This is a genomic window from Streptomyces sp. NPDC059008 (assembly GCF_042749045.1).
GTDB lineage: Bacteria > Actinomycetota > Actinomycetes > Streptomycetales > Streptomycetaceae > Streptomyces.
Genome location: NZ_JBHYJC010000025.1, coordinates 56514 through 100498, shown reverse-complemented (window position 1 = coordinate 100498; position 43985 = coordinate 56514). Strand labels below are relative to the sequence as shown.

Sequence of the window (43985 nt, the reverse complement as noted above, 5' to 3'; positions counted from 1 at the left end):
GGGCCCCGCGGACTTACAGCCGCGGGGCCCGGCGCCGTCCGTCGCCTCTCAGGGCCGCAGGGCGCGCAGCAGCAGGTCCGCCAGGTGGTCGGCGACCTGCTGCGGGCTGAGCGGGCCGTCCTCGCGGTACCACGTGCCGAGGTGGTGCACCGAGCCGAAGTGGTAGTCCACGACGAGGTCGGCGGGGATGCCGGCGGCGAACACCCCGGCGCGCTGGCCCTCCTCGATCAGGGCCCGGAAGCGCTCGTGGTAGCGCCGCCGCTCGGCGCGCACCTGCTTGTCCTTCTCCGGGCTGAGATGGTGCATCGAGCGGAAGAAGATCTTGGTGTCGTCGAGGTTCTCGATGGTGGTGACGACGACGTCGGCGGCGGCGTCGCGCAGCCGCCGCTCGACCGGCGCGTCGGCGTTCGCGAAGTGGTCCAGGCGCTCCTGCTGCAGCCGCAGGACCCGGCCGTAGACCTCGTGCAGCAGATCGTCCTTGGAGCCGAAGTAGTGGTACAGGGCGCCCTTGGTGACGCCCGCCGCGTCGACGATCTCCTGGACGGAGGTGCGGTCATAGCCCTGCTCCGCGAAGAGCTTGGTGGCGGTGGCCAGCAGCCTCTGGGCCACCGGCTTCGCGCCGCCGTTGCCGTTGCCGTCCTTCGTGCCGGCCATCGCCCTCACCTGTCCTTCGTGCGTACGTCATGCGCGGTGGCGCAGCTCCCGTCGGAGGATCTTGCCACTCGTGGTCTTGGGAAGCTCTGCCAGGATCTCCACCTCACGGGGATATTTGTACGCCGCGAGCCGCTCCTCGCAGTAGGCGGACAGCTCGGCGGGGTCCAGATCCTGCCCCGGACGCAGGCTGACATACGCCTTGACCGTCTCGCCCCGGTAGGGGTCGGGCACACCGACGACCGCCGCCTCGCGCACCGCGGGGTGGCCGTAGAGCACGTCCTCGACCTCCCGCGGCCACACCTTGAAGCCGGCCGCGTTGATCATGTCCTTCTTGCGGTCGACGACGTACAGCCAGCCGTCGGTGTCCATGAAGCCGATGTCGCCGGTGCGCAGTTCGCCGTCCGGGAGGGCCTCGGCGGTGGCGTCGGGGCGGCGCCAGTAGCCGGGGACGACCTGGGGGCCGCGCACCGCGATCTCGCCCTGCTCGCCGAACGGCAGGTCCCGGCCGTCCTCGCCGACGATCCGGATGACCGTGTCGGGGCCGGGCACCCCGACGGCGAGCGTGCCGGAGACCTCGTCGACCGGCGCCTGCCGGCCCGGCGGGACGCTGGCGCAGGGCGCGGTGCACTCGGTCAGGCCGTAGCCGTTGTGGAGGTAGGGGCCGAAGCCGGCCCGGAACTTCTCGACGAGGGCGGGCGGCAGCGGCGCGCCGCCGGAGGACATCGTCGTGAAGGACGCGAAGTGGTCGCGGGTGACGCCGGGGTGGGCCATCAGCGCCATGTAGGCGGTGGAGGGGCCGACCGTGTAGGCGGGGCGGTGCTCCAGGAAGGCGTCCAGGACGACGCCCGCCTCGAAGCGGTAGGCGAGCGCGAGGGTGCCGGTGTTGGCGATGCAGGCGGCCAGTTCGCAGACCATGCCGGTGATGTGGAAGAGCGGGGCGAGCGCGAAGTAGGTGGCGCCCTCGGGCAGGCTCAGGCCGGTGCGCTGGCGTTCGGCGTTGTAGGTGATGTTGCCGTGGGTGTTGGTGGCGCCCTTGGGGGTGCCGGAGGTGCCGGAGGTGTAGCTGATCAGCGCGAGGTCGTCGGCGGTGAGCTCCGGGTCGGCCAGGGCCGCGCGCAGTCTCCCGGCGGTGCGGGCGGCGGTCTGCAGGTCGTCGGCCCCTTCCTGCGGCCCGAGCGGCTCGCCGCGCAGCACCCGGGCGTCGTCGCGGGTCTGCAGCTCCCGCTCGGCGGCGGTCAGCGCGATCCGTACGGAGGGGGCCTCGGCCGCGGTGGCGCGCAGATAGCCGTCCCAGGTGCGGTCGGCGCAGATGACGGCGGTGGCCTCGGCGTCGTCGAGGATGTGCCGGGCCTCGGCGGACTTGTACATGGGGTTGAGGGGCACGACCACCCCGCCGGCCTTCCACACGCCGAGCACCGCGAGCACGAAGTGCGGGGTGTTCTGGAGCATGACCGCGGCACGGTCACCGCGCCGGAACCCGCGGCCGGCGAGGTGGGCGGCGATGCCGTCGGAGAGCGCGTCGGTCTCGGCGTAGGACAGCCGGCCGTCGAAGTAGGCGAGCGCGGTGCGGTCGGGGGCGCGGCCGACCGCGGCCCGGAAGGCGTGCAGCATCGAGGGGTGCGGCCGGACGGGGGCGCGCTGGGCTTCGGTGAGCTGTGCCAGCCACGGCTTGTCCTGGTAGGAGGTCATCGGGGTGCGGCCCTTTCTTCCTGATCGCCTGATCATCCCTGCGGGGGAACACCTGGTGTGACGTGGGGTGGCGGCCCGGGCCCGGCCGGCCCGCCACCCGTTCCTGCCGAAGAAGGCTCAGGCGCGGCCCTCCGCCTGTTCCAGTTTCCGCTGGAGGTGGTTCATGCCGCCCAGCCAGCGGTCGGGGTCGGCGGCCCGGGCGGCGTAGTAGTCGGCGACCTCCGGGTGCGGCAGCACCAGGAAGCGGCCCTGCTCCATCGCCGCGAAGAGCGCGTCGGCGACGGCCGCGGGCTCGACGGCCGTGGGGGTCAGCACCAGCTCCCCGGCGGCTCCGGTGGCGGCGAGCATGTCGGTGCGTACGCCCTGGGGGCAGATGGCGTGCACGTCGATGCCGCGGTGCCGGTAGGTCAGCGAGAGCCACTCGGCGAAGGCGTACGCGCCGTGCTTGGTGACGCTGTACGGGGCCGCCTCGACCATGGTGAGCAGGCCGGCCGCGGAGACGGTGGAGACGAAGCGCCCGTTGCCGCGCTCCAGCCACTCCGGCAGCAGCTGCTTCGCCGCCCGTACATGGGCCATGACATTGACGTCCCAGGCCAGCGCCCAGTCCTCCTCGGGCGCGTTGGGCCCGCCGCCGGTGCCGACCCCGGCGTTGGCGCAGAAGACGTCGATCGCGCCGCCGAGCGCCTCGCGGGCGGCCGGGACGACGGTGGAGGCGTCACCGGGGACCACGAGGGCGCCGATCTCCTCGGCGGTCCGCTTCGCCTTGGCCTCGTCCAGGTCGTTGACCACGACCCGGGCCCCCTCGGCGGCGAACCGGCGGGCCAGGGCCGCACCGATCCCCCCGCCCGCCCCGGTCACGACGACGGCCTTGTCCCGTACGGCTTCCACTACTGGGTCTCCCTCGGTCGCATCGGTTCGACTGACAGGCAGACTAACCAGTCGGTATGTCCTGGCGGAAGAGGCCGTCCCCGGCTCTCGACTCCTCCCCCGGTCTCGACCTCGCTCGACCGGGGGTCTCCCATGAGCGGGAAGGTCCCCGCTCGCCGCGGCCCGGTCCGTTCCCCAACGGCGCCCGGCGGGCTAGCGTGCACACGGCACGCATCGCTTGGTTCCCTGCTCCCTGCTCTGCTGGACACGGAGGTGTGCGGATGGCTCTGTCGAGACGCGTTCTGCTCGGGCATCTGGCGGCGACCGGCGCGGCCGGCACGGCCCTGGCCGCGACCGCACCCCCCGCACGGGCCGCCGAGCCGGCGCCCGGCGGCGGGCGGCGGGTGCACACCGGCTTCGAGCGCCTGGCCGCCGACGACTACCGCCTCCTGGAGGGCCGACGGGTCGGCATCGTCACCAACCCCACCGGCATCACCCGGACGGCCGAGCACGTCGTGGACGTGCTGCACGCCGACGAACGGGTGCGGCTGACCGCCGTCTTCGGCCCCGAGCACGGCTTCCGGGGCACCGCGCAGGCGGGCGGCTCCGAAGGCCGCTACGACGATCCCGCCACCGGGCTACCGGTCTACGACACCTACAACAAGAGCGGCAAGGAGCTCGCCGCCGTCTTCACCGCCTCCGGCGTGGACACCGTCGTCTTCGACATCCAGGACGTCGGCGCGCGCTTCTACACCTATATCTGGACGCTCTACGACTGCATGGTCGCGGCCGTCCTCGCCGGCAAGCGCTTCGTCGTCCTCGACCGCCCGAACCCGGTCACCGGCCGCTTCGCCGCCGGCCCGGTCCTGGACAAGGCCTACGCCTCCTTCATCGGCCGCGAGCCGATCTCCCAGGCGCACGGCATGACGGTGCTGGAACTGGCGCTGCTGTTCAACGGCGAGTTCGTCCCCGCGGCCGCCGGACGGCCGGTGGAGCTTCAGACCGTGCGGATGACCGGCTGGCGGCGCGGCGACTTCTACGACGCCACGGGCCTGCCGTGGGTACCCCCCAGCCCCAACATGCCCACCCCGGACACCGCCCTCGTCTACGCGGGCACCTGCCTGTTCGAGGGCACCAACCTCTCCGAGGGGCGCGGCACCACCCGCCCCTTCGAGCTGCTGGGCGCCGACGGAATCGACCGCCGCTGGGCCGCGGCCGCGAACGAACTCGCCCTGCCCGGCGTGCACTTCAGGGAGGCCTACTTCGCCCCCACCTTCTCCAAGTTCCAGGGGAAGACGATCGGCGGAGTCCAGCTCCATGTGCACGACCGGGAGGCGTTCGACCCGGTGCGCACCGGCATCGCGCTGCTCGTGACCGCGCAGCGGGTCTGGGACGGCTTCGCCTGGCGCCCGGACCACGGCATCGACCGGCTGACCGGGTCGTCGACCGTGCGCAGGATGATCGACGCGGGCGCGGAGCCGGACGAGATCGTCGCCGCCTGGCAGGAGGATCTCGCCGCGTTCCGCGCCGTGCGGGCCCGTTATCTTCGCTATCCGTCGCCGCACTGACCGGGGCGGCGCACGGCGGCGCGAAGGAGCCTCAGGGGCCGGACCTAGAAGCTGAAGCTCATGAACGCCCCGTAGCCGCCCTCGGCCGCCTCGGAGAAGAACGCGACGAGTTCCTCGTAGGCGCTCTTCAGCCACTCCAGCTCGCCCTCGGGGTCGAACCTCCACACGTTGGGGTACACCTCCTCCTTCATCATCTGCTCGGGGTCGTAATGGACCGCCAGTTCCTCCCACGAGGTGGCCCGCAACTGCCGTGCCAGGCTCTCGATCTGCACCGCTGACCACCCGAACAGGGTGCCGTCCTCCAGGATCGGCGAGCCGTCCATCAGGAAGTCCAGGTACAGGTCCGTCTGGTCGAGCAGGAACTGCAGGCCGCCCCACGCCTTGTCCGGCCCGCCCTGGGGGCGCGCCGGGACGTCGTCGCCGGTGTACAGCTCGAAGGTGTACCCGTCGGCCCACGCCGGGTCCTTCTCCGCCCTGTCCAGCTCCTCCGTCGTCGCGCCGATGAACCCGATGGTCACGCCCATGACAGCCAATCCCCCTTGATATACAGCTCGTTCGACCCTTTGGTCGAACACACCGGCGAGTGTTCCACACGGCACTGACAACGGACCGCGCCCGCCGACGAGCGACGCCGCGCGGTCCGTCTCAGGGGCCGGGACGGCGCGTTCGGCTATTGACTGTCTCGTACAGCGACCAGGAAAGTGCGCTGGTGAACAATGATGCGACAGCAGTGCAGAAAACGGCGGCCGGTGCGCCGGCGGCGGCCGGTGCGGACGCCGGGGGCGAGAGCCTGCGGCGGGTGGCCGTGGCCTCGTTCATCGGGACGGCCATCGAGTTCTACGACTTCTACATCTACGGGACGGCCGCCGCGCTCGTCCTCAACCAGGCGTTCTTTCCGACCCTCTCGCCGGTCAACGCCACCCTGGCGGCCTTCTCCACCTACGCGGTGGCGTTCGCCGCGCGGCCGATCGGCTCGGTGATCTTCGGCCACTTCGGCGACCGGGTGGGCCGCAAGTCCGTGCTGGTCGCCTCGCTGTTGCTGATGGGGCTGTCCACGGCGCTGGTCGGACTGCTGCCGGGCTACGGCACCTGGGGCGTCTGGGCGCCGCTGCTGCTGATCGCGCTGCGCTTCCTGCAGGGCATCGGCCTGGGCGGCGAGTGGGGCGGGGCGGCGCTGCTCGCGGTCGAGCACGCACCGCGCAGGCGCCGTGGGCTGTATGCCGCCTTCCCGCAGATCGGCCCGTCCGTCGGATTCCTCGCGGCGACCGGGGTGTTCTGGCTGCTGTCGTCGGTGCTGGACGACGCGGCGTTCCGCTCGTGGGGCTGGCGGGTGCCGTTCCTGCTGTCGTTCCTGCTGGTCGGCGTCGGGCTGTTCGTGCGGCTGAAGATCAGCGAGACACCGGTCTTCGCGAAGGTGATGGACGCTCAGGAGGCCAGCAGGGTCCCCGTGGTCGACGTGCTGCGCCGGCATCCGCGCGAACTGCTGCTGGGCGCCGGCGGCATGATCGTGGCGTACGGGCTCTTCTACACCGCGACGACCTACTGCCTGGCCTACGCGACCGGCGAACTGGGCGTCTCGCGCAACACCATGCTGGGGCTCTCCCTGATCGCCTGCCTCTTCCTGACCGCCGGCACCTGGCTCGCCGCCACCCGCTCCGACACTGCCGGCCGCCGCAAGCTGGTCCTGGCGGGCTGCGGCCTGTCGGCGCTCTGGGGGCTGGTGCTCTTCCCGCTGCTGGACACCCGGCAGCCGGCGCTGATCGCGCTCGGCCTCGGCGGCGCGCTGTTCTGCATGGGCGTGGTGTACGGCCCGATGGGCGCGTACCTGCCGGAGCTGTTCGGTACGGCGGTGCGGTACTCGGGCGCCTCCCTGGCCTACAACCTGGGCGGGGTGCTGGGCGGCGCGGTGGCACCTCTGGTCGCCACCCGGCTCCAGTCGGAGTTCGGCTCCACGTCGGTGGGCTGGTACATGAGCGCCATGGCGGTGGTCTCCCTGGTGTGCGTCCTGGCGCTGCCGGAGACCCGGGAGCGGGACCTGACCTGAGGGCCCGAGCCCCTGGTAGGGGTGCCGGCGGGCTCCGGCGCGGGCCTCACGAGCTGAGCCACCACCGGCCGCTCTCCCTCGACAGCGCGTCCCACAGGAGGTTGAGGGGGTGTCCGGGCGGATACGACGCCCGCTCCCCGCGCCGGGTGAAGACCCCGACCAGCACCTCGGTCCGGGGCTCCGCCTCCCCGACGATCTCCAGGGTGCGCAGCCCGCCGGCCTCCGGGAGGCGGCCGTCCGCGGCCGCCTCCCCGATGCCCCGGGTGACCAGCATCGCCCCGCTGACGACCCCGGAGCGCAGCAGCTCGAAGCCGTAGTGCGCGGCCTCGATCTCGGCCGCTACGGACAGCCGCTGGCGGTAGTCCGGGCCGTACCACGCGGTCAGGAAGCGGCCGATGAGGCCGCGCGTCGAGATCACCAGGGGCAGTCGGGGCAGCTCGCCCGCGCCGAGGGAGGTGCCGGGCAGCCGCTCCGGCGGCAGGTTCGTCAGCAGCGACAGACCGCTGCGGCGCCACTCCATGACCTCGTACGGAGCCAGCAGTTCGGCCTCCGCGCCTTCCGTGACCACGACGCTGCCGCAGACCAGGTCGAGTTCCTTGGACCGCAGTTTGGTGAAGAGGTCGCCGGTGCGGACGTGAGTGACCTTGAGGTCGACACCGTCGCGTTCGTAGTCCTCGCGGACGCGTTCCACCGCGTCCAGCAGGAAGCCGAGGGTGTAGCGGGTGGTGCCGACGGAGAGCGTCCTGCCGAGCCGGCGGCGGGCGCCCTGCACACCGTCCGACCACTCGCCGAGTGTGCGCCGCGCCAGGTCGACCAGGGCCTCGCCGGTCGCGGTGAACAGGGCGTCCCTCCCCCGTCCCTGTTTGAGCACCAGCTCCTCGCCGCACAGCGCGGCGAAGGTGCGGTTCATCCTGTCCAGCTGCTTTTGCACACTGGACTGTTCGCGGCCCAACCGGCGGGCGGCGCCCAGCGCGGTGCCCGTCTCATGGACGACGATCAGAGTGCGCAGCTGGTCCATGGTGGTGTCCAGCAGCTCCGGCGGGTACTGCTGCGGACCTGACAAGGCCATGCGCGCCCAACTCGCTTTCCCTCCCCGGAAATCAGGACTGTGCAGCATAGCCCGCGCACCCGTGCGAAGGCCCCGGGATCCCACCCGGGGCCTTCGCCTGCCGGCGACCGGTGTCCGGTAGCCGCCTACCGGTGTCCGGTACCCGTCTATCGGTGTGCCGGGAACTCCACGACCTGCTGGTACGTCGGCCGGTTCTGCCAGCTGATGGTGTCGTGGGTCAGCCCGCCCACCGCGCGGTGGATGATGGCGTCCGCGCACCACTGGTCGCCGGCCTTGCAGCTCGCGTCGCCCGGGTAGACCTGCTCGGCCGTCCTGCCGCTCGCCTGCGCGAGCGTGGTCAGGAGGGTGTCGCGACAGGCGGAGAGGTCGCCGCCCCCGCAGTAGCGCTTGGCGAGCGGACCTCGGACCTTGTCACCGAGCACCGAGCGCAGGTCCTTGTCCGCGTAGCTCCACCAGCCGTACTGGAACGCCGATCCCGCGTGCCCTCCGGTCGGGCCGTGGCCGGCCGACGGCGACTCGTCGACGGCGAGGTTGGCGCCCAGCGCGTCGTACAGGTCGCCGCCCAGGCCCGGCTTGAAGACGGCCTCGATCATCAGCGGCCACCAGGCGTCCATCAGCCGGACCGCGTCGGGGTGGGTGTAGGCGTGCGACCCGGCGGCGGTCTCGCGGCGCTGGGCGCCGTCCTTGCGCCAGGCCTGCAGCTGCTGGACGGCGGTCTTCAGCCGGGGGTCGGTGACCGGCTTGCTGCCCAGCACGCGCAGGAGTTCGGGCAGCACGTCCTCGCCGCGCAGGTCGGTGACGGCGGCCTCGGACATCGCCCGGGTCAGCGAGGCCCGGGTCACCCCGCCCTCCTCGGTCAGTGCGCGCACCCGGTCGTCCAGCAGGTTGCCGCGGTGCACCGAGCCGTTGCCGAAGCCGGCCGAGTCGTAGTCGTCGGCCTGCTTGTTGTTCCAGGAGATGTAGTAGTCCTGGTTGACGGACTGTGGGTGCTGGGCGGGCGGGGTGTAGTCGGTGGTGTTGGTGGCGGGGTCGTAGCCCTGCCACTCGTAGGCGTCGTCCGCCGTGATGGGCAGCGAGGGGTCGACGGCGGGGTTGCGGACCGGGTTGAGGCCGCTGTTGTAGTACGCGGTGTCGCGGGAGTCGGCGTAGAACCAGTTGAAGGCGTAGCCGATGTGCTGGGCGGCCTTCTGGAAGGACCTGGCGTCGCGTACGGCGGAGGGGTCGTTGAGCATCTGGAAGCCGATGATCGAGTCGGCCTCGTGGCGGTAGGTGGAGCGCTGGGCGGTGTAGGCGACGGGCTTGCCGCGGACGGTGGCGCGGTGGGTGACGGTCCCGTACTTCGTCCGGAAGACCTGCATCCGGTACGAGCCGGCCGCCGTCGGGTCGGCGATGGTGGGCTTCCAGGAGTTGGTGCGCTCCAGCTTCTCCATGGGGACGCAGGAGCCGCGGTAGCGGTAGGAGGTGGAGTCCTTGGCGGCCGGCGAGCCGTCGGCGTTGCACAGTTCGACCGCGTAGGTGTCGGTGATGTCCTGGCCGGCGGAGGTGGCGCTCCAGGCGTAGTCCTGGCCGCGGCCGAGCTGGACGTACATCCCGACGCCCGCGAAGGAGGCTCCGCGGGCGCTGATGCCGGGCCCCTGGATCTCCTGGAGCATCAGCAGCTGGGGCGCGAAGTAGCCGGTCTGCGGGCCGAAGACGGCGACGGGGTGCCCACTGGCGGTGTGCTTGCCGGAGACCAGCAGGGCGTTGGACATCCCGCGGCGCTGGTGGGGGTTGAAGCTGCCCTTGGGCAGCACCCCGTCCTTGAACAGGCCCTCCAGCTTGCGGAACTTCTTCGGGGCCGCGACCGGGTCCCGGGGCGGCGTACCGCTCTTGGTGGTCGCCGCGCCGGTGCGGTCGAAGACCAGTGGCTCGGGGGTGACCGAGCCGTGGTCCGGCAGCGCCGTGCCCTTGGCCCTGGCCGGCTTGACGGCGTACGGGAAGCTGCTGCCGTCGTGCAGGGTCTTGGCCGCCTCGGGGTCGTTGCGCTCCCGGAAGGACTCCCAGACCTCGGTGCCCTTCTCGACGCCGTACTTCTGCTGGGCGGCGAGCAGGGACAGGGCGTTGGTGACCTCCCCGCCGCCGCCGTTGCCGAAGAGGCCGCCGACCACGGAGGCCAGCGCTATCAGGTCGGTGAGGGTGAACGGCGCGATCTCACCGGCGTTGGTGATCGCGTCGATGTGCCCGGTGAGGACGTACTCGCCGGGGAAGTAGCGGCCGTTCTTGGACTGCTCGCGGTAGGCGTTGATGCCGTCGACGTACGCCTGCGCGTCGGCCATGGCCTGCTTGCCGCGCTCGCCGTTGTGGTCCCTGATGTAGTCGACCTGCTGCTGGAGGTCCTTCTCGGTGTACGGCGCCTGCGGCCAGAACTGCTGCTCCAGGCCCTGGTTGGCGAGCGCTCCGCCGGCGAAGGAGGTCAGCTCGCCGCGGCCGATGTGGCGGAAGAGGTCCATCAGCCAGAGCCGGTCCTGGCCCGCGGCGTATCCGGCGCCGAACTCGGTGCCGTAGCGGGTGGTGCCCTTGATGTGCGGGACGCCGGTCTTCTTGTCGCGGGTGATGGTCACGTCGTCGCGGGGCGCGGTGACCTTGCCGACCTGGCCGTCGGGCACGCCGAAGGAGGCGTCGTTGAAGAACTGGGTGAGGGTGTCGTCGGTGAGCGACTGGTAGCCGGTGGCCAGCGCGCCGTACGGGGCGAGTTGGTCGGTGGAGTGCGCGGGGTGGGTGCCGAACAGCTTGTTGCCGAGGATCTCCACCAGGGTGGCGTTGCCGGTGGCGCCGGGCGGCAGGATGTCGGCGCACTGGCCTTCGCAGTAGTCGTGGGCGGCCTGGTCCAAGTTCCGCGCGGCGGCCGCGGTGGGGGGTGGTGCCAAGACCGTGGCACCCAAGGCGAACAGGGCCGCCGCCGCGGCGGTCCTGAGCCTTCCGGTACGTCGTCGCATCCCTGCTCCTCGATGGGGGTCCCCCCTGCTCCTCACGAACTCGGGGGAGGGTGGGCGGGACGTTACCGGCGGTTATCCCCGGCCGGAAGGTGAACAACAGTCACCTTTTCCAATTCCCCACAGACGCAACGGCCGCCACTGTCGTGACATCTCGCCGCGACACCGGCGAACCGCACGAAAGTTCGATGGATCCAGGCGGCGGCCGGCTACGTCCCATCCCCGTCCAGTCGGATCCTCCCCCCGGAGGTGGGATGAAATGGCCGGTTTCAGAGCCCTCGCAGAACAGGTCCGCAATCCACGACTCGTCGCAGCTCAGCGGCGTACCGCCCTGCGCAAGTGCCTTGAACGCTTCGCCCCTTACGGACACCGGGCGACCTGGCACCATCTGTGCACCCGGGCCGGTATCGCGACCCAGGACCGCGATCCGGACCCGGAGCGGCTGGTCGCCGCGCTGACCGAGCTGGAAGAGGCCCGCGCCCTCTGGCTCGCGTACGAGGAGGAGTTCGCCGCCCGGCGCCGCAAGGAGAAGCACGACGGCATCCGGCAGCCCAGCGCGATCGACGACTGGCACCGGCGGACCTGGGGCGGCTGCGACATCGTGCCGTGCGAGTCACCGCAACGGCACCCGGCGGCCCGGCTCGCGGAGGTGCTGCGCCGCATGATCGTGGCGATGGAGGCGGGGCGGCCGCGCCGGGACTGCCCGGTGTGCGGCGGCACCCGCTTCGCCTGGCTCCCGGAGACGGCCGACGTCCCGGCACCCGGGCCGGCCTGCCGACAGTGCGGGGTGCTGGCCCCGGCGTCGGTGCTCACCCGTGAGGCGCTGACCTCGGCGGTCCGCGCCCAGGGCGCCGGGGCGTTCGCCGCGGCCTGAGCCCGGTGGCCGCCGCCGCTTGCCGGCGTAGGAGCGCCCGGTCCGCACACCACGGCCGGAGCCGTTGTCGGACCCCGGTGCCCCCATCGGTGGCATGTCGCGGGTATGTCTCAACGGACCGCGGACCGCGGCCGATTCGGGCGCGGCGCCGATGCCGCCGGCGGCGCTCGCCGAGGCGGCGCGGCAGGCGGTGGCGGCCGGTGCCGAGGACGTCCATGTCCACCCCAGGACCCCGTGCGGCCGGGGCTCCCTCTCGCCGCACCCCGGCCGACGGCAACGCCGCGTTGGTGCGCGCCGCGGCGACTTCGGCGTGCGGCCTTCCCGGAGGGTGATCGGCGGGGTACGTTCCGCCACATGATCGCGTCCGCCCGTTCCCGCATCGTCGCGCCTTCGGGGTGGAGCCGGTGGCTCGTGCCGCCCGCCGCCCTGTCCATCCATCTCGCCATCGGACAGGCCTACGCCTGGAGCGTGTTCAAACCGCCCCTGGAGTCGGCCCTGAAGCTGTCCGGGACGGCCTCCGCGCTCCCCTTCCAGCTGGCCATCGTGATGCTCGGGCTGTCCGCGGCGTTCGGGGGCACGCTCGTCGAACGCAACGGCCCGCGCTGGGCGATGTGCGTCTCGGCCCTCTGCTTCTGCGGCGGCTTACTCGTCGCCGCCCTCGGCGCGGCCGCCGGCCGGTACTGGCTGATCGTCCTCGGTTACGGCGTCATCGGCGGCATCGGCCTGGGCATCGGCTACATCTCCCCGGTCTCCACCCTCATCAAGTGGTTCCCCGACCGCCCCGGAATGGCCACCGGCATCGCCATCATGGGCTTCGGCGGCGGCGCGCTGATCGCCTCGCCCTGGTCCGTCCAGCTGCTCGCCACCCTGGGGTCCGATACCTCCGGCATCGCGCGGACCTTCCTGGTCATGGGCGCGTGCTACGCCGTGTTCATGTCCCTGGGCGTGGTGCTGGTGCGGGTCCCCGCCGACGACTGGCGGCCGCCGGGCCGGCCGGCCGTGGCCGCCTCGGCGGCCCGGCCGCTGGTCACCACGGCCCAGGTCTCGGCGCGCGGCGCGCTGCGCACACCGCAGTTCTGGTGCCTGTGGGTCATCCTGTGCATGAACGTCACGGCGGGCATCGGCATCCTGGAGAAGGCCGCCCCGATGGTCTCCGACTTCTTCGCCCGCACCGCGGCACCGGTGAGCGCGTCGGCCGCGGCCGGCTTCGTGGGCCTGCTCTCGCTGGCCAACATGCTCGGCCGGATCGTCTGGTCCTCGGCCTCCGACCTGGCCGGCCGCAAGAACGCCTACCGCCTCTACCTGGGCGCCGGCGCCCTGATGTACCTGCTGATCGCGCTGGCCGGTGATGCTTCCAAGCCGTTGTTCATCGCCTGCGCGGCGGTGATCCTGTCCTTCTACGGCGGCGGGTTCGCCACCCTCCCGGCGTATGTGAAGGACCTGTTCGGCACGTATCAGGTGGGCGCGATCCACGGCCGGCTGCTGACGGCCTGGTCCACCGCGGGCGTACTGGGCCCGCTGATCGTCAACGCCGTCGCCGACGGCGGGAAGTCGGCCGGCCGCAGCGGCCCCGACCTCTACTCCACCTCCTTCTTCATCATGATCGGCCTGCTGGCCGTGGGCTTCGTCGCCAACGAACTCATCCGCCCCGTGCACCCCCGGCACCACCAACCCCCCGCGTCCGGTGCCCAGTCGACCGCCGACGGGCGCGCCACATCCGGGCCCGCGCCCGCCGACACGAAGGGAGCCGAGCAGTGACCGCCCGCCGCACCCTCCTCCTCGTCCTCGTCTGGCTGTGGGTGGCCGCCCCCTTCCTGTACGGCCTTTACGAACTCACCCTCAAGCTGAAACAACTGTTCACGGGCTGACCACCCGCACCGACAGCGCATCCGGCGCAGGCAAACCGGCCCTTGCGCCCGTACGGCACCAGGGCCGCGCGGGCACCCGTAGGTAGGGAGACGTCCATGGCCGAGCTACACGATCTGTCCGCGCTCGAACAGGCCGAGGGGATCCGGTCCGGTGAGCTCTCCCCCGTGGAGCTGACCGAGCACTACCTCGCGCGGATCGATCGGCTCGACGACACACTGGGCGCCTTCATCACCCGCACCCCGGAGATCGCCCGCAAGCAGGCGGCCGAGGCCGAGAGCGAGGCCGCCGCGGCCCGCCGCGAGGGCCGCGAACTGCCGCCGCTGCACGGCGTCCCGGTCCCCATGAAGGACCTCCACCAGGTCGCCGGGGTGCGCTGCACGATGGGTTCACGGGCGCTCGCCGAGCATGTGCCGGAGGTCGACCACCATGTCGCGGGCAAGCTGCGGGCGGCCGGCACCATCCTGCTCGGCAAGACCAACACGCCCGAATTCGGGCTGCCCTGCTACACCGAGAACGGCTTCGCCCCGCCCGCCCGCACCCCCTGGGACCTGGCGCGCTCGGCGGGCGGCTCCAGCGGCGGCGCGGCCGCGGCGGTCGCCGGCGGCCTGGCCCCCCTCGCGCACGGCAGCGACGGCGGCGGCTCGATCCGCATCCCGGCGTCGGCCTGCGGGCTGTACGGCATCAAGCCCAGCCGCGGCCGGATCAGCGGCGGCCCGCTGATGCACGACATCACCGGACTGGCGACCTCCGGCCCGCTGGCCCGTACGGTCGCCGACGCGGCCACCCTGCTGGACGTCATGGCGGGCGCGATGCCCGGCGACCCGTACGCGGCGCCGTCGCTGCCGCCCGGCGAGACCTTCGCCTCGTACGCCCTGCGCGACCCCGGACGGCTGCGGATCGCCTGGCTGACCGGGGCGCCCATCCCGGGCGTCGAGATCCACCCCGACTGCCGTACGGCCGCCGACGACACCGCCGCGCTGCTGACCGGGCTCGGCCACCAGGTCGAGCAGCTGTCGCTGCCGTCGGACGACTCGATCCGCGAGGCCTTCACCCGCGTGTGGTCCGTGATGGCCGCCAACCAGCCGGTCCCGCCGGAGGGCGAGGAGCTGCTGATGCCGCTCACCCGCTATCTGCGCGAGCGCGGTGGTCAGGTCTCCGGCACGGACTTCGCACGCTCGATGTACGCCTTCCGCATGCTCGCCCAGTCCCTCGCCGACGGCCTGATGCCGCCGGGAACCGGCTACGACGTGATCCTCTCACCGACCTTGGCGACGCCCCCGGTGGCCGTGGGCGAGCTGCGCAACGACGCCGACCCGCAGGCCGAGTTCGCCGCCCTCGGGTCCTTCACCCCGTTCACCGCGCTCTGCAACGCCACCGGACAGCCCGCGGTCAACGTCCCGCTGTACTGGAACGCCGAGGGGCTGCCGATCGGTGTGATGCTGGCCGGCCGGTACGGCGACGAGGCGACGCTGATCGCGCTCTCCGCCCAGCTGGAGCAGGCCCGCCCGTGGGCGGCCCGCAAGCCGGCCCTGTGGTGAGCGCGGGCTGACCGGCCGGCCCGTCCCGCCATGGGGCGGGCGCGGCCGCGCTCATCCCTGGGCGCTGTCCCGGCACGACGACGGCACGGCCTCCGGGCGCGGCGACGCCTCCTCCGGGCGGGGCGGTGCGGACTCCGGGTCCTTGGCGCCCCGGTCGACCCGCAGCCGCCGGGCGCCGGGCCCCTGCTCGCCGAGGTTGTCGTAGGGGTTGGACAGCGCGCACCTCTCCAGCGAGAGGCAGCCGCAGCCGATGCAGTCGGTCAGCCGGTCGCGCAGCTCGACGAGTTGGCTGATCCGCTCGTCCAGCTCGGAGCGCCACACCTGGGAGAGTCGGGCCCAGTCGTCGCGGTTGGGGGTCCGCTCGTCCGGCAGCTCCGCCAGCGCGTCCCGGATCACCGCGAGCGGGATCCCGACCCGCTGCGCCGCCCGGACGAAGGCGACCCGGCGCAGCGCGTCCCGGGAGTAGCGGCGCTGGTTGCCCGCCGTCCGGGTGCTGCTGATCAGCCCCTTCGACTCGTAGAAGTGCAGCGCGGACACCGCGGCGCCGCTGCGCGCGGACAGCTGGCCGACGGAGAGCTCATGAACCTTGAACGGAAGCTGGGGCACGTTTCCAGCCTAGGGCCTGTCCGATGGGGCAGGGTCGGAAGGGCCGCGGCGTCTGGTGCACTGCGTTCGCTGCGCGAACTCCGTCTCGGCTCCTCATGTGCTCCTTTGGATGCCGAGCTGCATCGCAAGGCGCCGGAGCGTCTCGATAGCGGAGCTCTCGGGACGCTCCGGCAACGCCGCGAGGTGCCGTGCCAGGCGCCGCGGACCCGGCCATGGCCCATCGGACAGGCCCTAGCGGCGGGGTTTCCGCAAGCGTTGACAGCGGGTACTCGTACTCCGCATGCTGAGCAAGCGCTTAGTAAGCGTCGGCCCGGCGTGCGACGGCGGCACCCGGTGCACGACGGCGTAGGTGGATCCCAAGGAGGCAGACGGAGATGGCAGAGCCCCGAGTGTTTGGATCGCTCGACGAGCTGCGGGCCGCGGTCGGCGAGGAGCTGGGCACCAGCGACTGGCTGGAGATCGACCAGAAGCGGATCGATCTGTTCGCCGACGCCACCGGCGACCACCAGTGGATCCACGTGGACCAGGAGCGGGCCGCGACCGGCCCGTTCGGCGCCACCATCGCGCACGGCTATCTGACGCTGTCGCTGCTGCCCGCCTTCGTACCGCAGCTGATGCGGGTCGACAACGTGAAGATGGGGATCAACTACGGCACGAACAAGGTGCGCTTCCCGGCCACCGTGCCGGTCGGCTCGCGGCTGCGCGCCACGGCGAGGATCGCCGACGTCGCCGAGGTCAAGGGCGGCGTGCAGCTCACCACGGTGGTGACGATCGAGCGCGAGGGCGGCGACAAGCCGGTGTGCGTCGCGGAGTCGGTCAGCCGTTTCTACCTGTAGCGGGGCCCGCCGGGTCGGCGCCCACCATCCGCAGGACGAGGTCGGCGTAGAGCGCGCCGACCTCGTCGGGGGTGCGCGGGCCGTCCGCCGAGAACCAGCGGGCGACGTCCACGCACAGCGACAGCACCGCCAGGGTGGTGCCCGGGACGTCGTCGGCCCGGAACTCCCCGCTGTCCGCGCCGTCCTGGATGATCTGCCGCAGCAGGCGGTCCGTCCGGCGGCGCAGATCGGCGATCTCGGTGTAGTGCTCGGGGCTCAGCGCCTGGAGTTCGTACTGGATGACCCGGGCGGTGGTGTGGTGCTCGGCGTGCCAGCGGGCGAAGGTCCGCACCGCGTCGCGCAGTCGCTCGGTGGCGCCGCCCTCGGCCTCCGCGGCGGCGCCCATGATGCGCAGCGCCTTTTCGTGGCCGATGCCGCTGATGCGGTAGAGCAGCTCTTCCTTGGTCTTGTAGTGGATGTAGAGGGCCGCCGGGCTCATACCGGCCCGGCCGGCGATGTCCCGGGTGGTGGTGGCGTGGTAGCCGCGCTCGGCGAACGCCTCGACGGCGGCGCCGACCAGCCGCCGCGCGGCGTCCGGGGTCACCCCCGCCCACTCCTGGTTCTCCTCCGCAGCCTGCTCCGCCGCCGCACCCATCGCCGCACCCCGCTCCTCGATCCGCCAGGGACTTCCTTGGACGGATCGAACACCATACCGCGCCACTGAGCAAGCGCTTAGGGCCTGTCCGGTGGCAGGACCGGACGCCGCCCGCCGGGGCCGGCGGGCGGCGAGGCGCCCGCGCACCGCGGGGTCAGAACGCGGAGACCCCCGTCAGCGCGCGGCCGATGACCAGCTTCTGTATCTGGCTGGTGCCCTCGTAGAGGGTCATCACCCGGGCGTCGCGCAGCAGCTTGCCGACCGGGTACTCGTCGATATAGCCATACCCCCCGAAGACCTGGAGCGCGTTGTTGGCGGCGCGCACCGCCGCCTCGGAGGCGAACAGCTTGGCCTGGGAGGCGGCGGTGGCGAACGGCTCACCGCGCTCGATGAGATCGGCCACCCGCCAGGTCAGCAGCCGCGCCGCGGCCACGTCCACCGAGATGTCGCTGATCAGCTCCTGCACCAGCTGATGCCGGGCGATCGGCTTGCCGAACTGCTCGCGCTGGCCCGCGTAGCCGATCGCGGCGTCCAGCGCGGCCTGGGCGATGCCCACACAGCCGGCGGCGACCGACATCCGCCCCTTGGCCAGCGCGGACATCGCCACCGAGAAGCCCTTGCCCTCGGGGCCCAGCATCGCGGCGGCCGGCACCCGTACGCCGTCCAGCACCAGCTCCGCGGTGGCCTGGCCGCGCAGCCCCAGCTTGCCGTGGATCTCACGGCGCGTCAGGCCGGGGCTGTCGGTCGGCACCAGGAAGGCGCTGATGCCCTGATGGCCCGGGGCGTCGCCGGTGCGGGCGAAGAGCAGCACCACATCGGCCCAGGTGCCGTTGGTGATGAACATCTTGGCGCCGTCGACGACGTAGTCGTCCCCGTCGCGGACCGCCCGGGTGGCCAGTTGCGCCGCGTCGGATCCGGTGCCGGGCTCGGTCAGGCCGAAGCAGCCGACCGCCTCGCCCGAGGTCAGCCGCGGCAGCCACTCCCGTTTGTGCCGCTCCTCGCCCCAGGAGGCGATGGTCTTGGCCACCAGGCCGAGGGAGACGGAGACGATGCCGCGCACCGCGGAGTCGCCGCGGCCCAGCTCCTCGGTCACCAGGACGTAGGAGAGGTGGTCGCCGCCGGAACCGCCGTACTCCTCCGGAACGGTGAGACCGAGGAAGCCGAGGTCGCCGAGCTTTCGGACGATGCCGCGGTCGACCTCCTCCGCACGGTCCCAGGCGGCGGCGTACGGCACGACCTCGCGGTCGACGAAGTCCCTGGCGAGCTGCCGCGCCGCGGCCTGCTCCGCGCTGAGCTCCAGATCCATCCGGCCCCCTCCTGGCCAAGAGCAGTGCCGCGCGCCCTCACCGGACACCGTTAATTAGCACTGCTAGTTTTTGCTGGGCGCCTCTACTATGTGCGCCATGGCCCGACCCCGCAAGCCCCTGCTGAGCCGCGAGCGCATCGTCTCCACGGCGCTTGCGCTGATCGACTCCGAAGGGCTGCCGGCGCTGTCGACCCGGCGGCTGGCGGCGGAGCTGGGCGTGAGCGGGCCGTCCCTGTACAACCACTTCACGACCAAGGACGAGATCCTCGACGCGGTCGCCGACACGGTCATCGCCAAGGTCGACGTGTCGACCTTCGAGAAGGGCGCGGACTGGCGCGCCGGGCTGCTGGACTGGGCCCGCTCCTACCGCGCGGCGCTCGCCGCCCATCCGCACATCGTGCCGTTCCTCGCCCAGGGGCCGGGCCGGCGCCCGGCCGGGCTGAAGATGGCCGACGCGGCGTTCGGCGGCATGGTCGAGGCGGGCTGGCCGCCCGCACAGGCCACCCGGGTCTGCGCGATGGTCCGCTACTTCGTGGCCGGCTCCGCGCTGGGCTCGTTCGCCCGCGGCTTCGTCGACGACCCGAGCGCGTACGACCCCGCCGACTATCCGCACCTGGGCCAGGCGCACCTCCTCGCGGAGCACCAGCGGCAGGTGGACGAGGGCGCGTTCGAGACCGGTCTGCGCGCCCTGGTGGACGGCCTGGCACTGCAGCACCCCGAGCTCGCACCGCCGCCCGGCCCCACCCGCCGATGAGCGCCGCCCGCCGGCTGTAAAGTGCACCCGCCTCTGGCGGGCAGGGGCGGGTGCGGGAAACAGGAGGCGGCGTGGGCGAGTGGGGCACGGCCATCAACGGCCCCTTCCGGACGCGTGGCGGACGGTTCGTCATCGAGGTGCTGCGCGGCCAGGCGCAGGTCGACTTCCTGCCGAACGCGCTGACCGGTGCGGTGTTCTCGATCGGCCTGTTCGCGGCGGGCTGGGGATACGGGCTCTACGGCCTGATCGGCACGGCCGTCGGCACCGCCACCGCCCGCTTCCTGGGCGTGGACCGGGACCGGATCACCGCGGGGCTCGAAGGGTTCAACGCCTGCCTGGTGGCGGTCGGCTGCGCGGTGTTCCTCGGCGCCGACCGGCTCTCCACCGCCCTGCTCGCCCTGGCCGGCAGCGCGGTGGTCACCGTACTGACCGGTGCCGCCGCGCGGATACTGGCCACCTGGGACCTGCCGGCCTTCACCCTGCCGTTCTGTCTGACGGCCAGCGCGCTGACCATCGCCGCGCCGGGATTCCAGCGGGTCTGGCACCAGGACGCGGGCCCGGCCGCGCTCCCCCGCCCGGCCGTCGGGCCCGCCGCCCTCACCTTCTCCGACCTCTGGCACGCCTTCTTCGCCAACGTCGGACAGATCTTCTTCATGCCGCAGTGGTACGTCGGCCTGATCTTCCTGGCCGGCATCTTCGTCGCCTGCCGGCGGGCGGGCGCACTGGCCTGCGTCGGCAGCGTCGTCGGCATCTGCACCGCATGGGCCCTGGGCGCCCCCGCCGAGCAGGTGGCGGAGGGGGCGCTGGGCTACAACGCCGTGCTGGTCGCGATGGCGCTGTGCGGGGTCTTCCTCGCCGCGGACGGCTGGAGCCTGGCCTACGCGGTGGCCGGCGCCGCCGCCGCGACGGTGCTCACCCCGGCCCTGGCCGCCGTCTTCGCACCGTCCGGCGGCCACGCCTTCACCTGGCCGTTCGTCCTGGTCTCACTGGCCTTCCTGACGGCGGCACCGGCCTTCCCCCGGCTGCGCAGGGTGTAGGGCCTGTCCGACGGATGCCGCTCAAGGGCGCGGGGCGGCCGCCCTCGCCCGGCGGACCGGCAGCCAGATGGCGACCAGCGCGATCGCGGACAGCGTCACAGGCGTGCCGGCCCCTGCCCCAGGGACGCGTCGTCGCTAGAAGACCACCAGCGCCCGTCCGCCCTTGCCGGCCAGCATCGCCTCGAAGGCGGCCGGGATGCCGTCGAGGCCGATCCGGTCGGTGACCAGGCCGGAGAGGTCCAGGGCACCGGAGCGGACGTGCTCGGCGATGACGGGGAGGTCGCGGGCGGGGTCGCTGTTGCCGTAGACGCAGCCGGAGAGGGTCCGGCCGAAGTAGAAGATCTCCAGGGCGGAGAAGGTCACCTGCTGGTCCTGGCCGCCGATGCCGACGACCGTCGTCCGGCCGCCGCGCCGGGTGGACGTCCAGGCCGTCCGGATGGTGTCGGCGCGGCCCACGCACTCGATGGCGACATCGGCGCCCACGCCCCCGGTGAGCCCGCGGATCCGCTTGGCCCCCTCCTTCTCGAAGAACGCGGGCCCGTCGGCCAGCACGAACTCGGTGGCGCCGGCCGAGCGGGCCAGCTCCTCCTTGTCCGGGGAGACGTCCACGGCCACGATCGGGCCCGCCCCGGCGATCCGTGCCGCCTGCAGCGTGGCCAGCCCCACCCCGCCGACGCCGAAGACCACCACCGACTCCCCCGCGCGCACCCGTGCGCTGTGGTGCACCGCGCCCCAGCCGGTGAGCACCGCGCAGCCGAGCAGCGCGGCGTCGGCGAGCGGCACCCCGGCCGGCAGCGGCAGCGCGGCGTGCGCGGGCACCACGGTCTCCTCGGCGAAGGCGGCGGTGCCCAGGCCCGGGTAGAGCTCGGTGGCGTCGGCGGCGAGCCGGGCGTACGGGGCGTTCGCGGCGAGGCCGGAGTGGGCGCACAGCCAGGGCTCGGCGAGCCCGCAGAAGTGGCAGCTGCCGCAGGACGGCGCCCAGTTGAGGACGACCGGGTCGTTGGGTGCCACCGTCGTCACGCCGGGGCCGACCGCGGTGACGGTGCCCGCCCCCTCGTGCCCGAGGACGGCCGGGGCGGGCTGGCGCAGGGTGCCGTTGGACAGTGAGAGGTCGGAGTGGCAGACGCCGGCGGCGGCGAGTCGGATACGGACCTGCCCGGGGCCGGGCTCGGGCAGATCGATCTCGGTGACCTGGAGCGGGGCGTTGACGGCGGGCAGTACGGCGGCGCGGACCACTGGTTCTCCTCATGCACGGGACGGCGGGACAGGGTAGTGCCGCGCGACCGGGAGGCGGCACCCGCCCCCGCCGCGCGGCCCGGTCAGAACTGGAGCGACTTGGTCTGGAGGTACTCGGCCAGTCCGTGCGGGCCCAGTTCCCGGCCGACGCCGGACTGCTTGTAACCGCCGAACGGGGCGAGGGGGTTGAAACGGCCGCCGTTGATGTCGACCTGCCCGGTTTCCAGGCGCCGGGCGAAGGCGACCGCCGTCTCCCGGTCGCCCGCCCACACCGCCCCGCCCAGCCCGTAGGCGGAGTCGTTGGCGATGCGCAGCGCCTCCTCCTCGCTCTCGTACTTCAGGATCGACACCACCGGGCCGAAGATCTCCTCCTGCGCGATCGTCATGTCCGTCGTGACGTCGGCGAAGACGGTGGGGCGTACGTAGTAGCCCCGCTCCCGGCCCTCGGGCGCGTCCGGTCCGCCGACCACCAGGCGCGCGCCCTCCTGCACCCCGCGCTCGATGTAGCCGCGCACCCGGTCGCGCTGCTCGGCGTTGACGACCGGGCCCAGCCGGCTCTCCTCGTCCTGCGGGTCGCCCGCGAGGTAGCCGCCCACGGCCTCCGCGGCCAGCGCCACCGCTTCCTCGTACTGGTCGCGGTGCACCAGCATCCGGGTCAGGGCGTTGCAGGACTGGCCGGAGTTGCGCATCACATCGGCGACGTTGACCTGCACCGCCTTGGCCAGATCGGCGCCCGGAAGGATGACGTTGGCGGACTTGCCTCCCAGTTCCAGCGCGACCCGCTTGACGCCGCCGCCGGCGATCGCGCCGATCTTCCGGCCGACCGCGGTCGAGCCGGTGAAGGACACCAGGTCCACGTCCGGGTGCTCGGCCAGCGCCTGGCCCGCGACATGGCCGAGGCCGGTGACGAGGTTGAAGACACCGGCCGGTACGCCCGCCGCGTCCACGCACTCGGCGAAGAGCTGGGCGGTGAGCGGGGTGTCCTCGGCGGGCTTGAGGACGAGGGTGCAGCCCGCGGCGAGCGCCGGAGCGACCTTGTTGACGACCTGGTGCAGCGGGTAGTTCCAGGGCGTGATCGCGGCGACCACGCCGACCGGCTCGTGGTAGACGGTGGAGTTGCCGATGCGCTCCTCGAAGGAGTAGGAGGCGGCCAGTTCGGCGTACGAGCCGGTGATCACGACCGGCAGCGCGGCCTGCACCCGCCGGCTGAAGCCGAGCGTGGCGCCCAGCTCCGCGGTGATGGTCCGGGCGATCTCCTCCGTACGGGCGGCGAGCTGGTCGCGCAGCGCGGCCAGCCGGGCGGCGCGCTCGGCCGGGGCGGTGGCGGCCCACCCGGGCAGCGCGGCGCGGGCGGCGCGCACGGCGGCGTCCACATCCTCCGCCGTGCCGGCCGGGACGGTCGCGATGACCCGCTCGTCGGCCGGGTTGACCACCTCGATCGTCCCGGCACCCGCGGCGGGCCGCCAGGTGCCGTCGATGAACATCGCGTCGTGGTGCTTCACTTCGTCGTCCTCCCGAGCCGGCTGGTGGTCATCGCCCCCAAACTAGCGCCGGTAGTTTTGCGCCGCCAGGCCGGATCCCCTCACGCCTCGGCGGTTCGCTTGTGCATCTGCGCCATCACGCTGACGAATCCCGCACCGCCGTGGCCCGCGGCGATGGTCCGGTCGACCAGGCCCTTGACGGCGGTGAGGACCTCGGTGTCGACGCCGCGGTGCTCGGCCGCCTCGATGATGTGGGCCAGGCCCGCCGCCTCCATGACGATGTTGTCCTGGTCGCCGGAGAACACCCCGCGGTCCAGGTCCTCGGCCATGCCCGCCGCGATCGCCGGCAGGATGCCCACGATCGCCTCGGTGAACGGCGCGAACTCCCCGGCCGGTATGCCCTCGGACCCGGACAGCGCGAAGGAGTGCACCAGCCCGGCCATCGCCGCATAGAAGAAGCCGAGCAGGGAGAGATCGTAAACCGCCGCCGTACCGGCGTCCTCCCCCAGGTACACGGCCCGCCCGCCGAGCGCCCTGAGGGCCGCCCGGTACGTCGTGAAGGCGTCCCGCGCACCGCTGTAGAGGATGGTCGCCTCCTCCTGCCCGATGACCGGCGTCGGCACCATGATCGAGCCGTCGAGGTAGGTGATGCCGTGCCCGGCGGCCCATGCGGCCGCGGCCCGCGAGCGCTCCGGGGTGTCGGAGGTGAGGTTGACCAGCACCCGGCCGGACAGCTGCGCGCCGACCGGCTCCAGGAGCGCCCCGGAGGCGCCGTAGTCGACCACGCACACGATCACCAGCGGTGCGGCCGTCACCGCCGCGGCCACCGTGTCCGCGCGGACCGCGCCCCGCTCGAGAAGTTCGTCGGCCTTGCCCGGTGTGCGGTTCCAGACCGTCGTGGGGTGCCCGGCCCGGAGGAAGGCGTCGGCCAGCGCGCGGCCCATGGCGCCGAGTCCGAGGACGGTCACGGGGGTGGGGGTGTGCTGCTGCGAGGTGCTCATCGAGATGCTCCGCGTCGTGCGCGTCGGGGCCCGGCCCACTGCCGGTCCCGCTGTGCACACCACCCTGCCGACCTGCGCTTACGGTTCCCTTCGGGTCTGCTTACGGTCCCTTCGGGCCGGCCAGCAGACCGGCGCCGGCCGGGGCGGCGACCTGGCCATGGGGGTCCCCCGCGCCGTTCAGGTGTGGGGGACGGTTGCCGGTGAGGCGCAGCGCCAGCGCCGTGCTGCGGGCCCGCTCGGGCGCCGCCTGGACGACGGTGGTCATCGACAGCGGCCGGCCGGCGCCCAGGCAGAAGCCGAGCGCGCTCAGCATCACCGCCGGCGCCCAGACCGGGACCGGCAGCACCAGGGCCCCGCACAGCAGCCCGGCCGGCGCGCAGCTGCCGGCCATCAGCGCGGTGCGCCCCAGCCACCGGATCATCGGCGTCATCACCAGCCGGCAGGCGCGGCGCGCGGCCGGCGACGATCAGGGCGGTGGCGCTGGTGGGCGCCATCTCGCCGTCGTGCTCGGGGACGACCAGACCGGCGGCGACCGGGCCGATCAGCTGCCCAGCAGCGGTGCGCAGCGGCCCTGGTCGGTACGGCGGCCGAGCGGGACGGCGGCCAGCAGCGGCAGCAGCGCGCAGCAGGCGGTGATCACGCCGACGGCTCGTTCTTCCCCAAGCTCTCCACTGCGTTCGAGCAGGGGAGACCCCGATCGCCCAGGGTGAGGGCCCGGTAGGAGACGGCCGGCCTGGCCATGCTCACCGCTCCCTGTGCGAAGGAGAAGGTGATGACCAGCCGCAGCAGCCAGCTCCTGCCGGGCCCTCGGGTGTCGGCCGCGGTCATCTAGATGATGCCGAAGAGCAGACCGGCTCCCAGGACCACGAGGGAGGTGAGGGCGGCCCATTTGACGGTGAACTTGGTGTGGTCGCCGAACTCGACCTTGGCCATGCCGACGAGCACGTACACGGCGGGCACCAGCGGGCTGGACATGTGCAGGGCCTGTCCGACGAGGGAGGCGCGGGCGATCTCGACGGGGGCCACGCCGTGGGCGGCGCCGGCCTCGGCGAGGATCGGCACGATGCCGAAGTAGAAGCCGTCGTTGGACATGAAGTACGTCAGCGGGATGCTGAGGACCCCGGTGACGATGCCCATGTGCGGGCCGAGCGCGTCCGGGATGCCGGAGACCAGCCAGCGGGCCATGTGCTCGACCATGCCGGTTCCGGTGAGCACGCCGGTGAAGACGGCCGCGGCGAAGACCATGCCGGAGACGTTGAGGACGTTCTCGGCGTGCGCGGCGATGCGGGCCTTCTGGTCCTTCATCTGCGGGAAGTTGACGGTGAGCGCGAGGGCCGCGCCGAGCAGGAAGAGGACCGGGATGGGCAGCGTCTGCAGGATCAGCAGGGTGAGCAGCGCGACGGTGAGCGCGGCGTTGAACCAGTAGAGCTTGGGGCGCAGGGTGGCGCGCCGCGGGTCCAGGCCCTGCAGGTCCACCTCGCGCGGGTCGCCGTCGCCGCCGGCCGGCGCGGAGCCGCCCGTGGGGTGCCCGCCGGCGGCGGACACGCCGCCCTGGGCGCCGGCGCCGGCCCCGACCAGCACCTGCTCGGTCTCCTTCTCGTCCGCGGTCTCGGAGACGATCCGGGTCTCACCCAGGGTCAGTACGCCCAGCCGCTTGCGCTCGCGCCGGCCCAGGGCGTACGCGAGGGCGAAGACGGCGACCAGGCCGACGGCCAGGGCGGGGATCATCGGGATGAAGATGTCGCCGGCGTCGAGCTTGAGCGCGGTGGCGGCGCGGGCGGTCGGGCCGCCCCACGGGAGGGTGTTCATCACGCCGTTGGCGGTGGCGGCGACACCGGTCATGACGACCAGGCTCATCTTCAGCCGCTTGTAGAGCGGGTAGAGCGCCGAGACGGTGATCATGAAGGTGGTGGAGCCGTCGCCGTCGAGCGAGACGATCGCGGCGAGCAGCGCGGTGCCGACCACCACCCGCACCGGGTCCGCCTTGCAGAACTTCAGGATGCCGCGGACGATCGGGTCGAAGAGGCCGACGTCGATCATCACCCCGAAGTAGATGATGGCGAACATCAGCATGGCGGCCGTGGGGGCCAGGTCACCGATGCCCTTGAGGACGTAGTCGCCAAGGCTCGCGCCCTGTCCGACCAGGACGCAGAACAGCGCGGGAATGAGCACGAGCGCTGCCATCGGTGACATCTTCTTCATCATGATCAGCACCAGGAAGGTGGCGATCATGACGAATCCGAGGATTGTCAGCATTAGGGGTACCTCACGTTCGCCCTTGAACATCGGCCGGGGGTGGCGGTCGAGGTGACGTTAGGTGCCGCAAAGTTTTGTTAACAAGGCCTTGACGCGCGAGCAATAAGAGCAAAACCCCAGGTCAATAGGGATCTCAGTGGACGGGCGTGAGCACAACGGGCAGTCCGTTGAGCACCGCGGTGCCCGAGAGCGGGTCCAGCAGCCGGCCCGCGTTGAGCTGGTTGACGTTCACGCCGGGGTCGGCGGCGGCGACCGCGAGCCGGGTGCCGGGCCGGTCGTGGCCCCAGCCGTGCGGCAGGCTCACCACACCCGGCCGGACCGAATCGGTGATCTCCACCGGCACCTCCACCTCGCCCCCGTCCCCCTTCAGGCGCGCCGACCCGCCGTCGGTCAGCCCCAGACGCGCCGCGTCCTCGGGGTGCACATGGACCGTGCAGCGGTTGCTGCCGCCCACGAGGGCCGGGACGTTGTGCAGCCAGCTGTTGCTGGAGCGCAGATGGCGCCGGCCGATGAGCAGCACACCCTCGGGCACCTCGCCGAGGCGGCCGCGGAGCCGGGCGGCCTCGGCGGCGATCGGCCCGGGGCACAGTTCGACGGCGCCGCTGGGCGTTCTCAGCAGGGCCGGCAGCCGCGGGGTGAGCGGGCCCAGGTCGATGCCGTGCGGGTTCTGCAGCAGCCGCGCCAGTGAGAGCCCCTCGGGGTCGGCGCCGAAGCCCTCGCCGTACGGGCCGAGCCGCAGCATCATGTCCAGCCGCCGCTCGGCGCCGGTCTCGCCGGTCAACTCCGCGGCGAGTTCGGCCGGTTGGCGCCCGTGTACCGGGGAGTGCGGATCGGCGACGGCCTTGGCGAGGGCCGCGTCGAGCACCATGGCGTCCACCAGTGCGGGGTCCGCGCCGTCCTGCCCGCCCGTGCACAGGATCAGCCGGGCCTGGATCTCGCACTCGTCGGGCCGCCCTTCGGCGAGCGGCAGGACCGGGCGGGTGTAGCGCACCTGGTTGCGCACGGCCAGCGCGTTGAAGGCGTAGTCGAAGTGGGCGCTGCGCGAGGGCGGGGGCGGCGGCAGCACCACATCGGCGTGCCGCGAGGTCTCGTTCAGATACGGGTCGACGCTCACCACGAAGTCCAAGGAGGCCAGCGCGGCGTCGAGCCGGTCGCCGTCGGGGACGGACAGGACGGGGTTGGCGGCGATGACGACGGCGGCCCGGACCCGGCCCTCGCCCGGTGTGTCGATCTCCTCGGCGAGCGCCGCGATGGGCAGCTCGGACTTGGCCTCGGGGTGGCCGGAGACCCGGCTGCGCCAGCGGCCCAGCGCGAAGCCGCGGCCGGGCTTCGGCGGGCGCGGCGCGGCGGCGGTGGCGGACAGCGGGAACATGAGGCCGCCGGGGCGGTCGAGGTTCCCGGTGAGGACGGCGAGGACGTCGACGAGCCAGCTGGTCAGGGTGCCGAACTCGACGGTGGTCGAGCCGATCCGGCCGTACACCGCGGCGGTCCCGGCGGCGGCCAGTTCACGGGCCAGCCCCCGGATCCGCTCGGCGGGCACCTCGCACAGCGGGGCCACCGCCTCGGGCGTGAAGTCCGCCGCCAGCCGCTCGACCTCGTCGACCTGGACGACGTGCCCCGCGCGCTCCCCGAGGTCGACCAGGCCCTCGTCGAACAGGACCCGCACCATCGCGAAGAGCAGCAGCGCATCGGTGCCGGGCCGGATCGCGAGGTGTTCGTCGGCCAGTTTGGCGGTACGGGTGCGCCGGGGGTCGATCACCGTCAGCCGGCCGCCGCGGCGGCGCAGCGCCCTGATCCGGCCGGGGAAGTCGGGCGCGGTGCACAGGCTGCCGTTGGAGTCCATCGGGTTGGCGCCGATGACCAGGAGGTGGTCGGTGCGGTCCAGGTCCGGTACGGGGATGGCCAGCGGGTCGCCGTAGAGCAGTCCGCTGGAGACGTGCTTGGGCATCTGGTCGACGGTGGAGGCGGAGAAGACGCTGCGCGAGCGCAGGCCGGCGAGCAGCACGGGCGGGTAGAGGGCGCCGGCGACGGTGTGCACGTTGGGGTTGCCGAGCACCACGGCGACGGAGTCGGGGCCGTGCGTGTCGAGGACCGGGCGCAGTCCGGCCTGGACGGCGGCGAACGCCTCGTCCCAGGTGGCCTCGGTCAACCGGCCGTCGCGCCGGACCAGGGGGCGGACCAGCCGGTCGGGATCGGCGTCCAGCTCCCCGAAGGAGGCCCCCTTGGGGCAGAGGAAGCCCTTGCTGAAGACGTCGTCGCGGTCGCCGCGGGCGGCGGTGATCCGGTCGCCGTCGAGGGTGACGGTCAGCCCGCACGTGGCCTCGCAGAGCGGGCAGATGCGCAGGGCGGTACGGGTCATCGGTCCCTCCCGGGGACGGTGCCGGCGGGCTGCGTACCGTCCGACCATACCGACCGGTAGGCATGAGGGCAGCCCCCCGGCGGAAATCCGCCGGGCGACCGCCCGCTTCCACGGCACCGGGCAGGCCCGCCCGTCTCACTCCCCCGCGTCGAGATACCGCGCCAAGTACGACCGCAGCAGCAGCTTGGCCTCGGTGACGATGGCCGGGTCGCCGGCCGGGTCCGTACGGAAGGCGAGCTGCAGCAGCGCATCGGCCGTCTCGACGCCGACCAGGAACGCGGTCCGCAGCCGCTCGTCGGCGGCGTCCAGGCCGAGCGGGCCGGCGAAGAGCACCAGCAGCCGGTCGGCTACCAGGTAGTTGGCCCGGCGGGACTCGGTCGGGGCCGGGACGGTGAACTCCACCAGGGCGAAGCCCGGGACCGTCCGCTTCATGGCGAGGTACTCGTCGACCACCACGTCCATCGCGCGCCGCCACTCCAGCGGGACACCGGCCGGCGCGGTCAGCCGGGCGGTGATGCGGTCCGCGTAGGCGTCGAGGTTGCGCCGGGCGAGCGCCTCGGCCATGGCGCGTTTGTTGGGGAAGAAGCGGTAGACCGAGCCGATCGGCACACCGGCGCGGCCGGCCACGGCCCGGGTGCTCAGCTCCTCGTACCCGGTCTCCTCCAGCACTTCGGCGCAGGCGTCGAGGATTCTGGCCAGGCGCTGGGCGCTGCGCCGCTGGACGGGGGCGCGGCGCAGCGGGGCGGGCGGCGGGGCGGGGCGGGGCGTCGGCTGCTGCACCCGACCATCCTGCCCGCCCTCCAGGCCGGGAGTCTCCGTTGACGACCCCCTTCGACAATCCTAAGGTCTTGCATAGGATTCCTTGAGCGGCGGGAGCACGCGATGGCAGGCACGGGCAACGAGCAGGCGAGGAAGACGGCCGAGGGGCTGGAGTACGCCACCGGCTTCGGCAACGAGCACAGCTCGCAGGCCGTGCCCGGCGCGCTGCCGGTGGGCCGCAACTCCCCCCAGCGGGCACCCCTCGGCCTGTACGCCGAGCAGCTCAGCGGGTCGGCGTTCACCGAACCGCGCGACCACAACCACCGCTCCTGGCTCTACCGCATCCGCCCCTCGGCCGCGCACCCGCCGTTCGTCCGCGCCGAGCAGCGCGCCCTGCGCTCGGCGCCGTTCACCGACTGCGCCCCCGACCCCAACCGGCTGCGCTGGAACCCGCAGCCCGCGCCCGAGGGCCCGACGGACTTCCTCGACGGCCTGTGGACGCTGGGCGGCAACGGCGACGCGACCCAGCGCACCGGCATGGCCGTCCACCTGTACCACGCCAACACCGCCATGGACCGCCGGGTGTTCAGCGACGCGGACGGCGAGCTGCTGATCGTGCCCGAGCGGGGCGGGCTGCTGCTGCGCACCGAACTCGGCCTGCTGCGGGCCGAACCGGGCGAGGTGGCGCTGATCCCGCGCGGTGTGCGCTTCCGTGTCGAGCTGCTGGACGCCACCGCCCGGGGCTATGTCTGCGAGAACTACGGCCGGCCCTTCCAGCTCCCCGACCTCGGCCCGATCGGCGCCAACGGCCTGGCCAATGCCCGGGACTTCCGCGCGCCGGTCGCCGCCTACGAGGACGTCGAGGGCCCCGTCGAGGTCGTCAACAAGTTCTGCGGCAACCTCTGGACGGCGACCTACGACCACTCGCCGCTGGACGTCGTCGCCTGGCACGGCAACCACGTCCCGTACGTCTACGACCTGCACCGCTTCAACGTCATCGGCTCGATCAGCTACGACCACCCCGACCCGTCGATCTTCACCGTGCTCACCTCCCCGTCCGACACCCCGGGCCTGGCGGGCGTGGACTTCGTGGTGTTCGCGCCGCGCTGGCTGGTCGGCGAGGACACCTTCCGGCCGCCGTACTTCCACCGCAATGTGATGACCGAGTACATGGGTCTGATCGAGGGCGCCTACGACGCGAAGACGGCCGGTGAGGGGGGTTTCGTACCGGGTGGTGGATCGCTGCACAACATGATGTCGGCGCACGGGCCCGACCGGGAGACCTTCGACCGGGCGAGCGCCGCCGAGCTGGCGCCGCAGAAGATCGACGACGGTCTGGCGTTCATGTTCGAGACCCGCTGGCCGCTGACGCTCACCGCCCAGGCCCGGGACGCCGGCCATCTGCAGCGCGGCTACGACGACGTGTGGCAGGGTCTCCAGCGCCACTTCCGCCTGTGACACCCGGGGAACCCTCGTGACCACCTTCGCTCCCGACTCGCTGGACCTGAACCGCAAGCTGCCGCTGTGGTACCAGGTCTCGCAGTCGCTGCGCGCCTCCATACTGGGCCGCTCCCCCGAGGCCCCGCTGCGGCTGCCCACCGAGGACGCGCTCGCCGCGCACTACGGCGTGAGCGTGCTGACCATGCGCCAGGCCCTCAAGGAACTGGAGGCGGAGGGCCTGATCAGCCGGCACCGGCGCCGCGGCACCTTCATCGAGCCGAGCGCACGGCGCGGGGCGCCGGTGCGGCTGCTCGGCTCGGTGGACACGATCGTGGCCCAGCAGTCCGGGATGAGCACCGAACTGACCGAGCACGGGCCGGTCGCGGTCCCCTCCGAACTGACCGAGTACTTCCCGGAGTCGACCGAGGTGACCGGCTTCGGCCGGCTGCGCGGCGACGAGGAGACCGGCGAGCCGACCAACCACGCGCGCAACTACGTACGGCCCGACGTCGCCGCCCGGATCGACCCGGCGGACCTGGTGCGCTGGCCGATGACGAAGGTGCTGCGGGACGTGGTGGGGGTGCGCATCAGCCGGATCACCGACACCGTCGAGGCCCGGCTGGCGGACCCGGAGACCGCCCGCCTCCTGCGGGTCCCGCTGCTCAGCCCGATCCTGCACTACACGGGCGTCACCTACGACGAGGCCGGCCGCGTGGTCGACGTCGCCCTGATCCACTACCGCGGGGACCGCTTCTCCTTCACGGTCACGCTGGACGCGCACTGACCCGGCCCCCGCTCAGATCCGCTCCAGGCTCCGCCCCGTACTGCGCGGGCCGAGCAGCGCCACGTCCAGGCACAGCAGCAGCATCAGCCCGGCCGAGCCGGTGAACACCGCGGCCGGGCCGAGGGCGTTCAGCACGCCGAGCGCGACGAACGGCAGCACGACCGAGGTGAGCCGGGACAGCGAGTAGGCGATGCCGATCGCGCTGCTGCGCAGTCCGGTCGGGAAGATCTCGGTCTGGTAGACGTGGAAGGCGTTGGAGAAGACGTTGCTGCAGACCGTGAGGGCGAAGCCGAAGGCGACGACGGCCCAGGTGGCGGAGGCGAAGCCGAACGCCAGACCGCAGCCGGCGATGCCGAGCGCCGAGGCGACGATCAGGGAGCGGCGCTCGATCCGGTCGATGAGCGGGGTGGACAGCGCGGAGCCGATCGGATAGCCGCAGAAGCTCAAGGCCGCGTACAGCAGCGACTCGGTGACGGTGTGGCCCTTGGCGGTGAGCACCACCGGCGCCAGCGATCCGAAGCCGTAGTAGCCGACGGTCTGCAGCACCTGGAAGATCCACCACATCACCGTCCGCCGCCGCTGGTCGCCCCGGAACATCTCGGCCAGCGGCACCTTCCGTTCGGGCACGGTCTCCGCCTCCGGTACCGACGGCAGGCTGGCGCCGGTCTCCCGCGCCACCCGCTCCTCGATGCCGGCCACGATCCGCTCGGCCTCCGCGCCGCGCCCGTGGACCGCCAGCCACCGCGGCGATTCCGGGAGCCGGCGCCGCATCAGCTGCAGGAACGCGGCTCCGAGCGCACCGGCGGCGAGCAGCCAGCGCCAGCCCTCGATTCCCAGCGGCTGGTGGGCGGCCACCAGCCGGGCACCGAGCAGCGCGGCGACCGGGACGCCGACGAAGCCCAGGGTGTACGCCCAGGCGAGGTAGCGGCCGCGCACCGCCCGCGGCAGCAGCTCCGCGAGATAGGTGTCCACCAGCACCAGCTCCGCGCCCAGCCCGAGGCCGGACAGGAACCGCAGGATCAGCAGCCACCGCAGATCCGGGGCGAAGGCGCACCCCAGCGAGAACGCCGCGTAGAGCCCCAGGTTGGCCAGGAACATCCGGCGCCGCCCCCACCGGTCGGCGAGCACCGAGAGCACGTTCGCGCCGACGAACATGCCGAGGAACCCGGCGGCGATCACCGCGGACTTCGCGGTGTGCCCCAGGTCCCACTGTTCGGCGAGGACCGCGGCCAGCACCCCGCCGAGGAAGATCTCGTAGAGGTCGAAGAAGGCGCCGATGCCGACGACGAGGGTGATCCGGCGGTGCCAGCGGGACGGCGGCAGCCGGTCCAGCCGGGCGGCGACCCGGTGGCCGGCGGGGGGTCCCCCGCGCCGTTCGGGCGTGGGTGAGGCGGTGTCCGTCACAACGGCCCTCCCTGAGCATGCCGGGCGTACGGCTCAGGACCGTACTCCTCCAAGATCAGCAAGCGGAAGACCGCATCGGCGGCGCCCCGGACGGCGGGCGGGGCCTCGGGCACGGCGCGGCCGCGGGGCCCGTGGATACCATGCCGGGGTCAACCGAACGGTCCGGGAGGGGCTCCGCGTGACGGCGAAGCAGGACGCGCCACGGCTGTCGGATCTCATGCCGTGGTCCGTGCCGCCGCTGCGGCTCGGCCGGTCCTGGGTGAGGGCGCCGGATCCGGCCACCCTGCGCGCCCGTTGGGCGGCGCTGGTCGACGCCGAGGACGTGGCGGCCCGCGAGCGGCTCTTCGGGCCGTCCCGCGCCCGCACCCTGCACTCCGCCGTCGGCCAGCTGCCGGGCCAGGCCACCGGGACCGGGCGGCTGTACCGGGCGAGCGGACCGTGCCCCGAGCCGGTGCGGATCCTGCACGGCCCGTTCGACCAGCAGTGGCTGCTGCCCGACCACCGGCTGATCGACGCGGCCCGGCCGGAGCTGTGGCGGGTGGCGGACGAACGCCAGCTGTACGCGGTCGGATCGGGGGCGGCTCCGGAGCCGGCCGGCCCCGCGGTGGTGTGCTCGGCGCTGCTGCCCGACGGATGCGCACCGGCCGGCCGCCCCGGGCGGATCCATCCGCTCTACCGCCGCCCCGGCGGGCAGGAGCCGAACCTGCCACCGGGCCTGCTCGCCCTGCTCGGCCGCCGCCTGGACCGCCCGGCGACCCCGGTGGACCTGTTCGCCTGGATCCTCGCCGCCGCCCGCCACTCCCCCGACGGCACGGTGGTGCCGCTGACCGCGGACCCGGAGGTCTGGGACCGCGGAGTCGCGCTCGGCACCCGGCTGCTGTGGCTGTTCACCCGGGGCGGCCACGCGCCCGGGGGCGGGCCGGCCGGCCCCGGTGAGCGGCCGCGGATGCCGGGCGGCCGCCGCCCGTATGTGCGCGCGGCGCTCCCCGCCCGCGGGCTGCCCGAGTCCCTCGGATACGACCCGGAGGGGGAGGCGCTCCTGCTCGGCAGCGGCCGTATCTCGCCGGTGCCGAGGGGGGCGTGGGAGTTCCACGCGGGCGGGGTACGCGTCCTGGAGGCGTGGTTCGCCCAGCGCACCGGCGCGGCGGCGGACGGGGCACCGCCGCCCGAGGCCGGTTCGCTGGCCGCGCTGCGCCCCGCCGACTGGCGCCAGGAGTGGACCTCGGAGCTGCTGGAGCTGGTCACCGTGCTGGCGCTGCTGGCCGAGCTCCAGCCGCGGCGCGAGGAGCTGAACCGGCATACGGCGGACGGGCCGCGGCTGACGGCGGACGGGCTGCGGGCGGACGGCGTGCTGCCCGCGCCGGTCTCCGCGTACCGCCCGGCGTCCGTCCTCGACCACCACGAGGAGGGCCCGGAGGGCCAGTTCGCGCTGCTGTGAGGCGGCGGCTGCTGTGCGCCGTCGGCCGGTCAGCCGGTGCCGGACGCCGCGGACGCCTCGTACGCGTCGAGCACCCGCCCGATCATCCGCGCGAAGATCTCATCCGGATCGCCGGCCGTTGCGCCCTTCGCCAGGGCGCGGGCCACCAGCGGATACCGCCCGGTGCCGACCACCGTGCGCAGATAGCCGGTCTGTGCCGCGCGCCGCGCCTCGGGGCTGTGGCCGGACTCCTTGGCGCGTTCGGCGGCCGCCTGCTCGGCCGACGCCATGGAGAGCACCGTGCCGTTGACCATCGAGATCAGCTCAAGTTTGAGGCCGTCGTCGAGCCCTGAGCCCTCCAGCGCGGCCAGGCAGTACTCCATGCAGCGCAGGGCGTTGGGCCCCAGGAAGCTGTGCGACAGCACGGCGCCCGGCATCCAGGGGTGGCGCCGTATCATCTCCCGCTCCTGCTGGGCGAGTTCCAGCAGATCGGCGCGCCAGTCCCCGGAGGGCCGGTCGGGCAGACGGTACTCGCCGCCGACCCGATCGACCATCAGGTCGACCAGATCGCCCTTGCTCGGCACGTAGTTGTAGAGCGACATCGTGGCGCAGCCGACCGCGGTCGCCACCCGCCGCATGGAGACCGCCGCGAGCCCGGACTCGTCGGCGATCCGCACCGCCGCCTCGGCGATCCCGTCCCGGGTGAAGGCGGGCCGGGGGCCGCGGCCCGCCCGCTCGGGTCGCGCCCAGATCACCTCGGGTCCGGCCGCGCGGCCGCTCGCTGCCATGGATCGATCACCTCGCCGCCCTTCTCGTTACGTACATCGTACGCAGAGAGGTGCCGTGCCATGAAAAAACCACCCGTCACGACGTGACGGGTGGTGCTGGGCGGACCGGTCGGGCGGGGGCGGGCCGGCCGCCCGGTAAGCCGCTGGTGAAGCGGGTCAGCCGTGCCCCCCGAACAGCGAACGCCGCAGCCTGCGCAGCGGCGCGAACAGCGACACCCTGGCGCCGCGGCCGTTCCTCGTACGCGCGTGATCGCGCGCGGTGAGCTCCTGCATCAGCGAGGTCGCGCCCTCCGCCTCACGCTGCGGGATGGCGGGTCCACCCAGCACCGCGAGATGGCGGTCGAGACGCGCGCTGGACGCACTGCTCCCGCAATTGACGGCAGGGACTCTCGCCCTGCTACGCACTGTTATCTGTTCCATGAATCTCCCCACCCTTACGAGGGCACCCGGCCCGGGCAGGGTAACCCTATCTCTCTTGGCGGACACGCGTGCAGACCGGTCAACGGATTCACCTGCCTCGCCTTGACGTTGACGAACACCATACGGAATGTCACGTACAAGGCGCGTACCAGGGCGAGTTGAGGGACCGTCGGGCTCTGGCGGGGGTCTTCGGGGGCCGCCGACGGGGCGCCGGAACGCCCGGGGAGAGACCGGGATCTCACGACCCCTCCCCGGCGCCCGGTGTGCGGGTCGTCACGCGGTGGCGGCGAACACCGGCTGATACCCGCCGGACTGACCGGCGGCGGTGGGGTGGTAGGACTCGTCGACGGGATAGGTCACGCTGCGCAGCCAGGCGCTGCCCGAGCACAGCTCATGGCCGGCGAAGGTGGTGTTGACGTCGCCGAAGGCGAAGCCGTGGTCGGCGGCGCGCTTGGCGGTGACGCCGTTGATGGCGTCGGCGGCGGCGTTGATCGCGGACCGGGACTTCTCGGAGAGGCCGCCCACGCAGCTTCCGCCGAGTTTGTAGAAGCGCGGATAGCCCAGGACCACCACGCGGGCGTTCGGGGCCTTCTGGTCGATCGCGTCGTACACGGTGTCGAGCTTGCCGGGCAGGGTGTTGTCGATATAGGTCCTGGCCTGCGCGACGCGGGCCAGGCAGGCGCTCTCGCCCTGGAGCGCGCAGGTCGTCATGGTGTCGGCGAAACCGGCGTCGTTGCCGCCGATGGTGATGCTGACCAGACCGGTGGAGGCGTTGAGCGGGCCGAGCTGACCGTTCACCACATCACCCGTTCGGGCTCCGGAACAGGCGGTGAAGGCGAACGAGGAGGGGGAGTGCGCGGCGCTCCAGAGGGCCGGGTAGGCCTTGGTGCTGCGCTTGCAGGAACCGCTGGTGCCGTCGTAACTGCCGGCCCCGACGCCCGAGGAGTACGAGTCGCCGAGGGCCACATAGCCGGTTGCGGTGGGGAGTTGGGCGGACGCGGCGGCGCTCGCGCCGGTGAGCGCGAGCGCCGTGGTGACGAAGAAGGCGGACGTCAGGGCCGCGAATCGGGACAGTCTCATGGAACCTCCCTTAGCAGGATCTCTGCCATATCCGTCGTAGCAAGATTCCCGGACTGTCGGAAGTGTTCATGTCAAAAGTCATTCCGCAGTTCACGGCAAATCTCCTGATTGGGGCGGATGTTCACTGCCATGTCATTTCTTTGCCGTGACGTGCATATGACATCCCGACAGAACCCTTGCCGTCCGTGTTCGAAGCCCGCGAATCTTTTTGACGGGCGGTCAACGGTTCAACGGACTCCCCCCACCGCCCCAAAGGTGCGTACGAACCCGTACGCAACCCCCTGCGCGCGCACCACGGCGCGCCACCGATGAGGAGGACTCCCTCGCGATGGCAGTGATGCGTTCCACCACATCCCGCACCACCCCGCGGCGTTCGACCACGCTGCGGATCGCCACGGCGCTGGCCGCGACCACCGCGGCCGCCGCCCTGGGCACCCTCGCCTTCCCCGCCCACGCGGCACCCGCCGAGGGCACCGTCGTGGGAGCCGGCGCCCCGGACGCGGTGCCCGGCAGCTATATCGTCACGCTGAAGCGCTCGGCCGGCCTCAAGGCCGCCTCGGCCGACGGCAGAGGCCTGATATCCGACTACGGCGGAACGGTGCGGCGGACCTACACCGCCGCACTCAACGGCTACTCCGCCAGACTCTCCGCGCGGGCGGCCAGAGCGCTGGCCGCCGACCCGGCGGTCGACAAGGTCTTCCAGGACCGCACCGTGCACGCCCTGGGCACCCAGACCAACCCGCCGTCGTGGGGCCTGGACCGGATCGACCAGGCCAAGCTGCCGCTCGACAAGAAGTACAGCTACCCGGACAGCGCGGGCGCCGGTGCCACCGTCTACGTCATCGACACCGGCGTACGCGTGACGCACCAGGACTTCGGCGGCCGGGCGGTGAACGGCTACGACGCGATCGACAACGACAACGTGGCGCAGGACGGCAACGGCCACGGCACCCATGTCGCGGCGAACGCGGCCGGCACGGCGTACGGCGTCGCCAAGAAGGCGAAGGTCGTGGCGGTGCGGGTGCTGAACGACTCCGGCTCCGGCACCACCGCCCAGGTCGTCGCGGGCATCGACTGGGTCACCAGGAACCACAGCGGCCCGTCGGTGGCGAATGTGTCGCTGGGCGGTGGCCCGGACGCGGCCCTGGACACCGCCGTGCAGAACTCCATCAAGAGCGGGGTGACGTACGCCGTCGCCGCCGGCAATTCGGGGGCCAACGCCCAGGGCTACTCCCCCGCCCGGGTCCCGGAGGCCATCACGGTCGGTTCGACCACCTCCACCGACGCCCGCTCGTCCTTCTCCAACTACGGCTCGCGGGTGGACATCTTCGCGCCCGGCAGCTCCATCACCAGCGCCTGGAACACCGGCGACTCGGCCACCAACACCATCTCCGGAACCTCGATGGCCACCCCGCACGTGACCGGTGCGGCCGCGGTCTACCTGGCCGGTCACCCGACCGCCACCCCGGCGCAGGTCGCCACGGCCCTGACGAACGGCGCCACCTCGGGGGTGGTGACCAACCCGGGCAGCGGCTCGCCCAACAAGCTGCTGAAGATCGTCCCGTAGGGGCGGTGTGACCCCTCGTGCCCATGAGGGCCCCGGGCGGCGGTGCGCCGTCCGGGGCCCGGCACGGCTCCGGCGGCGGGCGCGGGTGGCGCGGCGTCAGCCCTCGTTGGAGCGAGGGCCGTGGGTGAAGCCGTACATCAGGAAGGCGGTGGCCGCGACGAACACCGCCACCAGCAGGATCACCAGCGTCGGCCGCGTCCCCAGGCCGAGCAGGCCGGCGCCCAGGAGGCCGCCGGCGAACATCGCGGTCACGGAGGACAGCCGGCGGGCCCCGGCGTGGGAGCCGTACCCCAGCTTCCTGTCGTGCCCCAGCAGCGACCCGCTGGCCAGGGCCGCCATCGCCCGGGTCTCCACGGTGGTGGTCAGGTCCGGGGCCGCGGCCCGCATGCTGGTGACATTGCGCATGCCCATCGCCACCGCCATCAGCCCGACGACGACATGGCGCCGGGCGAGCACCGGACCGGGACCGTCCTCCCAGGCCGCCACCGCCGCCGCGAACAGCAGCGCCGCCTCCGCGACGAGCGCGGCCGGGAACCACGGGCGCTGCCCCGCGGCCAGCGTCGACTCCAGCCGGGCCCCGAGCGCCGCGCCCAGCAGGAAGGCGCCGATCGAGACCGCCGTGGCGGCCACCGGCAGCCCGCCCTGACCGGCGATACCGAATCCGAGGAAGAGCAGGTTGCCGGTCTGGGTGGCGGTGAAGACCTGACCGAGCGTCAGAAAGCTGACGGCGTCCAGCACGCCGGTGGCCACGGTCAGCCCCACCATGACCACCGTGAGCGCGGTCCCACTCGGCGGCTCCACCGACCCGACTCCTTCCACCAGGCTCCCGACCTGGGGGCGTGTCCGGTGGATCAGGCTCGGATCGGCCCCAGCGCTTGCTCCCCCAGTCTCCGGACGGCCGGTCCGCCGGCCCGCCATTGCGCCGTCAGTGGGCGGCCCGCAGGTGCCCCCACCCCCTGTCGGGTTGCGTAGGTTTCCGGCCTTCTTCGTGTCTTGACGGTGCTCCGGGCGCTGCGCGACATTGAGGCCCGGCATCCGGCGGTACGGGGGGCAGAGCTGCCAATGCGCACCGACACCATCGACGGCAAGGACTCGTACGAGTCGCCACCACCCGAAGAGCGGCCGACGGGCACCGCCGTCTCGCTGCTCGCGGGAGTGGCGGCCGGAATCGGCGGGGTGGGGGCCGTACTCGCGCTCGCCGACATCGGCTCGCCGCTCCGCGCGCCGTTCACCTTCTTCTTCCTGCTGATGGCGCCGGCCGCGGCGATCGCCGCCGCACTGGGCCGGATCGATCCCCTGGGCCGCGCGGTGGCCGCCGGCGCCGGTGCGCTCGCCGTCGATCTGCTGGTGGCGCAAGCCATGCTCGCGCTGCATCTGTGGTCGGTACGCGGCGGGGTGCTCGCGGTGACGGCGTTCAGCGGCGCGGTGCTGCTGGGCAGCGCGCTGCGGCACCGGACCGGCGGCGCGCCCGGACGGCGGGCGGGCTGAGGTGGATCTCGCGGTGTACCGCCCCGGCCGGCTGACCGGGGCCGAGCGCAGCGCCTGGACCGCCCTGCAGACCGAGGCGCGGTCCCTGGGGGCGCCGCAGCTGGCGAACCCGTTCCTGGCCCCCGAGTTCGCGCTGGCCGTGGGCCGGTCCCGGGGCGGTGTACGCATCGCCGTGGTGCACCAGGACGGCGCCCCGGCGGCGTTCCTGCCCTTCCAGCGCTCGGCGCTCGGTGTCGGGCGGGCGATCGGGCTGGGCGTCTCCGACGCGCAGGGTCTGGTGCACCGGCCCGGATTCCGGTGCGGCGCCCAGGAGCTGCTGCGGGCCTGCGGACTGTCGGTGCTGGAGTTCGATCACCTGGTGGAGGGTCAGCGCACCTTCGAGACGCCCTCCTTCGGACGGCACGCCTCGCCCGTCATCGACGTGGACCAGGGATTCGAGGCGTATCTGGCCGGGCTGCGGGCGCGGTCGCCGAAGTTCGCCCGGACCACCCTCGCCAAGGAGCGCCGGCTCGGCCGGGACGTCGGACCGGTGCGCTACGTCCACGACGAGCGCGACCCGGCCGCGCTGCGCACACTGATGCGCTGGAAGTCGGCCCAGTACCGCAGGACGGGGCGCGGCGACCGCTTCGCGCAACCCTGGATCGTCCGGCTCGTGCAGCAGCTGTTCCACAGCCGTACGGACTCCTTCGCGGGTCTGCTGTCGGTGCTGTACGCCGGTGGGCGGCCGGTCGCGGCGCACTTCGGGCTGCGCTCGCCGTCCGTGCTCGCCTGCTGGTTCCCGGCCTACGACCCGCGGTTCGCGAAGTACTCGCCGGGCCTGGTGCTGCATGTGCGGATGGCGCAGGCGGCGGCCGCGGACTCGCTGGACTATCTCGATCTGGGGCGCGGGGCGAAGGACTACAAGGACTCCCTCAAAACCCGTGAACTCCTGGTGTCCGAGGGGTGGGTGATGCGGCGCCATCCCGTGGCCCTGGGGCACCGGGCCCGCCGCGCGCCGGTGCGTGCGCTGCGCAACGCGGTGCTCGCCCGGCCGGAGCTGTTCGAGCCGGCGGACCGCCTGCTCAAGCGGGTGGGGCGAATCCGGTCGGGGCGCTGAGCGCCGAATTGCGTAAGCCCCGCGCGCCCGGAATTCCCCCCGTATTCGAGACGGCGCAATAGGGGCGTACGCCGGTGCATGAATATTGGCGTACATCAGTGCGTACCGGCCAATTGCGCCAAAGGGTATTTGGCGTGGAACTTCTTGCCTTACAGTCCCATTCATCAATACCGTCGCACATCCACCCGCATCGGACGATCATCGCAAGGCGGCTCCAGGGGAGGGCTCGGCGACACGATGGAGCGCCCGGTGCGGTGCGCGGTTGGGGGGGTCCCGTGCGCTCGGTCCCGGTTTGCCGATCACGGCTTGCCGAGGTCCGGAGCACGAGCCGCGCGTCCGGAATCACGCATGCCAGCTCGCCCTGTCCGCACGGCGCCACCGCCGTGCGCAGCGGGGTGTGTACCCCCCTTTCGACCCGGATATCCAGCACGGGCCGCCCGGGGGTGGGCGGCTCACCGGACGAGAGGGAAATCAACCCATGAGCTCGTTCCTTCGCCCGGCCGACGCGGAAGAACCGCCGCTGACGCTGCTGCCGGACCAGGCCGTCTACCGTCCTGTTTCCTCCCATCTGGCCATCGCACCGCCGGTCAGCGTCGTCATTCCGGCGATGAACGAGGCGGAGAACCTCCCGTACGTCTTCAAAACCCTGCCGGACTGGATTCATGAAGTGGTCCTGGTCGACGGGAACTCCACCGACGACACGGTCCGCGTCGCCCGGGAACTGCGGCCGGACGTCACCGTCGTGGCGCAGCGCGGAAAGGGCAAGGGTGACGCGCTGATCAGCGGCTTCGCGGCCTGCACCGGCGAGATCATCGTGATGGTCGACGCGGACGGCTCGGCCGACGGCGGCGAGATCGTCAGCTATGTCTCGGCGCTGGTGTCCGGGGCCGACTTCGCCAAGGGCTCGCGGTTCGCCAACGGCGGCGGCACGGACGACATGACCCCGGTCCGCAAGCTCGGCAACCGCGTGCTGACCGCCGTCGTCAACGCCAAGTTCGGCGCCCGCTACACCGATCTGTGCTACGGCTACAACGCCTTCTGGCGGCACTGCCTGGACGAGATCGCCCTGGACTGCGCGGGGTTCGAGGTCGAGACGCTGATGAACATCCGGGTGGTCAAGGCCGGGCTGCGGGTGCAGGAGATCCCCAGCCACGAGTACCACCGCATCCACGGTGTCAGCAATCTGCGGGCGGTGCGCGACGGTCTGCGGGTGCTGCGGGTGATCCTGCGCGAGCGGGGCACCCGGCGCAAGCGGGTCGCCCGGCCGGCGCTGATCACCGGGGACGCCCTGTGAACCCCCGGAGACCGGCGGTCGGCCCGGCGCTGCGGATCTCCGTCGTCATCTGCGTCCACACCGAGGACCGGTGGGACGACATCCTGGCCGCGGTGGAGTCCGTCCGCGCACAGTCCCATCCCGCCCATGAGCTGCTGCTGGTGGTGGACCACCACCAGCGGTTGCTCGACCGGCTCAGGGAGCGTTTCGGCGGCGCCCACACGGGCGCGAACGCGCCGGGCGCGCCGTCGACTCCGCTGCTGATCATGGCCAATTCGGGACCCCGCGGACTCTCCGCGGGGCGCAACACCGGTATCGCCGCCGCCGACGGCGAGGTCATCGCCTTCCTGGACGACGACGCGGTGGCCGAGCGGGACTGGCTGCGCCACTTCGCCGCGGCGTACGCCGACCCGGCGGTGATGGCGGTCGGCGGGCGCACCGAACCGGCCTGGGAGTCCGGCCGTCGCCCGGTGTGGTTCCCCGAGGAGTTCGACTGGGTGGTCGGCTGCACCTACCGCGGTCTGCCGCCGGGGAAGGTCCGGGTACGCAATGTGCTGGGCGGCAACGCCTCCTTCCGCAGGGTGGCGTTCGACCTCGCCGGCGGCTTCGCGACGGGGATCGGCCGGGACGGCGACCGGCGGCCCCTGGGGGGCGAGGAGACCGAGCTGTGCATCCGGATCTCGCGGCTGATACCGGACGCGGTGCTGCTGATCGACGACCGGTCGGTGATCCACCACCGGGTGCCGGCCGGGCGGCAGCGGTTCGGCTACTTCCGCAGCCGGGCGTACGCCGAGGGGCTGTCCAAGGCGCTGGTGGCGCGGAGTGTCGGCACGCGGGACGGGCTGGCGGCCGAGCGCCGCCACACCGCCCGGGTGCTGCCCGCCGGGGTGCTGCGCGGGGTACGGGACGCGCTGCTGGGCCGGCCCGGCGGGGCCGGCCGGGCGGGCGCGATCGTGGCCGGCACGGCGGCCGCGGCGGCCGGCTACGCCTGGGGCACGCTGCGGGCACGCCGGCGGCGAACTCCCCTTCCCGGCGCCCGGGTCGGCGGGCCCGGCGGCGACGGGGCGACGACGGCCGCGGCGCACGAAGGGGCGGCGGCATGAGCGGCAGACCGGGCGCGGTGCCGATCCTGATGTACCACGCGGTGACCGTGGCCCCGACACCCGCCGCACGGGAGCTGTCGGTGACGCCCACCGCGTTCGAGGAGCAGTTGGCGGTCCTGGCCGACGGCGGCTTCACCCCGCTGACCGCCGCCGCGCTCGCGGCGGCCTGGCGGGGCGGCGGCCCGCTGCCGGAGCGACCGGTGCTGATCACCTTCGACGACGGCTACGAGGGCGTGTACCGGCACGCGCTGCCGGCCCTGGCCCGGCACGGCTTCCCGGCCACCCTCTTCGTCACCACGGGCTGGCTGCGCGGCCCGTACGGCACCGGGGGCGCGCCGGACACCATGCTCGACTGGGACCAGGTGCGGAAGCTGGCCGGAGCCGGGGTGGAGATCGGCGGGCACAGCCACCGCCACCCCCCTCTGGACGACCTCGACGACGAGCGGCTGCGGCACGAGGTGCTGCGCTGCAAGGAGATCATCGCCGATGAGGTCGGGACGGCGCCCGAGTCCTTCGCCTACCCCTACGGCCACTCCGGCCGCAGGGTGCGGCGGACCGTACGCGGGCTGGGGTTCCGGCAGGCGCTCGCGGTGGGCAATACGCTGGCGGCCCGCCGTCAGGGGCCGTACGCGCTGGCGCGGTTGACGGTGCGGCGCGCCACCGGCACCGAGGAGTTCGCCCGGATCGTCGAGGGCCGCGGGCTGGTCCGCGCCTTC

At 72.9% G+C, this 43985-nt stretch carries 37 protein-coding genes and 2 pseudogenes (1 of these 39 only partly in view); 18 read left to right on the top strand and 21 right to left on the bottom strand.

The window, feature by feature from the left end; all coding sequences use genetic code 11:
• Positions 1-48 precede the first annotated feature (48 nt).
• From ACFWZH_RS26345 to ACFWZH_RS26335, 3 genes are all read right to left on the bottom strand, one after another.
• Complete coding sequence (locus tag ACFWZH_RS26345; RefSeq protein WP_384436034.1) at positions 49-654, bottom strand: TetR/AcrR family transcriptional regulator; 606 nt, start codon at positions 652-654, stop codon at positions 49-51.
• 27 nt (positions 655-681) lie between these two features.
• On the bottom strand, positions 682-2343 hold the full coding sequence (locus tag ACFWZH_RS26340) for an AMP-binding protein (RefSeq protein WP_384436031.1): 1662 nt from the start codon (positions 2341-2343) through the stop codon (positions 682-684).
• A 117-nt stretch (positions 2344-2460) separates the two neighbouring features.
• Positions 2461-3231: an SDR family oxidoreductase gene (locus ACFWZH_RS26335; RefSeq protein ID WP_384436028.1), complete on the bottom strand. Its 771-nt coding sequence runs from the start codon at positions 3229-3231 to the stop codon at positions 2461-2463.
• A 260-nt stretch (positions 3232-3491) separates the two neighbouring features.
• Between ACFWZH_RS26335 and ACFWZH_RS26330 the strand changes: the two genes are divergently transcribed.
• A complete protein-coding gene (locus ACFWZH_RS26330) occupies positions 3492-4778 on the top strand; it encodes an exo-beta-N-acetylmuramidase NamZ domain-containing protein (RefSeq protein WP_384436025.1) in 1287 nt (428 codons plus the stop codon).
• Positions 4779-4822: 44 nt separating this feature from the next.
• Here the strand turns inward: ACFWZH_RS26330 and ACFWZH_RS26325 are convergent, their stop codons facing one another.
• On the bottom strand, positions 4823-5302 hold the full coding sequence (locus tag ACFWZH_RS26325; RefSeq protein ID WP_384436022.1) for a DUF1877 family protein: 480 nt from the start codon (positions 5300-5302) through the stop codon (positions 4823-4825).
• A 185-nt stretch (positions 5303-5487) separates the two neighbouring features.
• Here ACFWZH_RS26325 and ACFWZH_RS26320 point away from each other — a divergent pair, with 185 nt between their 5' ends.
• Positions 5488-6822 carry an MFS transporter gene (locus ACFWZH_RS26320; RefSeq protein WP_384436019.1) on the top strand — a complete coding sequence of 445 codons (1335 nt, stop codon included), beginning with the start codon at positions 5488-5490 and terminating at the stop codon, positions 6820-6822.
• A 46-nt stretch (positions 6823-6868) separates the two neighbouring features.
• On the opposite strand, the gene ACFWZH_RS26315 is transcribed toward ACFWZH_RS26320, so the two are convergent.
• Positions 6869-7891: a LysR family transcriptional regulator gene (locus ACFWZH_RS26315; protein ID WP_384436016.1), complete on the bottom strand. Its 1023-nt coding sequence runs from the start codon at positions 7889-7891 to the stop codon at positions 6869-6871.
• 146 nt (positions 7892-8037) lie between these two features.
• Positions 8038-10866, bottom strand: coding sequence for a penicillin acylase family protein (locus ACFWZH_RS26310; RefSeq protein ID WP_384436013.1), 2829 nt, complete (start codon positions 10864-10866; stop codon positions 8038-8040).
• A gap of 256 nt (positions 10867-11122) precedes the next feature.
• Between ACFWZH_RS26310 and ACFWZH_RS26305 the strand changes: the two genes are divergently transcribed.
• The 4 genes and pseudogenes from ACFWZH_RS26305 (at position 11123) to ACFWZH_RS26290 (ending at position 15144) form a co-directional block, all read left to right on the top strand.
• Entirely contained in the window at positions 11123-11737 is a 615-nt protein-coding gene (locus ACFWZH_RS26305; RefSeq protein WP_384436010.1) for a hypothetical protein, read from the top strand.
• A 94-nt stretch (positions 11738-11831) separates the two neighbouring features.
• Positions 11832-11996, top strand: a pseudogene (locus tag ACFWZH_RS26300) (3-keto-5-aminohexanoate cleavage protein); the annotation flags it as partial.
• Between the two features lie 95 nt (positions 11997-12091).
• On the top strand, positions 12092-13495 hold the full coding sequence (locus ACFWZH_RS26295; protein WP_384436007.1) for an OFA family MFS transporter: 1404 nt from the start codon (positions 12092-12094) through the stop codon (positions 13493-13495).
• Positions 13496-13701: 206 nt separating this feature from the next.
• Entirely contained in the window at positions 13702-15144 is a 1443-nt protein-coding gene (locus tag ACFWZH_RS26290; protein WP_384436004.1) for an amidase, read from the top strand.
• Positions 15145-15195: 51 nt separating this feature from the next.
• On the opposite strand, the gene soxR is transcribed toward ACFWZH_RS26290, so the two are convergent.
• On the bottom strand, positions 15196-15750 hold the full coding sequence (gene soxR, locus ACFWZH_RS26285; protein ID WP_384436001.1) for a redox-sensitive transcriptional activator SoxR: 555 nt from the start codon (positions 15748-15750) through the stop codon (positions 15196-15198).
• A gap of 374 nt (positions 15751-16124) precedes the next feature.
• On the opposite strand from soxR, the gene ACFWZH_RS26280 reads away from it, so the two are divergent.
• The gene (locus tag ACFWZH_RS26280; RefSeq protein WP_384435998.1) at positions 16125-16586 is read left to right on the top strand and encodes a MaoC family dehydratase; all 462 of its coding nucleotides are present in this window, start codon (positions 16125-16127) and stop codon (positions 16584-16586) included.
• Here ACFWZH_RS26280 and ACFWZH_RS26275 read toward each other — a convergent pair.
• Together ACFWZH_RS26275 and ACFWZH_RS26270 are read right to left on the bottom strand one after the other, a co-directional pair.
• Positions 16567-17220: a TetR/AcrR family transcriptional regulator gene (locus ACFWZH_RS26275; protein WP_384435995.1), complete on the bottom strand. Its 654-nt coding sequence runs from the start codon at positions 17218-17220 to the stop codon at positions 16567-16569. The two genes, ACFWZH_RS26280 and ACFWZH_RS26275, sit on opposite strands and share 20 nt — an antisense overlap.
• 154 nt (positions 17221-17374) lie before the next feature.
• A complete protein-coding gene (locus ACFWZH_RS26270; protein WP_384435992.1) occupies positions 17375-18526 on the bottom strand; it encodes an acyl-CoA dehydrogenase family protein in 1152 nt (383 codons plus the stop codon).
• A gap of 97 nt (positions 18527-18623) precedes the next feature.
• Here ACFWZH_RS26270 and ACFWZH_RS26265 point away from each other — a divergent pair, with 97 nt between their 5' ends.
• Together ACFWZH_RS26265 and ACFWZH_RS26260 are read left to right on the top strand one after the other, a co-directional pair.
• Positions 18624-19280 (top strand): TetR/AcrR family transcriptional regulator, encoded by a 657-nt coding sequence (locus ACFWZH_RS26265; protein WP_384435989.1) that lies wholly within the window; start codon positions 18624-18626, stop codon positions 19278-19280.
• Between the two features lie 71 nt (positions 19281-19351).
• Positions 19352-20317, top strand: coding sequence for an urea transporter (locus ACFWZH_RS26260; protein ID WP_384435986.1), 966 nt, complete (start codon positions 19352-19354; stop codon positions 20315-20317).
• A 135-nt stretch (positions 20318-20452) separates the two neighbouring features.
• Here the strand turns inward: ACFWZH_RS26260 and ACFWZH_RS26255 are convergent, their stop codons facing one another.
• The 7 genes and pseudogenes from ACFWZH_RS26255 to ACFWZH_RS26225 form a co-directional block, all read right to left on the bottom strand.
• Positions 20453-21553, bottom strand: coding sequence for a Zn-dependent alcohol dehydrogenase (locus tag ACFWZH_RS26255; RefSeq protein WP_384435983.1), 1101 nt, complete (start codon positions 21551-21553; stop codon positions 20453-20455).
• Positions 21554-21636: 83 nt separating this feature from the next.
• Positions 21637-23055, bottom strand: a complete 1419-nt coding sequence (locus tag ACFWZH_RS26250) for an aldehyde dehydrogenase family protein (RefSeq protein WP_384435980.1) — start codon at positions 23053-23055, stop codon at positions 21637-21639.
• Between the two features lie 80 nt (positions 23056-23135).
• Complete coding sequence (locus ACFWZH_RS26245; protein WP_384435977.1) at positions 23136-24035, bottom strand: NAD(P)-dependent oxidoreductase; 900 nt, start codon at positions 24033-24035, stop codon at positions 23136-23138.
• Between the two features lie 106 nt (positions 24036-24141).
• Positions 24142-24863, bottom strand: a pseudogene (locus tag ACFWZH_RS26240) (hypothetical protein); the annotation flags it as partial.
• Positions 24864-26291, bottom strand: a complete 1428-nt coding sequence (locus ACFWZH_RS26235; RefSeq protein ID WP_384435975.1) for a CitMHS family transporter — start codon at positions 26289-26291, stop codon at positions 24864-24866.
• A gap of 133 nt (positions 26292-26424) precedes the next feature.
• The gene (locus ACFWZH_RS26230) at positions 26425-28650 is read right to left on the bottom strand and encodes a molybdopterin oxidoreductase family protein (protein WP_384435972.1); all 2226 of its coding nucleotides are present in this window, start codon (positions 28648-28650) and stop codon (positions 26425-26427) included.
• Positions 28651-28785: 135 nt separating this feature from the next.
• Positions 28786-29430 carry a TetR/AcrR family transcriptional regulator gene (locus ACFWZH_RS26225; RefSeq protein WP_384435969.1) on the bottom strand — a complete coding sequence of 215 codons (645 nt, stop codon included), beginning with the start codon at positions 29428-29430 and terminating at the stop codon, positions 28786-28788.
• A 102-nt stretch (positions 29431-29532) separates the two neighbouring features.
• Between ACFWZH_RS26225 and hmgA the strand changes: the two genes are divergently transcribed.
• Complete coding sequence (hmgA, locus tag ACFWZH_RS26220; protein WP_384435966.1) at positions 29533-30867, top strand: homogentisate 1,2-dioxygenase; 1335 nt, start codon at positions 29533-29535, stop codon at positions 30865-30867.
• Between the two features lie 16 nt (positions 30868-30883).
• Positions 30884-31633, top strand: coding sequence for a GntR family transcriptional regulator (locus tag ACFWZH_RS26215; protein WP_384435963.1), 750 nt, complete (start codon positions 30884-30886; stop codon positions 31631-31633).
• Positions 31634-31645: 12 nt separating this feature from the next.
• On the opposite strand, the gene ACFWZH_RS26210 is transcribed toward ACFWZH_RS26215, so the two are convergent.
• Positions 31646-33037 (bottom strand): MFS transporter, encoded by a 1392-nt coding sequence (locus ACFWZH_RS26210; RefSeq protein ID WP_384435960.1) that lies wholly within the window; start codon positions 33035-33037, stop codon positions 31646-31648.
• Positions 33038-33215: 178 nt separating this feature from the next.
• Here ACFWZH_RS26210 and ACFWZH_RS26205 point away from each other — a divergent pair, with 178 nt between their 5' ends.
• Positions 33216-34475, top strand: a complete 1260-nt coding sequence (locus ACFWZH_RS26205) for a type ISP restriction/modification enzyme (RefSeq protein ID WP_384435957.1) — start codon at positions 33216-33218, stop codon at positions 34473-34475.
• A gap of 29 nt (positions 34476-34504) precedes the next feature.
• Here the strand turns inward: ACFWZH_RS26205 and ACFWZH_RS26200 are convergent, their stop codons facing one another.
• The 3 genes from ACFWZH_RS26200 to ACFWZH_RS26190 form a co-directional block, all read right to left on the bottom strand.
• Positions 34505-35242 carry a TetR/AcrR family transcriptional regulator gene (locus tag ACFWZH_RS26200; RefSeq protein WP_384435954.1) on the bottom strand — a complete coding sequence of 246 codons (738 nt, stop codon included), beginning with the start codon at positions 35240-35242 and terminating at the stop codon, positions 34505-34507.
• Positions 35243-35398: 156 nt separating this feature from the next.
• The gene (locus ACFWZH_RS26195; RefSeq protein WP_384435951.1) at positions 35399-35662 is read right to left on the bottom strand and encodes a hypothetical protein; all 264 of its coding nucleotides are present in this window, start codon (positions 35660-35662) and stop codon (positions 35399-35401) included.
• A 273-nt stretch (positions 35663-35935) separates the two neighbouring features.
• Entirely contained in the window at positions 35936-36742 is an 807-nt protein-coding gene (locus tag ACFWZH_RS26190; RefSeq protein ID WP_384435948.1) for an SGNH/GDSL hydrolase family protein, read from the bottom strand.
• Between the two features lie 328 nt (positions 36743-37070).
• Here ACFWZH_RS26190 and ACFWZH_RS26185 point away from each other — a divergent pair, with 328 nt between their 5' ends.
• Positions 37071-38309 carry a S8 family peptidase gene (locus ACFWZH_RS26185; protein ID WP_384435945.1) on the top strand — a complete coding sequence of 413 codons (1239 nt, stop codon included), beginning with the start codon at positions 37071-37073 and terminating at the stop codon, positions 38307-38309.
• Positions 38310-38405: 96 nt separating this feature from the next.
• On the opposite strand, the gene ACFWZH_RS26180 is transcribed toward ACFWZH_RS26185, so the two are convergent.
• Entirely contained in the window at positions 38406-39110 is a 705-nt protein-coding gene (locus ACFWZH_RS26180) for a YoaK family protein (RefSeq protein ID WP_384435942.1), read from the bottom strand.
• A gap of 261 nt (positions 39111-39371) precedes the next feature.
• Between ACFWZH_RS26180 and ACFWZH_RS26175 the strand changes: the two genes are divergently transcribed.
• The 5 genes from ACFWZH_RS26175 to ACFWZH_RS26155 all read left to right on the top strand — a co-directional run.
• Positions 39372-39797: a hypothetical protein gene (locus ACFWZH_RS26175; RefSeq protein WP_384435939.1), complete on the top strand. Its 426-nt coding sequence runs from the start codon at positions 39372-39374 to the stop codon at positions 39795-39797.
• Position 39798: 1 nt separating this feature from the next.
• Positions 39799-40893 (top strand): GNAT family N-acetyltransferase, encoded by a 1095-nt coding sequence (locus tag ACFWZH_RS26170; protein WP_384435936.1) that lies wholly within the window; start codon positions 39799-39801, stop codon positions 40891-40893.
• A gap of 478 nt (positions 40894-41371) precedes the next feature.
• Positions 41372-42187, top strand: a complete 816-nt coding sequence (locus ACFWZH_RS26165) for a glycosyltransferase family 2 protein (RefSeq protein ID WP_384435933.1) — start codon at positions 41372-41374, stop codon at positions 42185-42187.
• Complete coding sequence (locus ACFWZH_RS26160) at positions 42184-43269, top strand: glycosyltransferase family 2 protein (RefSeq protein ID WP_384435930.1); 1086 nt, start codon at positions 42184-42186, stop codon at positions 43267-43269. The genes ACFWZH_RS26165 and ACFWZH_RS26160 overlap by 4 nt, the downstream gene beginning before the upstream one ends.
• A protein-coding gene (locus tag ACFWZH_RS26155; RefSeq protein WP_384435926.1) for a polysaccharide deacetylase family protein crosses the window boundary here: on the top strand, positions 43266-43985 show its 5' portion. It continues 84 nt past the right edge of the window; 720 of the gene's 804 nt are visible here — the first part of the coding sequence; its start codon is at positions 43266-43268; its stop codon lies beyond the right edge, outside the window. The genes ACFWZH_RS26160 and ACFWZH_RS26155 overlap by 4 nt, the downstream gene beginning before the upstream one ends.

Bases quoted from the DNA above. Each gene is read 5' to 3' on its own strand.
- ACFWZH_RS26345 (WP_384436034.1), bottom strand. From the start codon at position 654: ATGGCCGGCACGAAGGACGGCAACGGCAACGGCGGCGCGAAGCCGGTG.
- ACFWZH_RS26340 (WP_384436031.1), bottom strand. From the start codon at position 2,343: ATGACCTCCTACCAGGACAAGCCGTGGCTGGCACAGCTCACCGAAGCC.
- ACFWZH_RS26330 (WP_384436025.1), top strand. From the start codon at position 3,492: ATGGCTCTGTCGAGACGCGTTCTGCTCGGGCATCTGGCGGCGACCGGC.
- ACFWZH_RS26325 (WP_384436022.1), bottom strand. From the start codon at position 5,302: ATGGGCGTGACCATCGGGTTCATCGGCGCGACGACGGAGGAGCTGGAC.
- ACFWZH_RS26315 (WP_384436016.1), bottom strand. From the start codon at position 7,891: ATGGCCTTGTCAGGTCCGCAGCAGTACCCGCCGGAGCTGCTGGACACC.
- ACFWZH_RS26310 (WP_384436013.1), bottom strand. From the start codon at position 10,866: ATGCGACGACGTACCGGAAGGCTCAGGACCGCCGCGGCGGCGGCCCTG.
- ACFWZH_RS26305 (WP_384436010.1), top strand. From the start codon at position 11,123: ATGGCCGGTTTCAGAGCCCTCGCAGAACAGGTCCGCAATCCACGACTC.
- ACFWZH_RS26295 (WP_384436007.1), top strand. From the start codon at position 12,092: ATGATCGCGTCCGCCCGTTCCCGCATCGTCGCGCCTTCGGGGTGGAGC.
- ACFWZH_RS26290 (WP_384436004.1), top strand. From the start codon at position 13,702: ATGGCCGAGCTACACGATCTGTCCGCGCTCGAACAGGCCGAGGGGATC.
- ACFWZH_RS26280 (WP_384435998.1), top strand. From the start codon at position 16,125: ATGGCAGAGCCCCGAGTGTTTGGATCGCTCGACGAGCTGCGGGCCGCG.
- ACFWZH_RS26275 (WP_384435995.1), bottom strand. From the start codon at position 17,220: ATGGGTGCGGCGGCGGAGCAGGCTGCGGAGGAGAACCAGGAGTGGGCG.
- ACFWZH_RS26270 (WP_384435992.1), bottom strand. From the start codon at position 18,526: ATGGATCTGGAGCTCAGCGCGGAGCAGGCCGCGGCGCGGCAGCTCGCC.
- ACFWZH_RS26265 (WP_384435989.1), top strand. From the start codon at position 18,624: ATGGCCCGACCCCGCAAGCCCCTGCTGAGCCGCGAGCGCATCGTCTCC.
- ACFWZH_RS26245 (WP_384435977.1), bottom strand. From the start codon at position 24,035: ATGAGCACCTCGCAGCAGCACACCCCCACCCCCGTGACCGTCCTCGGA.
- ACFWZH_RS26235 (WP_384435975.1), bottom strand. From the start codon at position 26,291: ATGCTGACAATCCTCGGATTCGTCATGATCGCCACCTTCCTGGTGCTG.
- ACFWZH_RS26230 (WP_384435972.1), bottom strand. From the start codon at position 28,650: ATGACCCGTACCGCCCTGCGCATCTGCCCGCTCTGCGAGGCCACGTGC.
- hmgA (WP_384435966.1), top strand. From the start codon at position 29,533: ATGGCAGGCACGGGCAACGAGCAGGCGAGGAAGACGGCCGAGGGGCTG.
- ACFWZH_RS26200 (WP_384435954.1), bottom strand. From the start codon at position 35,242: ATGGCAGCGAGCGGCCGCGCGGCCGGACCCGAGGTGATCTGGGCGCGA.
- ACFWZH_RS26195 (WP_384435951.1), bottom strand. From the start codon at position 35,662: ATGGAACAGATAACAGTGCGTAGCAGGGCGAGAGTCCCTGCCGTCAAT.
- ACFWZH_RS26190 (WP_384435948.1), bottom strand. From the start codon at position 36,742: ATGAGACTGTCCCGATTCGCGGCCCTGACGTCCGCCTTCTTCGTCACC.
- ACFWZH_RS26185 (WP_384435945.1), top strand. From the start codon at position 37,071: ATGGCAGTGATGCGTTCCACCACATCCCGCACCACCCCGCGGCGTTCG.
- ACFWZH_RS26175 (WP_384435939.1), top strand. From the start codon at position 39,372: ATGCGCACCGACACCATCGACGGCAAGGACTCGTACGAGTCGCCACCA.
- ACFWZH_RS26165 (WP_384435933.1), top strand. From the start codon at position 41,372: ATGAGCTCGTTCCTTCGCCCGGCCGACGCGGAAGAACCGCCGCTGACG.